The following is a 57,671-nucleotide window of genomic DNA, read 5'->3' on the forward strand; positions in this document are numbered from 1 at the left end:
ACGTTGAAAACCAAATACAGCAAGGCTTCTGGAACGGGCGGCCGGAAAATGCCTAAAACCCTATCAGGGATTGAAACGTTATGTGACCAGCGGGGAAAGGGTACGTTACATCCTGCCGGAAAATGCCTAAAACCCTATCAGGGATTGAAACTGCTGTGACAGCGGCGGCAGCATCAAAATAGCTCTCAAGCCGGAAAATGCCTAAAACCCTATCAGGGATTGAAACTTCGCCACTTGGCTACAGTACGGGGCGATCGACGCTGCGCCGGAAAATGCCTAAAACCCTATCAGGGATTGAAACGTCAGCGCTTTGCTTATTTGTGGTATTTCTCGATCCTGCCGGAAAATGCCTAAAACCCTATCAGGGATTGAAACAGCAGTATAGAGCGAGCGATCGCATATCTTGACTCGCCGGAAAATGCCTAAAACCCTATCAGGGATTGAAACGTTTGTATCTAAGCTCAATCATAAAAACTCCCAAACAATGCCGGAAAATGCCTAAAACCCTATCAGGGATTGAAACATATCTATTTACGTTTGATTGATCGTTTGCCACCGCGCGCCGGAAAATGCCTAAAACCCTATCAGGGATTGAAACAACTATTGCCTCGACCTCTTGATATCTAAAAGGTTGCCGGAAAATGCCTAAAACCCTATCAGGGATTGAAACTTTAGTTGGCAATCCGCATGATTACCGCCTCTTGAGCCGGAAAATGCCTAAAACCCTATCAGGGATTGAAACGGAAATATCGGGGCTGATAGCGAGGACGCGATCGCGGGCCGGAAAATGCCTAAAACCCTATCAGGGATTGAAACTAGTTGCTTTCACTGGCGAAGCTAAGAAAAAATCAGCCGGAAAATGCCTAAAACCCTATCAGGGATTGAAACATTGACTGCATTGGCATTCCCACGAAACGAACCAAAGCCGGAAAATGCCTAAAACCCTATCAGGGATTGAAACTCAATTCACCTGCTTGAAGGAGATCTTGCAATCTCCGCCGGAAAATGCCTAAAACCCTATCAGGGATTGAAACAACTTACGATATCCCGGACGGCTTCTAAATCCATCTAGGCCGGAAAATGCCTAAAACCCTATCAGGGATTGAAACCTGTAACATCTGTTCGATAAAATGACGCACCATGCCGGAAAATGCCTAAAACCCTATCAGGGATTGAAACAAAATGCCCCCACAAAACCGGATTTAACCCGCTCCGAGCCGGAAAATGCCTAAAACCCTATCAGGGATTGAAACCCTGATTGATACGGGGATTAAGTTTAAGGCATGCCGGAAAATGCCTAAAACCCTATCAGGGATTGAAACACCGCCCCGCACCCATACCACCGCACCCGCCCCGACGCCGGAAAATGCCTAAAACCCTATCAGGGATTGAAACTTAAAAAGTTCGCACGGTAAGAAAAAAGTTAACGCCGGAAAATGCCTAAAACCCTATCAGGGATTGAAACTCTTCAAACATATCGGGTGTAGCTTCTTGCACTTCATGCCGGAAAATGCCTAAAACCCTATCAGGGATTGAAACATAGTTTCGTGGATAATACCGATCGCTGCGACTCCTGCCGGAAAATGCCTAAAACCCTATCAGGGATTGAAACGATCATGTCGCCACCTTGGAAGGAAAAATTGCCAAGCCGGAAAATGCCTAAAACCCTATCAGGGATTGAAACCCAACATCGATCGATCCTCCAATCGGCCCCAACCCGGCCGGAAAATGCCTAAAACCCTATCAGGGATTGAAACATAGATGGCTATCGCAGGACGGGTCAGGATACCTTAAGCCGGAAAATGCCTAAAACCCTATCAGGGATTGAAACACAGCACTCACACCACCAACAACCGCACCGACTGAGCCGGAAAATGCCTAAAACCCTATCAGGGATTGAAACGCAGTGGGTGCGGTCTTTCCGTTCGTGGTGTTTTCGAGCCGGAAAATGCCTAAAACCCTATCAGGGATTGAAACTGTGAGGCTGTCAGGTGTTACCCGCTGCACTGCATGCCGGAAAATGCCTAAAACCCTATCAGGGATTGAAACAGAAATCAGTGCTGACAACAGCCTAGAACAAACAGCGCCGGAAAATGCCTAAAACCCTATCAGGGATTGAAACCTCGCTCTTGATGCACAACCACTACCGCCCAGTAGCCGGAAAATGCCTAAAACCCTATCAGGGATTGAAACAAAGTTGTCGTCAACCTCCCTAACCCATTCCAGAGCCGGAAAATGCCTAAAACCCTATCAGGGATTGAAACTATTAGTAGCCATAACAAAAAAAGAACACTACATGCCGGAAAATGCCTAAAACCCTATCAGGGATTGAAACACATAATGCCCAAACCATCAAAGGTTCGACCGCGCCGGAAAATGCCTAAAACCCTATCAGGGATTGAAACGTACAGGATTTCGACGAGTGGCTCAAGCCTAAGGCCGGAAAATGCCTAAAACCCTATCAGGGATTGAAACTATGTCTGTGCGACCGTAGATTATCGAGTAGAGGGCCGGAAAATGCCTAAAACCCTATCAGGGATTGAAACAGTTGGGAAGTCGAGCCGATTCGCTTCCCAATAGAGCCGGAAAATGCCTAAAACCCTATCAGGGATTGAAACATCTCACATCGGCTGCGATGTGCCTCGATTATCACGCCGGAAAATGCCTAAAACCCTATCAGGGATTGAAACCCAACACCCGCTGAGTGCCTTTTATTTCCGTTGCCTCGCCGGAAAATGCCTAAAACCCTATCAGGGATTGAAACAAAAGGAAAATCCACAGAAAACAGAAAGAACGAAAGCCGGAAAATGCCTAAAACCCTATCAGGGATTGAAACTTAATTTTACTTTTTCCAAAAAAAGGATTAGTTTTCAAGCCGGAAAATGCCTAAAACCCTATCAGGGATTGAAACTCCCAGCGCGGCTCGACAGCTTGCGGCTGCGGGCCGGAAAATGCCTAAAACCCTATCAGGGATTGAAACTTAGCCTGTGTGCTTCAATTGCTTGTGCTGTTGCCGGCCGGAAAATGCCTAAAACCCTATCAGGGATTGAAACTCCCAGCGCGGCTCGACAGCTTGCGGCTGCGGCGCTACCTCGGCCGGAAAATGCCTAAAACCCTATCAGGGATTGAAACACGAAAACGATATGGTATCAGCGCTAGAGAAGAGCCGGAAAATGCCTAAAACCCTATCAGGGATTGAAACTCAAACTGATTGACGTACAGCTTGGGCCACACAAGCCGGAAAATGCCTAAAACCCTATCAGGGATTGAAACGTATCTAAGCCAGACGACAAGCAAGGAGCAAATTGCCGGAAAATGCCTAAAACCCTATCAGGGATTGAAACAAGATATCGACTACACGGTTAAGCTCGATAAGGAAGCCGGAAAATGCCTAAAACCCTATCAGGGATTGAAACACAAGCCCTGACAAACGCCAGAGCATTAGGATGTAAGGCCGGAAAATGCCTAAAACCCTATCAGGGATTGAAACAAATCCACTATCAGAATCGGGGTAACAGAGAAGACTTACGCCGGAAAATGCCTAAAACCCTATCAGGGATTGAAACAGGATTTCAAGTAGTGAGGAAAATATGATAAAGCCGGAAAATGCCTAAAACCCTATCAGGGATTGAAACGACGTGTACACATTATTGATATATGATTGATTCAGCCGGAAAATGCCTAAAACCCTATCAGGGATTGAAACTGTGCGGCTGCGGCGGTTGCCTCGGCGGTCGGTGGCCGGAAAATGCCTAAAACCCTATCAGGGATTGAAACAACAATCATCAAGCAAACAGTCGCAACCCTCAAGCCGGAAAATGCCTAAAACCCTATCAGGGATTGAAACCAGATTGATAGTAGTGCTGACCCTTCGTGAACTCAAGCCGGAAAATGCCTAAAACCCTATCAGGGATTGAAACGGCCTCGTGCCTCGGCCGGCCGGCGCTAGCGCCGGCACACAAGCCGGAAAATGCCTAAAACCCTATCAGGGATTGAAACAAATTTTCCGAGGTGATCGCTGTCGATGTATTGAAGCCGGAAAATGCCTAAAACCCTATCAGGGATTGAAACTAGTTGTTAGTGGCATTACTTAGTTACTCCTTTTAGGCCGGAAAATGCCTAAAACCCTATCAGGGATTGAAACTATCTCTTACTAATTAACACATTCCGGTCATTGCGCCGGAAAATGCCTAAAACCCTATCAGGGATTTAAACGAAGACTGTTGACTATCGGGTTGGTGTCAGGCTTAGTAAAGCCGGAAAATGCCTAAAACCCTATCAGGGATTGAAACCTATTTTGAATAGCGAAAAACTTTCAGGCGATAGAGCCGGAAAATGCCTAAAACCCTATCAGGGATTGAAACTCATCCCAAGCTTTTGCCACCAAATGAATTTTAAGCCGGAAAATGCCTAAAACCCTATCAGGGATTGAAACCTCCGTATGTTTTTGGGGAGCCCCAAATGCTGGCGCCGGAAAATGCCTAAAACCCTATCAGGGATTGAAACAAAAGCCTTAGTCCTAATCCCTAAATTTTGCAATGGGCCGGAAAATGCCTAAAACCCTATCAGGGATTGAAACGCTTATTGGAAGAAGCAGTAGTAGCAGATTGAGGCCGGAAAATGCCTAAAACCCTATCAGGGATTGAAACGTTGCTGTCACTATCCCGAATATTCCCCACTTCCGCCGGAAAATGCCTAAAACCCTATCAGGGATTGAAACTCATCTCTCAAAATCTCTTGTTTATTGGTAGTGCCGCCGGAAAATGCCTAAAACCCTATCAGGGATTGAAACGCAGACATAAATTTATCCCGTCCTTGCGGGCTCTAGAGCCGGAAAATGCCTAAAACCCTATCAGGGATTGAAACGCAGAACGAGTTAGGCAACCTGAAAGCAGAGAATAAGCCGGAAAATGCCTAAAACCCTATCAGGGATTGAAACGCCAGAATGTTGGGAATCGCCTCAGATTTAGTGCCGGAAAATGCCTAAAACCCTATCAGGGATTGAAACGCAGCCGGACACAAATCTATGGAGAATGCGATCGAAGAGCCGGAAAATGCCTAAAACCCTATCAGGGATTGAAACCAGGACTGTGCCGAGGGAGCATATAAACCCATCTCATGCCGGAAAATGCCTAAAACCCTATCAGGGATTGAAACAATTTAGAAGTAGAAGAGTCAACATCGTTACAGGCCGGAAAATGCCTAAAACCCTATCAGGGATTGAAACCAGTAACATTACAAATTACAAGTGCAGGCAACAGCCGGAAAATGCCTAAAACCCTATCAGGGATTGAAACCGAGTAAGGGTCAGCAGTTCGGATGTAATATAAGCCGGAAAATGCCTAAAACCCTATCAGGGATTGAAACCAGTTGCCGCCACCGCTACCGGCCCGGACTTGGCCGGCCGGAAAATGCCTAAAACCCTATCAGGGATTGAAACAAGACAAGAAGATGCCGCAAGAATTAACAGCCCTGGCCGGAAAATGCCTAAAACCCTATCAGGGATTGAAACGAGGGAAGAAGTGCGGGAAGTGCGATCGCAACTTGAGCCGGAAAATGCCTAAAACCCTATCAGGGATTGAAACTCAATTTTGCGATCGAACTCTAGACCATGTGAGGTCAGGCCGGAAAATGCCTAAAACCCTATCAGGGATTGAAACTTTCGATTCCATCACTTTCGCTTCAAATGCGATCGCCTGCCGGAAAATGCCTAAAACCCTATCAGGGATTGAAACTCAATCCCTGGTAGGGAGTATTTGCTCGACTTTGCCGGAAAATGCCTAAAACCCTATCAGGGATTGAAACACGATCGAAGCTCTTGATCACAATCCCCAAGACGCCGGAAAATGCCTAAAACCCTATCAGGGATTGAAACTTTAGTGCGATAATTTCTTCGTTTAAGCTTGAAAGCCGGAAAATGCCTAAAACCCTATCAGGGATTGAAACGCGGGGAGTTGTACCAATCCATCTGGTAAGGGATAGCCGGAAAATGCCTAAAACCCTATCAGGGATTGAAACTTTTGGGACTCCTACACGAACAAATTCTCCCGCACGAATGCCGGAAAATGCCTAAAACCCTATCAGGGATTGAAACTTTATTTTTGACTGCAATGGCTTCAAGTTTTTTGGGCCGGAAAATGCCTAAAACCCTATCAGGGATTGAAACAACCATTACCAGTGTTTGCTTGCCTTCCTTCCACGCCGGAAAATGCCTAAAACCCTATCAGGGATTGAAACTGATCCACATACCCAATACCTCAATACCGTGAGAGCCGGAAAATGCCTAAAACCCTATCAGGGATTGAAACGTTCTCGTGAAATCGGAGATGTCGTTTTCTCCCGGCCGGAAAATGCCTAAAACCCTATCAGGGATTGAAACACTACCTGTTGGAGTAGCAACCGTTTGGGTCGCGCCGGAAAATGCCTAAAACCCTATCAGGGATTGAAACGGCAAAATTGGCAGGATAAAATGTGGGACCGCTACAAACAAGCCGGAAAATGCCTAAAACCCTATCAGGGATTGAAACTGATTTGCCCAAATCTCGCGCATCAAGTCAAAGCCGGAAAATGCCTAAAACCCTATCAGGGATTGAAACCTGATTGCTGTATGGGGTGTGGGTGAGAGTGCCACCGGCCGGAAAATGCCTAAAACCCTATCAGGGATTGAAACTTGAGTTTGACCGAGTGAGCCGAAAAAGTTAGAAGCCGGAAAATGCCTAAAACCCTATCAGGGATTGAAACCTCTACAGGATGATGGGCGCTATCAACCTCAATTTTGCCGGAAAATGCCTAAAACCCTATCAGGGATTGAAACTTGAATGAAAGAGAATCCCAACGACATAGCAAACGCCGGAAAATGCCTAAAACCCTATCAGGGATTGAAACTTTAGTATCGTTAAGCAGTCGCATTACCGCGCGGTTGCCGGAAAATGCCTAAAACCCTATCAGGGATTGAAACCACTCAGTTTACAAAGTGACGGAACTCGAACTGCGCCGGAAAATGCCTAAAACCCTATCAGGGATTGAAACTTCTCGCTACTCGTAACTACTTAATTATACTACTAAGGCCGGAAAATGCCTAAAACCCTATCAGGGATTGAAACTTCAACTTCCCTGATCGAAACTCGCTGATGTGATTTGCCGGAAAATGCCTAAAACCCTATCAGGGATTGAAACTTAAACTTGGTTGCCCTAACTCTGTATTAATTCTGCCGGAAAATGCCTAAAACCCTATCAGGGATTGAAACTTTCTGTTTGCCAGTGCCAGCCACAGAGATAATCAAGCCGGAAAATGCCTAAAACCCTATCAGGGATTGAAACGCGAAAATCTAAGACGCTCAAACAGCAGTCTGTACCGCCGGAAAATGCCTAAAACCCTATCAGGGATTGAAACGAATGTCGGGGTTGGCGTCCTGGTTGGTCAAATAAGGTGCCGGAAAATGCCTAAAACCCTATCAGGGATTGAAACTTGGAGGATGCCGTCATAGACGCTCGCAAGATTGAACGCGGCCGGAAAATGCCTAAAACCCTATCAGGGATTGAAACCCCTTATCATAAGGATTGGCAGACTCGTGTTTTGCCGGAAAATGCCTAAAACCCTATCAGGGATTTAAACAGCGCAGGAACATCAGAGCCAGAATACTTGACTTTGGCCGGAAAATGCCTAAAACCCTATCAGGGATTGAAACGCATGATTTCTGTCTCCCAGATATGCCTGCACAACCTGCCGGAAAATGCCTAAAACCCTATCAGGGATTGAAACCATAGGATTGGCCGGAAAATGCCTAAAACCCTATCAGGGATTGAAACTTACGGATTACTCGAAGTTCCCTACTGGCTGCCGGCCGGAAAATGCCTAAAACCCTATCAGGGATTGAAACACGGCGAGGGAGAGCGAATGATTCAGAATGTTTTAGGCCGGAAAATGCCTAAAACCCTATCAGGGATTGAAACCTGTGTGATGCTTGCCGCTAGTTTCATCGATCCAGCGCCGGAAAATGCCTAAAACCCTATCAGGGATTGAAACGGAGCAAAATTTCTAGCGCTGCTAATCGAACCTCTAGCCGGAAAATGCCTAAAACCCTATCAGGGATTGAAACCCGCATTCGTCAATCTTCCCCCTCTACAATTAACCATAGCCGGAAAATGCCTAAAACCCTATCAGGGATTGAAACTTTTGTCTTGGGCGCGGTGGGGTGGATCGGAATTGAGCCGGAAAATGCCTAAAACCCTATCAGGGATTGAAACTCCATCAATGTGACCCCAAATAAGAAAGAACAATGCCGGAAAATGCCTAAAACCCTATCAGGGATTGAAACTCAATCGGGAGATTTTAAACAGCACGCTCTATGCCGGAAAATGCCTAAAACCCTATCAGGGATTGAAACTATTGCAACGGGGTCTGCACTAGGGACGAATGGGGCAAGCCGGAAAATGCCTAAAACCCTATCAGGGATTGAAACCTCGGGAGGTTGACGAGTGCGGGTGTAGTTGAACAAAGCCGGAAAATGCCTAAAACCCTATCAGGGATTGAAACTTAAGCGGGTTTTTGCACTGGCCCAAGAGGCACTACTGCCGGAAAATGCCTAAAACCCTATCAGGGATTGAAACTTTGTTATGGCTATTAAACCCCTTAAAAAACCCCGCCGGAAAATGCCTAAAACCCTATCAGGGATTGAAACCAATGCAGCAATAGCGGCGAGAATTCCACCTAAACGCCGGAAAATGCCTAAAACCCTATCAGGGATTGAAACGAGGAACCCCGGAAAGTCCAGCGCATGGCAGCAAGCCGGAAAATGCCTAAAACCCTATCAGGGATTGAAACTAGTCATTAGCCGGAAATTAAGGGCCACAAAATGGCCGGAAAATGCCTAAAACCCTATCAGGGATTGAAACTTGACACGCAGGTCTGAAATTGCGATTGCTGCCTGGCCGGAAAATGCCTAAAACCCTATCAGGGATTGAAACAAAAACTTACACAATCCCAAATTTTCCTTTCCGCAGTGCCGGAAAATGCCTAAAACCCTATCAGGGATTGAAACCAACCGAGTGTTCACCCGATGAATTCAACCACCGAAAAAGCCGGAAAATGCCTAAAACCCTATCAGGGATTGAAACAAAACCTCAATCAACAGATGCAGTCCTTGGTGGGCCGGAAAATGCCTAAAACCCTATCAGGGATTGAAACATACTTCTTCCTCCCTCGCTTTCAGAGAAACAAAGGCCGGAAAATGCCTAAAACCCTATCAGGGATTGAAACTGGGAAATGTAAGTTACCGCATTTTTCATGAAGGCCGGAAAATGCCTAAAACCCTATCAGGGATTGAAACACAGAATTAGCCGTCACGCCAGTTGTTACAGAATTGGAGGCCGGAAAATGCCTAAAACCCTATCAGGGATTGAAACACTGGCAAACTTCATCGTCGGCGCTGACAAGCTCCCCACCGGAAAATGCCTAAAACCCTATCAGGGATTGAAACACCGCGACCGATTGCCGAGAATAGCTCTTTGGGCCGGAAAATGCCTAAAACCCTATCAGGGATTGAAACAAATTACAGGTTCCCTCGGGATGGTAAACATTATGCCGGAAAATGCCTAAAACCCTATCAGGGATTGAAACTTAATTCAAAAGGAGGCGATTCAATAACTGTTGTGACGCCGGAAAATGCCTAAAACCCTATCAGGGATTGAAACCTGCTACTGTTGCGGGTGCTGCTGGTGTTGCTATCGCCGGAAAATGCCTAAAACCCTATCAGGGATTGAAACATCGCAGAACGGGACGGAGTTGAACCGAGAAAACTTGCCGGAAAATGCCTAAAACCCTATCAGGGATTGAAACGTGTTTAGGCGTAGCTGACAAATCGGCGAATAACTGCGCCGGAAAATGCCTAAAACCCTATCAGGGATTGAAACCAATCAACGGCAGACACCGTTCTTAAGGAAGGGCCGGAAAATGCCTAAAACCCTATCAGGGATTGAAACCCTTTCTGGTTGCCGGAAGACCTCAGACCTATCGCCGGAAAATGCCTAAAACCCTATCAGGGATTGAAACACGGTCAAGCCCAACTTTACGACCTAAACTCTGGTTGGCCGGAAAATGCCTAAAACCCTATCAGGGATTGAAACAAGATATGCAAAATTAGTTGGTGGATTGCGAATTGCCGGAAAATGCCTAAAACCCTATCAGGGATTGAAACGTATACAGGTGTTTACAATGGCTTCTTCTCGTGTGCCGGAAAATGCCTAAAACCCTATCAGGGATTGAAACATAAGGATTGATTGCACCCGCCGCAACCATTTCTAACGCCGGAAAATGCCTAAAACCCTATCAGGGATTGAAACCAGTCACAATAACAGTAGAGCCAGGGGGGAGCGAGTTTAAGCCGGAAAATGCCTAAAACCCTATCAGGGATTGAAACTCTCGTGATGACGATGAAGAGGAGGAAGTAGATGCCGGAAAATGCCTAAAACCCTATCAGGGATTGAAACCAAGTTAAAGACCGAGTACGAGATGAGGTTGCAGAGCCGGAAAATGCCTAAAACCCTATCAGGGATTGAAACTTCATAAAGCGCCGCTCGCTGTACCGCTTCTTAGGCCGGAAAATGCCTAAAACCCTATCAGGGATTGAAACACACAATTAACTTTTGGTTACACAATCAAATTTGCCGGAAAATGCCTAAAACCCTATCAGGGATTGAAACTTAACAAACCTTAGTTACAAAGAAGAATAGCCATGCAAAGCCGGAAAATGCCTAAAACCCTATCAGGGATTGAAACTACTTCCATCTGTCTCTGCCGTATTTCCATCAGTGCCGGAAAATGCCTAAATCCCTATTTAGGGCTTGAAACAAAAGCGGGATGGGAAGATCAACGATCGCACTCAGAAAGCCGGTTGTTTTGCGAGCATACTTCCGAACCCCCAGAAACAGCAAAAAACCCCCCTTCTTTGATTTTGATGCCTAGTCCTCTTAATGTCCTCAAAACTCAGCCACAATTAACCCCAAACCCTATCAAGGATTTTTTGTCACCCGATCAATCCAACTTGCATAAAATGATACCCGCGTGTCGCCGGAAATTTCCCCAAAACTGCCATTATCGTCAATTTTATCAAAATCGCTGATGTTTGTTTTGAAAAATCCTCGATCGCTATAACCCCAAGAACTAATCCCCGCAATCTTCCCGTCAACAAACGAAGGCCCGCCGGAATCTCCGCTAGCCGTAGCTATCTCATTTCTCCCCAAACCGCGATCGCGCAACCTCGGAAAAGGCCTCCCCAAAGCATCCTGTTCGCTAGTTCCCGCGTCAAAATCAAAGATTAATTGACTTCCTAAAACCAATTCCGACATATCTGAGTCTGTAGCATCTTTCAAAACATCAATTAAAGCATCATAGCGATTCTGTCCGCTATATCTTTTCGTCTCAGAATTAGAATTTTCATCTTGTCCCTTTGCACCTAAACCTATATACCCGTATCCAACTTTTGTCAATACTTTACCCACTTCATTTTTGTTTCTATTTATCTCGTACTGTTCGATCCTTGGCGGCGCGATCCTTTTCAGCTTTAAAATAGCAATATCGTTGCCAACTTCCGATTCGTAACCAGTCCAGCCCGGATGGATATAATATTTGCTAACGGGGATGCTAACTTCACCCCTAGGCAATTTAAAAATTGCTTTAATTGCCGTTTCAGCAGGAATCTTAACTCCGCCTTCATTCAGACAGTGAGCCGCCGTGAGAACGTACAACCCTCCCGTTAGCAGCGAACCAGTACAGGAAGCCGAATCGAGATAGGCCACGCCTGTATATTGATTTAAAGCTAAAGGTTTGCGGGAACTGCTGTCAGGAAAAGCGCTAATTATCGATCGCCCAACTCCGGCCGTTTCTAAAACTAAAAATACCGTCACAACCGCGATTAATAATATTTTGATTCCTGACTTCATTTTTGATAGTGAATTGGTTGGAGATCTAGTCGAGACCTGACTTGTTCAATAAGTCTGGTCTCGCGACTATTTCGTTTGTTGAAATTAGCTTACTTATTGCAACACTTTACTTGGATAATTCGACATTAAGTTCGTTGACAACGCGGCGTTTTAGCGGTATTGATTTTTCACGGGGCAGCAAATCAAATACTTTCCGAAAAGCATCATCTACCTGTTCAAATGGTATTTGTCCTCTCTCATTAAAAACTACTTTTCCCGATTGGTCGAGGATGAGAGTTTGAGGTACGAAACCTTCATAATAATGGCTCGGTTCGGTGAGTTCCGGTGACGGTTGGGGAGGCAAAGAGTCAACGGTTATCGGCATAAAATCCGCTTCGCGGCCGTAAAATTCCTGAAGTTGAGAGACGACGATCGCATATTGCTTGGAGTCGCTGCTGTCGTCAGTGTAAAACACTAATAATACGGGTTTATGGCGTTTGAAAGAATCTGCAAGCTTGACTTTAGGAGGAACTAGGGAACCGTTACCGGCGTAGAGGGCATAAATAGTACCGTCGAAGCGATCGTCTGTGAGAGTTGCGAAGGCTGGTGGCGTGCCGGTTACCAGTATCAAACTAAGTGCGATCACCACTGTTAAAAGACAGGCTGACAAGATTCGCTTCAGCAAGCCCAGGCCAGAAGCAGGAGTAACAAGTGAATTTTTGTTCTCAGGAAATATCATAGGTTGTTGGCAGTTGCTGTAAGGAAAGCGAAATCAAATGCAAAAACTTTCCTAATTGTATCAGCAACTGTATGCAAATGTTCCTGAGTAGGTTAACGTAGTTTCGGATAGACTATAATAATTTGCTTGTTGTAGCGCTCGACACGGTGATTCTACTGATCCAAGAACACTATTTGCGATCGGCTTTTCAGGAGTGGGCTGAAAGTGTCCGCGCCACAATAGAATTTATTTGTTGCACGCTGGGCTTCTAGCTTCTGAGAATGATGCAAGATGTTAAATCCAATTGATAATTAGAAACTGACAACTGGGAACTAATCACTAATGATAGCTTTGCTTGACACACTCCTTGCCCAAACGCCCGCTGCTGATGTTTCCGGGCCCGCTCAAATCAATCTGTTGCAAGCGATTGTTTTAGGAATTGTACAAGGATTAACCGAGTTTTTGCCCATCAGCAGCACCGCTCATTTAAAGGTAGTGCCGATCGCCCTGGGATGGGGCGATCCCGGGGTTGCTTATACTGCTGTAATCCAGTTGGGCAGCATTGTGGCTGTGCTTTGGTATTTCTGGAAAGACTTGACAACTATAACTTTGGGTGCTGTAGATGCCGTGGTGCGAGGCGACTACAAATCGCAAGAGTTTCAAATAGCGCTGGGAATTGTTTTGGGAACAATACCCATACTCTTTTTGGGGCTGCTAATCAAGGCATTGGTTCCAGATTTTGATCACTCGCCACTCAGGAGTTTGGCCAGCATCGCCATTGCTTCGATCGTCATGTCGCTACTGTTAGCAACAGCAGAAAAAATTGGTAAGCGCAATCGCACTTATGAAAAGTTAACTGTCTCAGACGGCATTTTTATGGGATTAGCTCAAGCAATAGCCTTGATTCCGGGGTGTTCGCGATCGGGTTCCACTCTCACAGCAGGATTGTTCATGGGATTGGAAAGATCCGCCGCCGCGCGATTTTCTTTTTTATTGGGAATTCCGGCAATTACTCTCGCTGGATTAGTGGAATTGAAGGGTGCTTTAGGAGAAGGAATCAGCGATGCTGGAGTTGCAGCTTTGATAGTGGGAACAATTTCGGCATTTGTGTTTTCTTATTTGTCGATCGCGTGGCTGCTCAAGTTCCTGCAAACTCAAAACACCTGGGTGTTTGTGTGGTATCGGCTGGCTTTTGGCGTGGCCATTTTAACGGCGATCGCAGGTGGGGGGCTGAGAAATATCTAAAATACGACTAACTTGAACCTAATTATAGCCCTTCTCAAGGACAGTAAAGTATGTCCGGTAATGGGTAATCGGTAATGGGTAAGAAAGCAATCGCTCGCCCTAGCACCTTACTCACACTTTTTTGCCTATATATGCCCTCAGAGCTGCCACTTGACAAGCATGAGATTTTAAGGCTTTGACAAAGGGATATTCGGCTCTCAACGCTGTATTGTGACGATACATATCTTTTTGTTCCAGCCCTCGGTTGCCCATCCAAAAACGGACACATTTGTGGCGGACAAACTGAGCGGTTTTAATCACTTCGTCTGCAGCAGCGTATTGAGTTGTTTTTGCCTTAGCCTTAAACTCTAAAACTATTCTTGACGTGGAAAAACTTTACCAGAAAGAATTGGTTTAAAGCCAGAACCTCGATCGGGAGAAATTAAAAGAAGACTATTCATTACTCCAATCCTCTTCCTTCCAGGTAGAGGTCGCTATCAACTGTCAACTGAAGTAATTATTGTAGTATAGAAAAGCCGTCAAGCTAAGAATGGGGCTTGTATCCTATTAATTTCGGTAACGCTAAAAGGAGAGTGGCTGTGAAAAAAGTAGCAGTATTTGGCAACGCTGGAGGCGGTAAATCAACTCTCAGCAAGAGATTATCGGACATCACTGGGTTGCCGTTTTACGTCTTGGACAAGATTAAATATCGATCGCGCGGCGTTGAGGTGTCACAGGAAGACTACAAGCACGCCCATCAGGAAATTTTGCAGACTGACAGATGGATTATTGACGGGTTTGGCTGCATGGAAACCGTCTCGCTGCGACTTGATGAGGCGGATACTCTGGTTTATGTCGATCTACCCCTCTACGTGCATTTCTGGTTGATGACTAAACGAATGAGCTCGGGTTACTTTAATCCGCCCGAAGGCTGGCCAGAAAATAGTCCAATATTCAAGGGCTCGATGATCAGTTACCGCGTGCTTTTGTTGTGTCACAAATAGTTGACTCCAATGATATCGCGAATATATCGATCGGGCGCGAAGTAGCAAAAGTGTTGCTCACATCAGGTATACTGAACAGATTTCGCAATTTTTTGAGTATATTGAAAATGAGACCAAAATTAAAGATGGTGAACTGATATAATCAACTTAATGACTCAGTTACGGTTCACATTAATACGATTAATTTATGGAAGCCACACTAGAAGCTAAGTTGTGATGCCGATCGAGAGATGGCTGCAACTACCCGCCAAGCTGTACAGGAAAAAATTGCCAGCGATCGCACGTTAATATTTGCCTATCATTTTGGGTATCCGACATTTCCGCGCGCGATAGGGGTGGATTTGAGTGGCAACCTGTCTACTGGCAGTTTGAAAATTAATTCTACTTGCGGAAGTCATGCAAAGGTTATCTGCAGCTACTAACCTTTGCCGTTAGACAGTTTCATTGTAATCTATAATCGAGCAGTAAATTCTTGCTAAGAAATGATGTAGCTCGACGATAAAAAATTATGCAGCAACAGAATTGGCAACCACCAGAATATATCCAACTCAAGGGTCAATTTGTCACGCTGAAGCCCCTCGTTGCAACAAGAGATGTAGGTGAACTCTATTCGATCTCGCATGGCACTCCTGAAAAGCAAGCTGTGTGGAATTATCTGTTCTATGGTCCGTTTGAAAGTCCCTCTGCCATGCAATACTGGATGGAAAGAGAAATGATTGGTAAGTCCGATCCTTTGACTTGGACAGTCTTTGAAAACTCCAGTAATACTCAAGTGGGAATTGTCGCATTACTAGCGATCGTCCCCAATCACAGTCGAGCAGAAATCGGTCATGTGTGGTTTAGCCCTGCTGTACATAAAAGTAAAGTTAATACAGAGTCACAGTTTTTATTACTTCAGCATCTTTTTGACGGCCATTCATACCGTAGAGTTGAGTGGAAATGCGATGCACTTAATCATGCTAGCCGAACTACGGCCGCCAGAATGGGATTTCTCTATGAAGGGCGTTTCCGACAACATATGATTGTTCGTGGCAGAAATAGGGATACTGATTGGTTTGCAATGACAGACAAGGAGTGGGGACGCTGTAAAGTGAATTTTGAAAAGTGGCTTTACTCAAACGATAAACTCTCGTTGATGGAACTCAACAATGGCTGAAGTTAACTTAGAATTATGATGAGGAGTTCTGGCACTATAATATATAGCAGTTTTCAGCTATTGGTACAAAGAAACCGGGTTTGTGGAGTGTGCTTCATAAACTTGGAATCTGTTATATGCTACACCCACTATCACGATTCGGCTTTCGCCGACGCTAAGCGATGTCTTCAGAAACATTAGTTAACTGGCTCGAATCCAGCACCGAATTAGGCATATTATCCCGCGAGATTTTACAGGCGATCGCGGGTGAAATGGAGATGACAACTTTTCCCCCTGGATTTCGAGTGGTAATAGAAGATACGCCCGTCACTAATCTCTATATCCTAGAACGAGGACAAGCCGATCGCTACCGCCGCAAACAACCGGGTTTAATGTGGGGGAGTAGTTTATTACCGGGAGCGATCGTCAATTTATCGGCCCTTCAACGATCGCAACCTGCGGATAGTCGAATTATTGCTCGGACAGAGTGTCAATTTTGGGTAATTAGTGCCGATCGCTGGCGCAATTTGCTAAAAAGATATCCACGCATTACCGAAGCCTACGCTCAACGCTTGGCTGCGAAATTAGAGCAGCTAGAAGCAGAAATTGCCTACGAACGCGAGCGTCAAAATGCCCTCCGCAGCTATCTAGTACCCAGGGCGAGACGGGGAGTAATTGGCAATAGTCGTTATGCAGTGAAATTGCGCCAACAAATTCGCACGGCATCGAGTGACAGCCGATCGGTATTAATCTCTGGCGAACCTGGTTTAGAAAAAGATAATTTAGCTGCTTTAATTCATTTCGGTTCCCATCGCCGCAACGAGCCAATTATTCAGATTAAAAGTGCTTTACTTCAGAGCAATGGAGCGGAATTATTCGGGCGGTTGGGCGGCAAACCGGGGCTGTTGGAATGGTTGGGAGAAGGGACGTTAATTTTAAATGACGTGCAAGAATTACCCGCTCAATTATGCCCCCAAATTCAGCAATTATTAACCGAGGGAACCTATACGCCAGTTGTCAAGGAAGGACAAATACCGCGACCACCGCGTTCTAGTAAGGCCCGGATAATTTTAATCTCAGAAATTGTGCAGCCCAAGCTAGATAAGCTGACACAACACAAGATTAAAGTCCCATCCTTGCGGGTGCGAAAAACCGATTTAGAGGCACAAGTCAACTATTATCTCAATATCATTGGTCGCAAAAAGAAATTAGTCAAGCCCCAAGTTACACCGGAAGCAATTCGCCGCTTACAAGCCTACGATTTCCCAGGTAATTTGCAGGAATTGCAGGGAATGGTCGATCGCGCCTTAGTTCAAGCACAAGGGAGTCAGGTATTAACGGAAGAAGTGTTTTGGGCCCAGGCAGCAAAGAAACAAAAGTTTCGGCTGAATTTATTAAATATTTATCCAAAATTTCGGCAATTTTTACGGAGCGATTGGTATCCCGATCGCGTGAATTATTGGTTTACCACCTGGGTGTTTGCATTGGTGGTAATTATCCTGTTTGTTGCTCCCCAAGATCGACAACATAATTTTGCCCTAAATATCTTTTGGGCGTGGTGGTGGCCGTTAATTTTATTATTATTCCCCATCATCGGGCGATTGTGGTGTGCTTTTTGCCCTTTTATGATTTATGGGGAAATCGTCCAAAAACTATCGCTAAAAATTTTTCCTCGAACTCTCAATAAATGGCCGCGCCAACAAGCCGAAAAATGGGGTGGCTGGCTTCTATTTGGACTATTTACTCTGATATTTCTGTGGGAAGAGTTGTGGAATTTAGAAAATACAGCCTATTTATCCAGTTGTTTGTTGTTGCTCATTACCGCCGGAGCGGTAATTTTTTCCCTAATCTTCGAGAGGCGGTTTTGGTGTCGTTATTTATGCCCGATCGGGGGAATGAATGGATTATTTGCTAAACTATCAATTATCGAACTTCGCGCCCAACAAGGAACCTGCGCGGCGGAATGCAGCACCTACCAATGTTACAAAGGCGGCCCCGGCTTGGGGGAAGGATTAACTACTAATGGCTGTCCGATTTATTCCCATCCCGCCCAATTAACCGATAATAAAGATTGCGTGTTGTGCATGACTTGCTTGAAAGCTTGTCCGCATCGATCGGTAGAATTAAATCTGCGCCCTCCCGGCATCGAATTATGGACTACCCACGTACCTCACAGTTATGAAGTTGCCCTGTTATTTCTATTATTAGGCGGTATTTATCTGCATCGCTTGCCGGAGATAAATAGTTGGTTGGGGCTGGGCATCAATTTAGAGCAATTTTTACCTCATTTAGGACTGTCGCTCGCAGTGTTAATTATCCCGCCGATGATTCCCCTAATTGCCTACGCAATCATGCAGGCAATTTATCGCTTGGGACAAGTAGAAACCATGCCATTTACAACCTACAAACCCCTCTCATTTGTCTCTCTCGCCTACGGTTATTTACCCTTAGTCTGGGGCGGTAGTTTGGCTCACTATTGGCGATTGGGTTTGCAGGAAGGCGGTCGAGTGATTCCCGTAACTTTTGCCACTTTCGGACAAATGAGAGACGATTTACCGAGTTTTATTGGCGATCCAGCGGTGATTAGTTTCTTGCAAGGTTTAACTTTGATTGTATCATTATTAGTTACAATATTTGTGACTCAAAAAATTGCCAAGCGCTCAATTAAATCTTTGATTCCGCAACATTTAGCGAGTTTGTGCCTGATGCTGAGTTTGTGGTATGCGATCGTAGGAACCTGAGAGGGAGTATGCGCGATATATTACTTTGAGTTTTAATTTTTTACTTGCTCTGACCAATTTAAGAGCAGGCTTCTTGCTGACAGGTACAGCAAAACACCATTAAAAAGGTGCCAGAAGAAATGAGTCCCTGGTGAAAACAAAGGGCAAATTGCCCGATCGCCAAATTCAGCCTAGACAAGTTAAACTGTAAACATTCTCCGCTAGCCACATCCTAAACTATGACCGCACATCAGGAATCCATCATCGACCAGTTCACTCGTCAGGCAATTCCCTTCTCTAAATTGTACGCTCACACAAATCAAGAGTCTCTGTACCTGCTGAGAGAAATGGCGAGTGTATCTGAAAAAGACACAGTTTTAGATGTTGCTTGCGGTTCAGGTATTGTTAGTTGTGCTTTTGCGGAAGTTGCCAGTCACGTTACTGGCATTGATATCACACCAGCGATGCTCGAACAAGCCCAGATTCTGGCGCAACAGAAAAACTTGATTAATCTGTCCTGGCAACAAGGAGATATTGAAACACTACCATTTCCCGATGCTACTTTTTCTGTTGTTCTGAGTCGTTACGCTTTCCATCATTTTTTGCAGCCAGATGTTGTTTTATCAGAGATAGTTCGCGTATGTCGTCCAGGTGGTCGAATCCTGATTGCTGATGTTGCTTTGCCACCCGATAAAGTGAATGCTTATGACCGGATTGAGAAGTTGCGCGATCCCTCTCATACTCGCGCCTTGACTCTGGAAGAGTTTCCAAAATTAGTCGCAGATGCCAATCTTCAAAATGTTAAATTGGCTTTTTACAAGGTAGAACTTGGGCTGGAACAACAGTTAGCTGCTTCTTTTCCCAACCCCGGCGATGACCAGAAAATAAGAGAAATTTTTAGAGAGGATATTGGTGTTGACAGTCTCGGAATTGGCGCGCATTTTCGAGGCGAGGAAATTCATTATGCGGTTCCAATCGCTGTCATCGTTGGCGATAAAAGAGCCTAAGTTTTATCAACTCAAAACAAGTGTAACAGAGTCCCACTAATAACAAATAACTAATGGGGACTCACTAATAAATATGAGCGAATTATCAACCCGACCAGCCCTAATCACCAAAGTTATCCCCGACAGCATCGGCGCCGAAATCGGATTTGAAGCAGGAGACTCAATCGTTGCCGTTAACGGTCAAAAACCCCGCGACTTGATCGACTATCAATTCCTGTGCGCCGATGAATTTCTCGAACTAGAAGTTTTAGATGCCAAAGGCAAAACTCACAAGTTAGAAATAGAAAAAGAGTATGACGAAGACTTGGGAGTGGAATTTGAAACTGCTCTTTTTGACGGACTAATCCAGTGCAACAATCGCTGCCCTTTTTGCTTCATTGACCAGCAGCCTCCGGGAAAGCGCGAAACTTTGTATCTCAAAGATGATGACTACCGCCTCAGCTTTCTTTATGGTAGCTATCTCACTCTCACAAATCTGACTCAAAAAGAGTGGGACAGAATCGAACAAATGCGGCTTTCTCCTCTCTATGTTTCGGTACACGCTACCGAACCGGAAGTACGAATTAGGCTGTTAAAAAATCTCCGCGCTGGCAAGATTCTAGAACAAATCAAATGGTTTCAAGAACGCCGCTTGCAAATTCACGCTCAAGTAGTTGTTTGTCCCGGTATTAATGATGGCGAACATTTAGAACGCACTTTGTTAGATTTGGCACAGTTTCATACCGGAAATATTCCTGCTGTAGCATCGGTGGCTGTAGTGCCAGTGGGTTTAACTCGCTTTCGCCCTGCGGAAGATGAACTGATCGCAGTAACTGCGGAAAAAGCGCGAGAAGTAATCGAGCAAGTGCAGAAAATTCAAGTGTTTTTAAGTAAAGGAAAAAGCGGCGGAAAAGCTAAAAAGCAGAATTCAAAATCGCGCTGTATTTGGCTGGCTGACGAGTGGTTTTTAATCGCGGGTTTAGATTTGCCGTCGGCTGCTGATTACGAAGATTATCCCCAAATTGGTAATGGTGTGGGTTCTATCCGCCAGTTTATCCAGCAGTTTGAAACGGCTTTTGAGAAGCTACAACCGATGCAAGTCGAGCCGGCGCGAAAGTTAGTTTGGGTGGTGGGGAATGCTGTCGAAAAATCTTTTGAGCCGATCGTACAACAACTAAACCAAATTCCCGGCTTGTCCGTCAACATGGCAGCACTGTGCAGCAACTACTGGGGACAAACTATCACTGTCACGGGTTTGCTCACCGGGCAAGATTTGCTCGAAGCTTTGCAGGGGCGAGACTTGGGAGATGGTATCCTGCTGCCGTCGGTGATGCTAAAACAGGGGGAACCGCGTTTTCTAGACGACATGACCCTCGAACAGCTCGCCAGCTCGCTGAAAACCCGGATTTTGCCGGTGAGCGGAGTAGAGGAACTAATCTCGGCGGCGATCGGTCTGGCAAATGCTGAAGTTAAATTCTAAATTTTGAATCGAACATTCAAAAGTTAAGATGAGTATGGTAATTGTGACTTGTAACCGTCGAGTTCAGGCTACAGACTAGAAACTTGAGACCTCAATCTTGCTCTAAAATTGTCTCTAGGATTGCAGAGTAATTAAAAAATTATGCGTGTTTTTCGTCAAATCATCGTAGTCGGAGTGGGCGCTGCAATTACTTTGGGCAACTCCGCACAGAGTGCTTCAGCACAGCCTCCGGCTCAATCTCAGGACAGTGTGGCCCTTAGCAATCAGCTCGAATTAGGGCAGAATGTTCGATCGACCTCGAACACAGCGGCAGAATTAGCATCAGAGGCCGAACAGTCGATCGCCCTTAACCCTCAAACCTCAAAGTCTCAGCAGCTAGGGGGAGCCAAGATCGCATCAACTCCCGCAACCGGGCCCGAGCAAGCATCAAAGCCTCAACAGGCTGCTCCGGCTTCCCCATCAACTCTGTCTCAGGGCGGTTCGACACCTCTAAGAGGGTTGGAACCGAAAGACGCTCAGCAGCCTTCTCCAAACCCTCCCAACAATATTCCTGTGCCCAGTTCCCCGGTACCTATTCTCCGGGGCACTCCCAACGAAAGTTTCCCCCCTGTGCCTCCGAGGGGCATTCTAGACACCAAGCCTCCGGCTTCCCTGGAGCCCAACCCTAATCCACTGCTGTTTCCGACAAGCCCGGAGGATGTCAGGATCGAGCAAACTGAGTCAATTACCTTGCAGCAGGCGATCGACCTCGCGCGCCGCAACAGCCAAGTTTTGCAAATCGCCGGACAGCAAGTGGAACAAAGCAGAGCAGCTTTGCGCGAACAGCAAGCTGCTCTTTATCCAGACCTGAATTTTCAAATGGACGCCAGCCGTTCTGTGAGTGCAGGCGGAGAACTCGGAATCCGGGCTGCACAGCGCCGCTTCAACGCTGAGGCTAACCAAACCGGGCAGCCCGCCCGCCAAGCCGGCACAAATTTCGGCAGCAACAGTCTCAACAGCACTTTGCAGTTGAGCTATGATGTCGATTTGTTCGGAAGACGGCGCGCTAACATCCGCGCTGCAGAGGAACAGTTGCGCCTTCGGGAACTGGATGTGGAACGCCAAGCCGAGGAACTCCGCTTCGACACTGCTGAGGCTTACTACACCTTGCAAAACGCGGACGGACAAGTTGCCATCCGCCAAGCTTCGGTCAGAAATGCCCAGCAAAGTTTGCGGGATGCCGAAGCCCTGGAACGGGCAGGGGTGGGAACCCGATTTGCTGTGTTGCAGGCTCAGGCAAATTTGGCTAACGAAGTGCAACAACTGTCAGTAGCCCGTCGCGATCAGCGAGTTGCCCAGCGGCGTCTGGCTGAAATTTTGAATATCAGCCAGTCAACGAACTTGACAGCGGCGGACCCGGTAGAGCAAGCGGGGTCTTGGAGGCTGTCTTTGGAAGAGAGTATCGTGCAGGCTTTTAAGAATCGCCCCGAGTTGGAACAGCAGTTGGTGCAGAGGGATATCAGCAAGCAGCAGAGGCGATCTATTCAGGCGGGGCGTTTGCCTCAACTGAGTGTTGGGGGTAGTTACAACGTGCTGGGACAAGACCCTGATAACCCCGATCCGTATACTTCTCGCGGCTGGGCAGACGGGTATTCGATCCGGGCGAGTCTGACTTGGAGTATCTTCGACGGGGGCGCGGCGAACGCCAGGGTGAGACAGCGGGATGCTGATATTACGATCGCTGAAAGTCGATTTGACCAACTCCGCAACCAAGTGCGCCGGGAAGTGGAACAAGCTTATTTTGGCTTGGAATCGAGTTTTGAGAATATCGAAACTTCAGAGGCGGGAGTTTTGCAGTCGAGGGAAGCTCTGCGTTTGGCCAGACTCCGCTTTCAAGCTGGTGTGGGTACTCAGACGGATGTGATTCAGGCGGAAACTGATTTAACTAGGGCTGAGAGAAACCGATTGTCGGCCATTGTCACCTATAACCTGGGGCTTTCGTCTCTCCAGCGGGCTGTGAGCAATCTTCCGACTAATAACCTCTCGGATGCTCCTTGAGATTGAGTTGGGGCGATTCCTTACGGGATAGCTACGCTCGCGCGCACCTTTTATCACAAAGGCAATTAGACATCGGGTATTAAACGTCCGACACATTAGTTAATATTTTGTAATAGAGTTCCATGTCAACTGCGTTAAGGAATCGGCAATGGCCAATATCAAGTTTGTGAAGGAAAATCAGGAAGTCATCGCAGCAGACGGAGCCAATTTGAGGCTCAAAGCTCTAGAAAACCGCATCGATTTGTACACATTTTCGGGAAAGATGATGAATTGCGGGGGCTACGGTCAATGCGGCACCTGCATTGTGGAAATTGTAGAGGGCAGTGAAAATCTGTCGCCCCGCACTGACTTTGAGAACCGCAAGCTCAAGAAAAAGCCCGAAAACTATCGGTTGGCTTGTCAAGCTATGGTTAATGGCCCGGTGAGCGTGAAGACTAAACCGTGACTTTCAGAGGGCAGAAGGCTAGAGATGCAGAAGCAAAGAAAAATGCAGAATGCAATAATTTTGTTTTTTTTTCCTATTTCACTGTATAATCACGCATTTTGCCGGTCTAGGAAAAAAAAACTTGGTTTCTAGGACAAATAAGAGATAGGGCAGCAAGGCATCGAGCCAGAAAGAGGGTTTCGACGCTTGTCGGTAAGCTCTTCTTCTGTGTTCGAGTTTGCCTTTTGCCTTTGAGTGATATCCTAGTTGTGTGTGTTTTTCTATTTTCCGATAGAGGCGAGCGTCTTCATGGAAGTTAACGATTTAGGGTTTGTGGCAACCATTCTGTTTGTATTGGTTCCCAGTGTTTTTCTAATCATTCTGTACATTCAAACAGCTAGCCGTCAAGGTAGAAAAGATTAGCAACTGCTGCTATTTCTGTCTGGCTTTGCTGCTTGCAAAAAAAGCGCCAACAGCTTTTTGCTGAGGCGCTTTTTTTGTTAACTGTTGAGTTTTAGCTGCTAACTCTTAACAATAAGATCCTAGCCGACTGTGCGGGCTAGCAAGACCGGACAGTTGGCATAAACTCGCACGTAGTCTGATAGCGAATTTCCTAGGAGTCGATCGATATCCACAAAGTTTTTGGCAACGCTGGGTCGCCGATCCGGGGAACCGATTACCAACAAGTCGGCATTCAAGTCGTCTGCAATCCGACAAATTTCTTCCCCTGGCTTGCCTGTAGCACTCACGCAGCGGTAGCTAACTCCCATTTGTTTGGTTAGCGCTACTGCCGGAGCTAATACGGGGTCTTTTTCAGCACTTGCTGTTAAATCTTCGCTGGCTTTTCCCGTCAAATCTTTGGTGACGTGTACTAAAACTATCTCTCCGCCACTGACTTCTTTGACCAAAGATAGCGCAAGCTGCAATGACTGTTTGGCAGCTTCTGATTTGTCTACCGCTACCATGACGCGCTTGATTTTTTTGACGTAAATGTCGTCTTTGACTAACAGCATCGGTCGGGATGTTAGCTGGAAAACGTACTGGCTTACTGAGTTTTCCAAAATCGATTGCAGCCTTCCGAGTCCCCGGGAACCCATAATTACTAAGTCGGATTGTTCTTCTTCTGCGACTTGGCAAACGGTGGTTTTCGGGTCTCCCTGTTTGAGCCGCGGGTTGACTTTGCTGGGATCTATTTTCAAAGACTGGACTGCTTGTGCTAAAATCTTTCCTCCTTCTTCCAACTTCTCGGCCATGCCATCGGAGGTTACTTGCGGCGGCACGACGTGCAAGACGGTGACAGAGGTTTGTTGCAAGGAAGGGATGTCCATCAACATATTAAACATCTCTTCGCACAAGCCGCGACCGGCTACTGCTACTAAAATTTTTTCTATCATGGTTTTGGCGGTAAAAACAGTTGAGTTTTCTTGTGCGACGTTAAACTAGGGCGTTGGTACTCTAGTTTCTTACTGTCAAGCATAAGCCTGAAGTTTGTCTTATGATTTGTAGAAATGTAGCGTTTTGGAACGATTTGTAAAGTGTTAGAGAACGATCGAACTCAACCAGAACTCGCACCGACTGGTGCTATTCAAAATCGGCGCGGGATGGACTCTGAGGGCTGGTTTGAATATTTGGTGCGAGTGTATCCTCACCATACTGACTACAGCGGTGTGGTTTGGCACGGGACTTATATTGCTTGGATGGAGGAAGCTAGGGTGGAAAGTTTGCGCTCTCTCGGCATCGAGTATGCAGACTGGGTGGCGCAGGGTTTGGAATTGCCCGTGGTGGAACTTTCGCTGCGCTACCACCGGGCTGTACAAATGGGTCAATCTGTAGCAGTCAGAACGCGGATCGCTGCTACCGAGGGTGTGCGGCTGCTTTGGGATTACGAAATTCGATCGCCTGATACTCAGGAGTTATATGTGACAGCACAGGTAACTTTGGTTGGTGTCGATCGCGACAAGAACAAGATTATCCGGCAATTGCCACCGGCACTAAAGGAGGCTTTAACAAGGCTTTCTGTTAAACCTTCAACCTAAGCTGCTGTTAACTATAAAAAATAGTTGGTGCAGCCCTAGTAAGTAGAGTGCGTGACTTTTGAGTCACTCCATTCGTCGCCCAAATTTTATTTGGTCACGCACCCTACACAACTGCCTTCTGCCTTCATTGGAACTTTTAATAATGTCAAAAAAACTGGGATTGCCAGAGCCAAATATTGAACTTCAGCGCAATATTTTGGAAACAACAGAGTTAAACTCTGCCTTAACAACTGAAGACAAAACTCTTGTTTCTGGAAAGCCAGACAGTTTAAAGAACGGTGAATTAGCTGAGAGTCAAGGCAAAATTTGGGCGATCGCATCGCTGTCGGCGGCGCTGCTAGCGGTGTCGCTGGCTGCGATTTTTATTAGGTTGAGCGAACGGGAAATCAGCCCTAATGCTACGGTTTTTAACCGTTTGTGGATAGCAACTGTAGTATTTGGAGTGTGGAATGGTGCGGGTGCTGCGCGTCGCCGAATGTCTGGGGTGGAAGTTGAAGAGCGATCGAACTACACTCTGCAGGATGTGATGCTGTTAACAGCGGTAGGCGTGGTTTCTTCTGCTTCTGTGGGTTTCTGGGCCTGGTCACTGAGTCAGACTAATGTCGCTAATTCTACTGTACTGCGAAACTTAACTCCTTTATTTACTACTTTGGGGGGATGGCTGCTGTTGGGGCGGCGCTTTGACAGCCGATTCTTGGTGGGACTGGCGGTGGCGTTGTCCGGCGCAATTGCGATCGGCATGGACGATTTGCAAACTGCGGGAGACAATCTTGCCGGCGACATTGCTGCTCTTTTATCGGCGATGTTTTATGCAGGAAATCTGCTCATTTCAGAACATTTGCGAACCAAGTTTCCGGCAACAACTATATTGATGTGGCGCTGTTTTATGGGCAGTATATTGATTTTGCCACTGGTTTTGCTGGCAGGAGATCGAGTTTTCCCTTATTCTTGGCAGGGATGGCTGACTGTAATTGCTTTGGCGGTGATTTGCCAAGCTTTTGGTCAGGGACTGCTTATCCACAGTCTAGGTCGTTTGTCCTCGGAATTTGTAGCTTTTTTCCTGCTGCTAGAACCCGTAATTACGGCTATTATGGCTTGGGTGCTGTTTTCGGAAAGTTTGAGCTTGTTTAATTGGTTTGCTTTTTCTGTGGTTTTGGCTGGAATATATTTGGGAAAATCTAGCGGTTCAGTCGCTAAAAAATGAAACTAAAAGGAAAAATAATTAAATGATTCCAAGATCAATTAGCCGGAATCGCTGGCATTATGAGTTTACTTTTCTGCCTCAATATTTAGAGGTGCTGTTTGCTAAATTGCGGATTGCTGTGGTGTTCGGTGGCGACTGCGATCGCCCTGGTTCTGTGATTTACAAAACTCACAATCCCCGCGCTTGGAAAAGTTACGAAATCGTCGCCCGCGAGATTGCTAAAGCCTTAGCAGAAATAGGCTTTCAGCAAGTATTTGTCATTCCTGACGACATGAATTTCCCGGAACGACTCAAACAAAACAATATCCATTTAGTGTGGCTGAATACTGGCGGAGTCCAGGGCTACAATCCTGTTTGTCACACTCCCGCATTGTTGGAAATGTTGGGAATGCCTTATGTCGGCCACAATCCTTTAAATAGTTCAACTTTAGATAACAAACACGCTTTTAAGCGGGAACTGCAATCAGTCGGAATTAAAACCGCTCCGTTTATGACTTGGCATCCTTCTCAAGGGATTTTGCAGCCTAATTTGCATCAGCGTTTTGCCATTGCTTTTGGTGACTATCAAGGGCCGTTTGTTGTTAAACCAGTATCCGGTCGCGCTTCGCTGCACGTTCATTTTGTAGACAAGATTGAGAGTTTGTCTCAGGCGGTTTCGGAAGTTCACCGAGACACTCACAATACTGCTTTAATTGAAAAGTATTTGCCGGGACGAGAATTTTGTGTAGCGGTCTGTGGCTATGTTACTTATGCTAAAGGCAGATTTTATAAAAATACCAAACCCTTTGCTTTTTCGACTGTAGAGCGAGTGCTGGAGCCGGAAGAACGCATCTTTACTTCTATGGATCAAAAGGCGATTACGGCCGACAGAGGACGGTTGATGGGCGGTGAGGAACCTGAACTAAAACAAGAGTTAATTGAGTTAGCTCGAAAAATTTATTGGGAGTTTAGTTTGAACAGTTTGGTGCGGATCGATGTCCGAAGTGATGCTGATGGCTCGCTTTATGTTTTGGAAGCAAATCCCAAACCGGATCTGAAACACCCAGGGGAAAATGTGACGAGTTTGGTAGCTTTAGGTTTGGCGGAATACGAGATGAGTTATAACGATTTAATTTTTAGTTTACTGGCGGATAGGTTGGATTATTTGTTGACTCAGCATATCCAAATTATTCCTCATATTGTGGATTTGCTTCATTAATCGGACTGGCAGGGTGCGCTGGGCGCACCTTACCTGTAAACAAAATGGCTTTGTAAAGAAATATAAATTGTTGAGCCAAGTGAACACAGGCTGGCAAGTTGTGATAGCTTTGAGTAAGATAGCGATTTGTAGATGTCCATTTTTTTGTTAGCATCAAAGTCACTCTATTTATATTAATTAGATAAAACAAATGCAAGCATTACTTTTATTTATAGGATTTGGAGGCGGGGCATTAGTCTGCTGGCTAATTTTGAATAAGCGAAATTCCCGCAATTTGGTGCGGATGAAGGGTTCGCAGGAGGCTATATCGAATTTGGCGGCTCAGTTGGATGCCCGAAATTCGGAATTGCGGCAAAAGGTTCAGAATGAAAATAAGTTAAATTCTGAATTATCCCAGTTGCAAAGTCGGTTTGAGGCTGTGACTCGCGAGCAAGATATTTTAAAAAATCAAGTGTCGGAAATGGAAGAATTTTTGGCAGGAATTGCCAAAGATAGATCGCAAATTGATGATCTGATTGCTGATTTGCAGTTTCAGCTAGAAAATGCTCAACAAGCTGAGTCGCAGTTAGCAGAAGTGGCAGAACTTAAAGATCAGTTAGAAGTTGCGGAGCAGGAGCGATCGCAGCTTAACGCTCAATTGCTGGAAAAGCAAGCAGAGTTACAGGCGGTTGATGCAGAACGTTCTCAATTTCAGGCTCTGCTGTCGGAATTTGAGAGTCAGTTGGAAACGGCTAGCCAAAGCCGATTGCAGGTACAGTACCAGTTGTCGGAAATTCAAATTAAGTTCGATCGCTCGAATGAAGAGCGGGAGCAACTTCAGTCTCAACTGTCGGGTTTGCAAAATCAACTGCAATTAGTCGAAACAGAGCGATCGCAATTTACTTCGGAATTGTCAGATCTACAAGCTCAATTGGAGAGTGCAGAGCAAGAACGCGAAATACTCAACTCTCAATTGCAAACCGCTCGCGAACAAGCACAGCAACCTCCATTTGAATTATTAGAACTGCAAAGACAGTTAGAAGCTGCTAATCTGGATAAAACGCAGTTAAACTCTCAAGTTAAGGAAGTACAACTTCAATCCGAAATGGTTGTTTTAGAGCGAGAGAGACTGCTGGCTAAGTTGTCAGAATTGGAGTATCAGATACATCGCAAGGAGGGAGATAGCTCGCAACTCCTATCTCAGTTACCAGAATTGCAAGCTCAATTAGAAACTGCTAATACAGAACGATCGCAGCTTTATTCTCAATTGTCGGAATCCCAAAGTCAAATCGAGACAGCCAACCAGAACCAAACTCAACTTCAATCTCAAGTATCCGACTTAGAAGCTCAGCTAGATAGCCTGCGTCAAACTCGTTCTGAATTAGAATCTCAGCTAGAAACAGCTAACACAGAACGCTCGCAACTTTATTCTCAACTCTCAGAAATTCAAAGTCAAGCCGAGACAGCAAACCAGAATCAAAATCAACTTCAATCTCAAATCTCGGAGTTAGAGCACAACTTAGAAAGTGTGCGTCAAAATCGCTCTGAATTGGAATCTCAACTCACTTTTCAAATCTCGCAATTGCAAAGTCAAACCGAGACAGCTAATCAGAATCAAACTCAACTTCAATCTCAAGTATCCTATTTAGAAGAACAGTTAGAAACTGTGCGTCAAAGTCGCTCTGAATTGGAATCTCAGCTCACTTCTCAAATCTCGCAATTGCAAAGTCAAATCGAGACAGCCGATCAAAATCAAGCTCAACTTCAATCTCAAGTTTCCGAGCTAGAACATCACCTAAATAGTCTGTATCAAACTCGCTCTGAATTAGAAGTTCAGCTAGAAACAGCTAACACAGAACGATCGCACCTTTATTCTCAACTCTCGGAATTCCCTGCTCAAATCGAGACTGCCAATCACAATCAAAATCAACTTCAATCTCAAATCTCCGAGTTAGAACATCAGTTAGAGAGTGTGCGTCAAAGCCGCTCTGAATTGGAATCTCAGCTCACTTCTCAACTCTCGCAATTGCAAAGTCAAATCGAAACAGCTAATCAAAATCCAACTCAACTTCAATCTCAAGTATCAGAATTAGAAAATCAGTTAGAAAGTGTCCGTCAAAGTCGCTCTGAATTGGAATCTCAGCTAGAAACTGCTAACAGAGAACGATCGCACCTTTATTCTCAACTCTCGGAAACTCAAAGTCAAATCGAGAGAGCAAACCACAATCAAGCTCAACTTCAATCTCAAGTATCCGAGTTAGAACACCAACTAGAGACAGTTTATCAAGAACGCTTGCTGCTAACATCGCAACTTTCCGAAGTGGGCGATCGACAATCTGAGCATTTTGACTCGGAATCAAAGCAAATTGAAGCATCTACTTCTAATCCCAACGTTTTGAACAGTCAAAAAATTGTTGTTTCTCACCAGGGTCAAGGCGATTATACTACTATTAGCGAAGCGCTGAAAAATGCAGCACCGGGCACGCGCATTGACGTGCATCCAGGCGTTTACCGCGAAAGTTTAATTATCGACAAATCGGTAGAAATTATCGGCAACGGAGAGGTCGATCGCATTGTGGTTGAAAGTATCAATTCAAACTGCATTAAAATGGCAACTGACCGTGCTTTAGTGCGGGGATTAACCCTGAGCGCGACAGGGAAATATTACGCTGTAGATATTCGCAAAGGCGAGTTAATCATAGAAGACAGCGATCTCACTTCTGCGGACTATTCTGTGGTGGGAATTTGCGGCCCTGATGCAAATTGTATTCTCCGCCGCAGTCAAATTCATGATGGGGTATGGAACGGAATTTTTATATCGGATAATGCGAAAGCAACGGTGGAAGATTGCAGTATTTTTGACAACGGCAGTTTGGGAATAGGTGTCGGATTGGGAGGAAAATTGATCGTGCGCCGGTGTCGGATTAATGGTAATGAAGGTGAGGCGATAGGCATTTACAGAGATGGCATTGCTACCGTGGAAGATAGCGATTTAACGGGCAATCCTGGGGGTGCTTGGCGCATTGCAGATAACGGATACCTACGCAGCAAAGAAAATCAAGAATAGAAGAAGAAAGAAGGAAGAAGGAAGAAGGAAGAGAATTCCCAATTAGCGATTACCAATCCCCGATTGCCAATTACCAATTACCAATTACCAATTCTAAATGCCTAACAATCGAGCTGGATTGTGTTTCATCATTAAATCAATTTCGTGCGAAGAAATGCCTTGATTTATCAATTTTTCCACAAATAATTTGTAACCTTCCGCCGGCAAAGGGTCTGGTTTCCTTCCTAAATCCGTGCTCATAACAAAATGCTCTGCTCCTATTAGTTTAATCGCTGCTGCCATCTTACTAATAGAAACTTGATGCCAGTTTTTGTGTCCGTCATCAGCGGCATTTTCTCCCATCAAATCGTTGACAAATGCGAGTTCTAAAAATGCTCCCATCTGGGCGGCTGTTTGCATATTTTCTAGGGACAAACCCGGTACATCTGCCATTGCGTGGGTAATCAGGATGTTCTTAATGTTGAGAAGGTTAGCTTCAGCTACAACTGCCATCACTTCTTCTGAGGAAATATGACCAGTTTCTAATATCAAATTCTCTTTGGCTACAATCTTCAACACCGCTGCTGTTTTCGGTAAAACTTTGCCATTTTTCGCAACTTTAATCCCTATTCCCGATTTGTGAAAAACCTGTAAGTGATGCTCTGCGTCAACCGTTGGCAGCCACACTACTTTACCGTATTTGCCCCCGACGCGGTGCATTGCATCTACAGCGTCGGGATTAATGCCACCGACAGCATGATTGAGAACAACTCCTCCGAAAACTTCAATTTCTGGTACTATTTTATTAACCAAAACTGCCCGTGCTGCTGTGCTGGTATAATGATTTTTCAATACAACAGCTTTCATCTTCGCACTAGCAGCTAATTTCGCTACCTCAAAATCGTCTAACCTGCGGGGAATCACATCAGGAGAAGAATGGATGTGAAAGTCGATCGCACCTTCAATCGTGCTCTTTGGCAAATTGACCATCGGCGAATCTCCGACAGCATAAACTGGCAGACAAAACCAATAGCAAACCATCCAAACTAACGTAAAAAAACAGCTTGCATTCATCCCCTCTTCCCTTCTCCCCTCTGCGTTCTCTGCGCCCTCTGCAGTTCATTCTCTTTTAATTCTCTCCAATAAAAGATTTAACCGCATTTGCTAAAGCTGCTGCATTCTCTTCGTGCATACCCAAAGAACCGGGAATAACTAGCGATTCAACACCCGGTAATTCCGTTAATGCTTCCATTTCAGCCTTTGATTTGGGCGGCGCATTCTCAGCAATTACAACCATCACCGGCACTGCTAATTGTTGAAAATTATCTGTAAATTCCGATCGCACTTTAGCCGGATCTAAACCACCCGTCACAAAGGCAGCGGGACCGTAGCGAGCACCGGGTTTTTGCGTAATTTTCCACTTATTTTGAATGAAATCGGGCGTGACTTTAGCTGCATCGACGTAGACGTGACGCCGATACATCAAACTGAGGAAAGACGGCGCAGTGTTTAGTTTGTATAGGAATTGTCCCAGTAAGGGCGATCGTACTAATTCTCTCACAATTCCATGCCACCCGCTTTGCTGTTTGCTCATCGTCGGCAAAGGTCCGCGCCAAGTCGGCGCAGCTAACACAATCTTTGACCAAACATTAGGCTTTGATTGCGCTAATTGCATCACATAACCCGCAGCATGACCTGCTGCAACTACAGCAACCGGACTATTAAAAATTGACTCAACAAAATTTTTCAGAAATTGATGGTACAATTGCGGTTTATAGTCGGTTCGCGGGCGATTAGATTCGCCAAAACCCGGCCAATCTAAGCTCACAACTTGAAAGTTAGAAGCTAACAATTCTGCTAAAGGACGCATTTCTTCTCGCGTGGAAACTGTACTGAAAGCAGGCAGCAGCAATACAGGATTTCCCTGTCCTCTGGTTTCGTAAATAACTTTGATTTGCGTTTCTTTCCAATTCCAGATATATTCTTGAACTGAGGCGGGATAGTTGCCAGAACCGGATTTTGTTAAATTTGTAGTTTGAGTCATAACTGTTGATTCTTTTAATTTGCTTCGGCTTGCTTGTTCAATTCACAAGCAAGCGCCTTATTTTTCATCATTTGAAAGATGTTGTAAAATCCGTTAGCGCGGGAAGGTGTCAGACTCACATTCAATCCCGTGTCTTGAATAAAATCTGGGGTAATGGTGACAATTTCAGCAGGCGTTAATCCGCTCAAACCTTCCACCAGCAAGCCAACTAATCCTTTGACTAACTGAGCATCTGAATCGCCTTGATACAATACTTTTCCGTCTGCCAAATTTGCAGTAATATAAACTTGCGACACGCAGCCAGAAACTTTGTTTTCCGGCAGTTTGTCGCTTTCGGGAAATGCTGGGAGTCGCTTGGCATACCACAGCAGTTGTTCGTAGCGCTGTTTTGGATCGGAGTGTCGCTGAAAGCGCTGGACGATTTTAGCTAGGGCTGCGGGTAGCGCGGTGTTTGCGGACATGATTCACTCGTAGCGGTTTACTTCGTTAATATTATACATTTAATTTTGCCGACGGGTGCGATCACCTGCTCATCTGCTCCCACTGAAGCAGTCTTCAGGTGAATAGGTTATTGTTATTGTAGTTAACGAGTTCTAGCGTTCAAAACCGAGGAAATATGGTATTTAGTGCTGTTAATGAAGATTGGTGTCGAGTCGTTATGAACCGCGAAACGCGCAGAATTGTTAAAAGCTTGCAGCCAGAGGGCTTGAATGTATTAGAAATATCCGGCAATAATTGGGGTAATTGGGAGTCTTTCAAAAGCTATAAATCACTTAAGTATCCCGATTTTGATATTTGCGATTCTTGCCTCGATGAAACATTTGATTTGATAATTGCCGAGCAGATATTTGAACATTTACTGTGGCCTTACCGCGCTGGAAAAAATATATATAGAATGCTCAACAGCAAGGGATATTTTTTAATAACCACACCCTTTTTAATTCGCATTCACGATCATCCTACAGATTGCTCTCGCTGGACAGAAACTGGCATCAAATACTTGCTTGCTGAATGCGGTTTTAATTTAGAAAGCATTCAAACAGGAGCCTGGGGAAACCGAGCTTGTGTGGTGGCAAACTTTGCCAGGTGGGAGCTTTACAATCCCTCCATTCATTCGCTCGCAAACGAGCCGGATTTTCCCTTGGTAGTTTGGGCGATAGCGCAGAAATAACTAGGCAAAAAGACGATTTTATCGAAAAGAAAAGCGGTATAATATATTGTGAAAAAAATCGGGCTACAACATCGCATTTTTCCGGCAGTCATCTTCTTAGGATTGGGTTTGCTATTCACCATCGCCCTTTCGCTTTCTTTTGGTGCGGTATCCATGAGTGCCGATCAATTGTGGCAAGCATTTCTGCACCGAGGTGATGCTGTCAATCAGACTATTTTATGGGAATTGCGTTTGCCCAGAGTTGTGGCAGCGCTGACGGTTGGTGCGGCTTTAGGAATGTCGGGGGCGTTGCTGCAAGGTTTGCTCCGCAACGGTTTAGCAGATCCTTTTGTATTAGGAATTTCGGCTGGTGCGGGGTTGGTTGCGATTACCATGCTGACGTTGGGAATATTTCAAACTTGGGTGCCTTTGGCGGCTTGGATAGGTGCTATTTTAACTTCGATGCTGGTCTACTTTTTGGGAAAAACTAAAACTGGCATTTCTGTTGAACGTTTGGTTTTAGCCGGTGTGGCTGTGAGTTCTCTGTTTGGGGCAATACAAACTACACTGCTGCTGTTAGCTGAAGACAGCCGTTTGCAAGCTGCTTTGAATTGGTTAATCGGTAGTTTGAACGGTCGCGGTTGGTCGGATTTGCAGGTGGCGGCACCTTATATTTTGACTGCTTTGCTGTTAGGATGTTTTTTAGGGCGCTCGATAAATTTGCTGGCTTTGGGCGACGATTTAGCTGTTGGTTTGGGGGTTTCGCTGGTACGATCGCGCTTGTTGATTGGGGGTGTTGCTACTTTGCTAGCTGCGAGTGCTGTCAGCATCGGCGGATTGATTGGTTTTGTGGGATTGGTTGTGCCTCACGGGGTGCGTTTGTTGGTTGGTAATGATTATCGGTTTGTGTTGCCGATGAGTGCGATCGGCGGTGCTTGGGTGTTGACTTTTGCTGATTTTTTGGCTCGTTTGGGTGCGGCAGAATTGCCTGTGGGTACGGTGACGGCTTTGTTGGGTTCTCCGCTGTTTGTCTGGCTGCTTTATCGGCGTTCTAGTTATTAAGAAGAAGGAAGAGAGAAGAAGGAAGAAAGAAGAGGGAAAAAGGAAGACGCAAAATTAATTACCGATTACCGATTACCAATAACTAATAACCAATAACCAATAACCAAATATCATGTCTTTACAAATTCACAATTTAACAGGTGGTTACGGCGAAGTTGCGATCGCCCACAACATCACTTTATCTTTACAACCAGGTGAGTGGTTGAGTCTCATCGGTGCCAACGGTTCTGGTAAGTCTACTTTTTTGAAGTTAGTTAGCCGCATCCTAACTCCGCAGCAAGGAAGTGTGTTGCTTGATGGCAAAGCAATTCATACTCAACCTGCGGCTGTTGTCGCTCAAAAATTAGCGATGTTGCCACAGCAGCAAACAGTACCGGAAGGTTTGACGGTAAGGCAATTAGTTAGTTTGGGGCGTTCTCCTCATCAGGGTTGGTGGCAGTGGGAATTGAGCAAGGAAGATGCGGAAAAGGTGGAGGTTGCGATCGCTCAAACTGGGATTGAGGAATTTCGAGATCGCCCTGTCGAACAACTCTCAGGAGGCGAACGCCAGCGCGCTTTCCTCGCCTTAGCTTTGGCTCAAAATCCGCAAGTTTTGCTATTAGATGAACCTACTACTTATTTAGATATTTGCTATCAGTTGCAATTGTTAGATTTGCTTAATAAATTAAATGTAGAACACAAATTGACGATTATTACGGTGTTGCATGAAATTAATTTAGCTGCTAGGTACAGTTCGCGCATTGCTATGTTAAAGAAAGGGAAACTTTTTTGTGTAGGAACTCCCGAACAAGTTTTAACTCCTGATAATTTAGCTAAGATTTTTGGGGTAGAAGCTATCATTTTAGAAACTTCTGTAGGCTTGCAGATTTGTGCGATCGCTCCTACTCTTCACACTTAAGAATCTATACTAAGTAAAAGCTGGTACTCGCACGAAATTCTCAATATCTTCATAATCATTTCAATTAATTTATTCCCGCAATCCGCTGTTCTATCTGAGTGCCACAGGCTTTAAACTATTGCCTAGTATTGGTTCCAAAGGCTCGAATAAAACTTAAGAGATACTTAAAAAATCAGAACTCAGGCAATAAATGCGACTTGTTATACAAAATATCCAGTAAACTATTGATATTTAAATCATTAAGCGCTCAAGTGCGATCGAACTTCCCGTCAATTCTGTCTCAACCTGGCCTAAACTCGGTGTAACTCCAGCCAAAACTATGTACAAAACTTTGTTTTCTCGTACCGCTATCCTGTTGCTGAGTTTAGCATTTACCGCTTGCTCCGTCGCCACTCAACCCCAAATTCAGCCATCAACTCCTGCTGTTTCCCCACCAGCAAATCAACCACAAACAGCTAACAGCGAATCTATACAAAAAGTTGTAGCTTTAACACCTTTAACGGCGGATATTATCCATCAACTAGACCCAAGCAAACTTGTAGGAATTCCAGGCAGCACATTAGTCAGCAGCAACCCCAAATTTACAGGGATTACCCCAGTAACTGCCGAACGCACACCTCCCAATTTGGAAAAAATCATCACATTGAAACCGGATTTGGTGGTAGGTGCGTCGGGATTTCACGACCAAACAATGCAAAAATTGCAGCAGCTTGGAATAAAAACCTTACTTACTCAAGTTGATAGCTGGAAATCCCTCGAAGAGTTAACAACTACTTTAGCTAAATCCCTCAATACGAATCCCGAACCTCTGTTAAAACGCTACCAAAGATTTTTAACAGACATCCCAAATCAAAGCCCTGCCACTTTAGTTTTGGTAAGCAGACAACCAATTTTATCTCCAAATCAAAGCAGTTGGGCTGGAGATTTGCTGGGTAAGTTTAACGTGAAAAATGTTGCCGCCCAGTTGCAAGGAGATAGCCCTGTTCGAGGCTACGTGACGCTTTCAGCGGAAAAGGTTTTAGAGGCTAATCCCGAAGTTATCATTATTGTCGATCGGGAAGAAGGAATTTTAGACAAATTTAAATCTGATTCATTTTGGAATCAACTAACAGCCACTAAAAATAATCGAGTTTACGTTTTTGACTACTACGGATTGGTCAACCCAGGGAGTATCGAAAAAATTGAGCAAGCAACTGCTCAACTTAAACAAGTTCTAGCTAAAAAGTAGAGGGGGTTACAGAAACTGACAGAAGTAAGTCATTACTAAAACCCCAGTTTAACTAGGAACTGTTGAAGAAACCTTGCTAATTACACTGTGGGTAATAGCTGTAGAAGGCGTAAAAGCAGACCCGATTTTGATAGATCCAAAATCTATAGAAATGCTGGAACAGATTGACTACCATTTCTCTAAAAGTGAGAAAGGGCGCAGCGATCGGAAACCTGGTTTTTAAGCCTGACTTCCTATGCTGTCGCATCGCCCTCAAGAAGCTAGATCCAGAGGTGGCAAACCGCGCAACTGTCGCAGCGAGTTGATACACCTCTGACAGTCGCAGCCAAACAGCGCCGCCGCCGCATCGCTTTCTTCTTCCGAAAAATCCAGCATCGCCGTCTGTTCGTCAGCAGGGCGCTGCCAAGCGATCGTCGGTTTAGAATTAGCAGCAGCAGCTTTGGCGGGGAGTCGCACGCAAGTCAGACGCTGAGTGTGGGGCGATCGCACGCAGCGGGGCGAATCAGCCGATTGGCTTGGTGTTTCGCCAATTTGAGCGGGATTTGCGATCGCGCTCAAAGACATCAGAGATCCAAACAGCGTCGGACTTACAAGTAAAGTGAGGAGCAATCTATTCATTTGTCGTCCTTAAGAACTTCAACGTACACATTAGCCGATTATCTGTTGCAATTCAACAAGGTTTTTGTCCCCCATCAGTAGGATTTGTCGTTATTAAGGCTTAAAAGCCCAATATTTACCGCCCAAAACTTCAACAATTATTCGGGTATTAGCAACCAGCATTTTCTGATAAGTATCACCTTCGCTCCTCAGTTTAAGATTTGTTGCAATTTGAGTAAGTTTAGCTTGCCAGTGATAACAAATTCATCCAAGGCGGGTAAACTGATTTCAGCAAGGGTTACTCGAAGCAGCGAACAAATTTACTTCAGAAACCAGGTGGGGAGTGATGAGTACAGTTTTAGTGGTGGAAGATTCCCGCAGTCAGCGGGAGTGCATTTCACATCAGTTGAGATGCAGCGGATTGAATGTAATTCAGGCATCTGACGGTGTGGAAGCGCTAGATAAAATTGAGAAAAGTTGCCCTGATTTAGTATTATTAGATGTCATAATGCCCCGTCTAGACGGTTACGGTGTTTGTCGTTTAATTAAAGCTAATCCCGAAACTCGGAACATACCGATCGTATTTTTAACAGGCAAGGGACAGCAATTAGCTTTATTTTCCCGGGCGATCGATCGCGCCGAGGCTTATGTTAGCAAACCTTGGCAGCCGAGGGAACTTTTGGCAACGATCAAAAAAGTTTTGCTCAATGCCAATATTAAGTTCGATCGAGCTTCTGCTGAGGCTTGGACGGAATACGGAATTTTAAACTTAAATACAGTCGAACTTTATCAAAGCCACGCCGATGCTTGGACAAAATACAGCGCCCAAATTATTAAATTGTACGATTCCAGCTTAGCAGCTTTCGAGCAAGCTTTGGCAATTGAACCGAGTCACTCGAATGCAAACAAGTATCGCAACCGAGTCCAGACAATCCGGGCAATTTGGATGAAAAAATTAGAGCAAACTAAACCTTGCAAAGTGTGCGATTATTACTACGGTAAGGATGGAATCACTTGTGCAGTGCATCCGGCTGGTCGCCCTCAAGAAATGTGTCGTGATTGGGACTTTAATTAAACAAAAATGAAAACAAATAACCGTGCTTACTTAGAAACCTTGCTGCAAGAAAGGAACGAATATCCCGAAAGAATTGCTGAAATTGATGAAAAAATTAATGCCACTTTCCGCAAAAATTACGCCATTTTAGTAATGGATATGTCGGGATTTTCGCGCACGACCGTCCGCTACGGAATTATTCATTTTTTGGCAATGATTCACCGGATGCACGGAATTGTCAAACCGATAATTTCCGAATACGGTGGCACTGTAGTTAAGGAGGAAGCAGACAATATTTTTGCAGTTTTTGCTGATGTAAAAGCGGCGGTAGAAGCTGCGATCGACTCTGTGAAACACACGGCGGCTGTTAACACGACACTGCCGCCGGAAATGGATATTTACCTCTGCATTGGTATCGGTTGTGGCGATGTTTTGATGCTGGAAGGAGAGGATATGTACGGTTCCGAATTTAATCTAGCATCGAAGCTGGGAGAGGATTTAGCGGAACGGGGAGAGATTTTACTCACCTCAGCAGCCTTTGAAAAATTGGAAGGTGATAAGCAAGATTGGGAAAGAGTGGATTTTTCGATTTCGGGTTTGGAGTTGGTGGCGTACAAGCGGATGTAATCCGGTGAATTTCTGTTGTCTTCTCGTTCTTTACCATGCTGGAAAATGAGAACATGACTTGCGCCAGCCTTGACTAGAAACCCGGTTTCTTCGCAGATATCGGGCGACTCAGCTATTTTCTAGAAACCGGGTTGAGGAGGCTATATTTTAACAGAATATCGAACTCAAATAAAATTTAAAATCAGATGATTGAGGAACACAAACCTTGGCAATCTATCAATTTATCCGCTATGGGACAGCGGCTGGCTTGGCTGCAGCAACAGCCAGACAAAGTTATTTTTTGCAAAGAGTCTGGTGTTCACTATGTTGCAGTCACAAAAGAGCGATCGCACATTAAGCTATCTTTAATAGAAAAAGTCAATCAGCAAACAGATTTACTGCAATCTGTGTTGGATTTCAACAATCCTTTACATCTAGTGTCTGAATATACTCAGGCGATGATGTTGGGTTTAGTATGGCAAAGCCAACCTCAAAGAATCTACATAGCTGGATTTGGCGGCGGCAGAGTTCCTTTAGTTTTGCACCACTATTTGCCGGACACTGTTATAGAATGTGCAGAGGTCGATCCGATCGCGATCGAAGCAGCTACACAGTGTTTTGGGGTGAAATTAGACGATCGGCTAACTGTAACAATTCAAGACGGCCGAGAGTATTTAGAGCAGCAAAAATCAGAGATTCAGTACGATATCATCATGATCGACGTAGCTTTTGGCAACGGCTACTTTCCGCACCGCTTATCCACCAAAGAATTTTATCAAATCTGCGAAAAACACTTGTCAAGCGAGGGAGTTGTACTAGCAAATCTGCTGCACAGGGATCAGTTTTATGCCGAAAAAATCAGGACTTTTCAAAGTGTGTTTTCTCAGGTGTGCCTGTGTGTTTGCCAGGAAAGTAATAGCATTTTGATTGGTAGCAACAGCCAGGTTTTGGAGAAAGATGAGATTGTTGCTAAGGCAAAATATTTGCAAGATAGCCATCAATTTTCCTTTCCATTAACAGACAGGGCGCTTGAGGTAAAAGTAGGTAGAGAATTGGCGGAGGCTGTACCTACTTTAGACAAAGCTCAAATTTTTCATGATGATTCGCCGCCCGCTGGTTATTTTGATTGTTGGTTATTCTGATATCTATAATAAGTCCCGGTTTACTCTTTGTGGAACAGGCATCTTGTCTGTTGCTGATACGCAGTTTATCTCACCGAGGGATTGAAAGAGACTGTTGGATGAAACTACCCTCAGAGTGCGATCTCGGATATAACCATGGACAATAGGGAAACTGAGGACACGGCATTGGCGTTTCCCTACCTCAACATAATCAATCTTCCTCGATAAGAGATATAACCATCGCCCGATTAATTGTAGGGAAACCGCGCGGCGTCCTCTCCTGACTTTAGGTAATATCAATTCCGATACCACCGGATTTGATATAACTCCTATTTCATATATTCAACCATCTGCTGTTCCAGCTTAGCCAACAATGTATCCACATCGGTTGCGGCTTCCTCAAAACAAACAGGAGGTTCAGGCTTAGGTTCAAAAAGAATTAACTTAATTTGACCTTCACCGATCGCCAAAATCGCCACTTCCTTCTCAGGCTTGTGAGCGTTCAACACACCTACAACTTCCTGAATATGACTTTTTACTTGACGGTTCAACTCCTCAACCGCCTCTTTTTTACAATACACAAAACGCGCAGTTTCTGCAATATCAATTGCCAAAATCTCCTCGCTTTCCTCTCCCCTTTCCAGAAATAGCCCCCAAGCCAAAGCAGCCAATTCATGTTGATTAGCTTTCACAAATTTATCTAACTTGCGGCTCCAGCTATTTTCGTTGGGTTTGGACTCAGGGCTATCAAATAAAAACATTTTCTCTTCTTGTTTGTATAAACTAATATTTTACAGTCAGTTGTCAGTTAGCAGTTGGCAGTTGGCAGTTGGCAGTTGGCAGTTGACTGTTGTCATTAGTTACCCATGTCCAATGGCTTCTCCCCAATTACAAATTAGCAATTCCCAATTACCCAAAACCGCTGCGTTTCTATCTTATACCAGATTGCACGCGCCAGAGCGCCGCATAAATTCCGTCCTGTTCGATCAGTTGTTCGTGCTGCCCCGATTCTACCACCAGCCCCTCTTCCATGACACAAATGCAATCGGCATTGCGGACAGTAGAAAGACGGTGGGCGATCGCAATTGTAGTGCGATTTTTGGTGATTCGTTCGAGCGATCGCTGAATTGCGGCCTCAGTCTCGTTATCCACCGCTGAAGTAGCTTCGTCAAGAATCAAAATCGGCGGATTCTTCAAAACAGCCCGCGCAATTGCAATTCGCTGCCGCTGACCCCCCGACAATTTTTGACCGCGTTCCCCTACAATAGTGTTGTAACCGTCCGGCAATTGTATGATAAACTCGTGCGCTTCTGCAATTTTCGCAGCATTTACTATCTCTCGATTGCTTGCTTCAAAACTGCCGTAAGCAATATTTTCGGCAACAGTACCGTGAAACAAAAACACATCTTGACTCACCAATCCGATCGCTCTCCGCAAATCTTTTAAATTCAGGTTATTTAATTCTATCCCGTCGAGATAAATATTGCCGTACTGTACCTCGTACAGCCTCAAAATTAGCTTCACCAGCGTGCTTTTTCCCGAACCAGTAGCGCCAACAATCGCAGTAGTTTTTCCTGCCGACAGAGTCAAGGAAAAATACTGCAAAATCGGCTTTCTTTGATTGTAAGAAAAAGTAACATTTTTAAATTCTAACTCACCCTTAATCGAACTAACTGGCCGCCGAATATCACCCGTGTGAATTGCGATCGGAGTATCCAACAAATTCATCACCCGATTAGTAGAAGCCATTGCGCGCTGGTATTGATCCAGAGTATCTCCCAGGCGAGTCAGCGGCCACAGCAACCGCTGCGTCAAAAACACCAAAACGCTGTAAGTTCCCACAGACAACCGGCCCGCTACAACCTCCAAACCGCCCAGAAATAGCGTTGCAATAAACCCCAAGAAAATCACAACCCGAATCAACGGAATAAAAGCAGCCGAAAGTACGATCGCCCGTCGGTTGCTTTCGCGGTAAGCTTGACTTTGTGCTTCGATGCGCTGAATTTCATAATCTTCGGAAGTAAAACTTTTAATAGTAGTAATTCCCATCAAATTATTCGACAGTTGCCCGTTCATAAAACTCACCTTTTCCCGCACATCAGCATAGAGAGGAGCGAGGCGATTTTGAAAGGCAATCGAGCCCCAAATAATAAAAGGTATCGGCAGCATTGACAGCCCAGCAACACCAGGAGAAGCAGCAAAAAAAGCCGCGCCAATCACAACAACCGTTGTAATTACCTGAATCACCTCATTAGCGCCGTCGTCCAAAAAACGTTCGAGTTGATTGATATCATCATTGAGAATAGAAATCAAACCCCCAGTGCTGCGCTCTTCAAAATAAGCTAACTCTAATTCTTGCAAATGCCCGTAAGCTTCCAGACGTAAATCGTGTTCAATATCCTGAGCCAAATTGCGCCATAAATAATCATAAGCATATTCAAAAAGAGATTCCAACGTCCAAACAACCGCGCTCAAAAGAGTGATAATTGCCAGTTGCCAAAAGACATCTTTTATGCCCCACTGAGCGAGGATAGAATCTTGCTGTTTCACCACCACATCAACGGCAATACCGATTAATGCTGGCGGTGCTAAATCGAAGAATTTATTGAGCAGCGAACAGATACTTGCCAGCCAAGCTTTCAGGCGGTAGCGGCGCCCGTACTTCAGCAGCCGCTTTAGGGGATGGACAGGTTTTGATGGATTTGGTGATGCTTGAGAATCATTCATAGGGCATGGGGCATCGGAAATAGGGCCGAGAATTAAAAATTAGTAGGGTGATCCGCGCGTACCTTACCCTTGTTTAATTTTTAATTCTCAAATGCCCCGTTCCTAGGCTTTAAACGTTAACACTCGCTTTATTTTAGCGACTACACCAACTATTTGCGCCTCGACCTGAACGTCAATTACTGGTTGAATTGGCTTGTAAGCGGTTGGTGCTTCTTCGATTCTGGGTTCTTCGTGCCAGGTAATGCAATCTACGCCTTTTAACCCCAAAGCGGAGTCAGTTTTGTCAACACCTTTGCGACTCATATCGAAGCGCAATCGCGCCCTACCTGCACCGTGAGAAGCCGCCAAAATCGATCGTTCCCCTTCCCAACCAGCAAATAAGACGGCGCGCCCATCGAACCCGGTACAATTACAGGCTGACCGGAATGTGCGGGACAAGCGCCTTTGCGCGTTACCCAGCCGGCACCTTCAGCTAAGGTGATATTGTGAGGCAAATCGTATACTAAGGGAGCTTCGACATCGCCAAAAACTTGCCGCAAACGCAACCGCAGAAATTCTGCTAGCAGCAAACGGTTGATCAAACCGTAGTTAGCGGCTGTTGCTTCCGCTTGCAGGTAGCTGTTCACAAGTTCGGGATTTGCTGCCACAGACAGCGGAAAAAGCCTGGATTCAGGATGTTTCAGAGTTTTCGGCCAGGCTTGGCAAGCTCGATCGCGCCACATTCCGCCGATGTATTTGCCGACATTCCGCGACCCCGAGTGAATCATGAAAGCGATTTGTCCCGATCGAACTCCGCAAGTATAAGCCGTAGCTCGATCGACAACTTCCTCAACCACTTGAATTTCCACAAAGTGATTGCCGCCGACGATAGTACCTAAGCCGCCATCCCTGACTAAGCCGTCGTTTGGGACTAATTCTTCGGGAGCCCATCTGACATCGCCATTCATGGAACCGCCGAGGAAAGTGCGATCGCACTCTGACGCCAACTGCTGGAAATCCGAATTAGCTGCGCTGCCGGTTGGCTTGTCTCGCAAAGCATCCAGCCATCCGGGAATCCCGTGTTGGAACATCGCGCGAGCAGTTTTTGCAGTCATGCTGACATCGCGAGTACCGAAGAAATAATCGCCTTTGAGCAATTCTACAAATCGATCGCGCTGACTGACGAATTGTTCGATAGATAAATCCGCAACGTGTAACCGCATCCTGCAGTTGATATGGGAACCGGTAGCCACCAGAATCACCATTCCTGCTGTTTCTACAATAGACCCGATCGCCACCCCCGAATCCCCGGATGGAAGTCTGGAGTAGCCGCGCGGCAAACGCAGTCGCCTTGAGGGTGTCGAACATTCGCCAAATTTGCTAACTGTTTGAGCGCCTTTGCTTCCACAGGAAAATCCTCTGGGAGCAAAACTTCTGCTGTTGGAGCATCGGCATCTTGCCAGTGTTTTTTTCGAGTAAACTTTATTGTCGTAACTAACCTCAAGACTTGGCCGAGACAAAGCTCGCAAAACTCTGTTAAAGTTTTTTTGCTGCTGCATAAATAGTCTGTTGTGGGTTGCAGTACAACCGCCACAAATGGAAGAGATGTTGTAGTTAGTAAAATAATTTGGTTCAGCAGCAGCAATCTTTATAGAGAGAAGTTGAAGCCAACTTCTCGAATCACTACAAGTATGACACCCCATTTTTCCGGGTAAGTTTACCCAACTTATCTGCCATAGCGAGGTATCCAAGATTTGTGAACCTCTTCCCTGTTATGCTGTTTTTCAGCGCTGTCAGCGCCGCTCAAAGCTCGTTTCCTCCCTTTTCTTGTTAAAGATAAATTAGCTGACTAAGGGTTGAGTTCAGGTTTCCCGAAAACCAGACTGTTTTTTCAATTCCCGCCAATAATCCCCAACTTTTGTTTCTCCCAAAGCCATGCGCATTTTCTGAATCATGCTGCTTCTTACAGGTGGCTTTCCGTAGTAAAGAAATTGACTGATGTCTTTAGCAAGGGCCGCATTCATGAAAGTTTTAACATCTTCGCGAGCCAAATATTTCTCCCGAACCTCCTGCAAATATTCGTCTTGAGCGTTCGTGTGAAATATCGTCCAGCTCGGGTCTTCCATCTTACACAAAGTATATTGGTTGTGAGCCTCCATATATGCGCTAAATGCTTCTTCCAGCAAAAACCTGCCAAACTGGTGTGTTCCTTCAAATCTTGAAGCAATATATTCACCCGCAAATTCTTCCATGACTGCAACGAAGGTACTGTGCTTCATCAAAGAAAAATTGATCGTGCAGGCTTGAATGAAGTACCACCCAGTCCAAGCGTCGAGATGTGGGAAAGATCTGTTAAAACCTCCGCCCACTGCAAAAATTTCATCTCGTTCGAGATAATCGATCGCTTCCTCTAACCAACCGTCGTGGCCTTCTCTGTAAGGTAACGTGTCAATTTTGAACCACAATACATACGGCTTGCTAGCGATTGCTCCCGCTGTATACTCCTGAATAAAACATCTCTCTTTGTCATTGTCTTGATGGTGCGATGCAATGATTTGCAGCTTATCAATTAAGCCCTCCTGATAGAGTTCCCAATAAACTTTTTGAGTGTCCCTATCGCTGCCACCGTCGACAACAATAACTTCCCCTGGTTTGCCGCCTAAAAACTTAAACCAATCCAGGAGAATCTCTCTATAGGCTAACCCATTGCCAAAATTGGCTGAGACCATCGACACTTCACTGAGTTTGCTTAATTGCTCGCTCATATTTTTTATTCAAGGAATATAGTTTTTGCTTGTCCGTTACAACTTACTAAAATTTTAGACGATTGTCAATTTTAAATAACATCATTACAGTAAAAATACTGATAACTTTACTGTGTGTTTGATTATATTTGTAACAGCACCAGCCCTGGACGCACTTTTGCTCTCATAAACGGAGTTTTTTAACTTACGACTAAGACCAAAAACCCCGTTTATTTCGCGCTGCTCAGCTAGTCGGTGGACTTGTAGAGTTAATACCTCACTTACGCACCGAAACTTAAAAAACCGCGTTTTTTAACCGATATTCCTCGCGTTACACGGAGGAGTGTGGGGTCAAATAACCCGGTTCCTACGATACATCTTAGGTTGAGCAACAAAACTTCCAGAAACAAACCGGGTTGCTGCACAAGTCCTCAATAAGTTTGTTTGACAGGTGAAAAATGGCAAACTTTTAATTAGAGATTACTTAAAGATAATATCTAACCGTTGTTACAACGCGACTTTTTTTAGCCCGCAAAGCCGCTTTCAAAAAGAAAGCAGTTTGATTGTGCAGCAGTCCCTCCCACCAATTTCTCGTTACAAAAGCCGGAATAATCAGCGTTAAATATACTCCCGGTCGCTGCTCTTCAAACAAAGTCAAAAAGTGCGTCAAAGCCTCACCAACAGAACGGTAAGGCGAGTCCAGAATTTCCAAAGGAATGTCTGAGTGCAAATCTTGCCAAGCTAATTGTAATTTTTCTCGATCTGTCAAACCAATATCCACGTGAACTGCCACAACTTCATCAGCAATTAAACGAGCGTAATCGAGGGCCTCGAAAGTCCCTCGGTGCAACTGCCCGACTAACACGACTGCGGGATGTGTCACCGCCTTAACTCTAGGTCTGCGAAGATAAGACCTCGGTTCTATTCCTTGAATGCTCAAACGAGCCGCTACATACCGATAGTGCCGGTGAATAGCTAAAAATAGAGTGACTACGAGCGGAATAGTTACTACGACAACCCAAGCTCCCAAAAGGAATTTTGTAGCGAGAATTACAGCCAAAACTCCTGTGGTTGCCACTGCACCAATACCGTTCATCACAGCACTAACTTGCCAACCTTTACCTCGTTCTTTAAACCAGTGAATTACCATTCCCGATTGGGAGAGAGTAAAAGAAGTGAAAACTCCAACCGCATACAGGGGAAGCACCGCACTCGTATTGCCTCGAAAGATGATAATTAAAAGAGCAGCGCAGAAGCTTAGCAGATTAATGCCATTAGAATAAACCAGTCGATCGCCCAACAGCGACAATTGCCTCGGTAAAAACCCGTCCCGTGCCAAAAAATAACAAAGTCGCGGAAAATCTGCATAACTCGTATTCGCAGCCAACAGCAAAATTAACAGAGTTGCGGCCTGCAAATAGTAATAAAATATGCCGACACCAAAAATCTGTTTTCCCAACACAGAAAGGAGCGTTTCATGTTCTGTAGGAATCACCTGATAAATATGAGCCAAGTAACTAATCCCCAAAAACATCGCTCCCAGAATTCCCCCCATATAGCTCAAAGTCAGGCGGGCATTTTTCCATTCAGGAGGCTTAAAAGCCAACACCCCGTCTGATATGGCTTCAACTCCAGTCAGGGCAGTACAGCCCGCCGCAAAAGCGCGCGCCAGTAGAAATAATCCCAAAGGTTCCTTAGCGGGAATATTTTGTAATGTCGGCATAACATTACCTGTTGCCTGTTGAAATAAGCCGCAGCCAATCAAAACAAAAATCCCAACGAGAAACCCATAGGTCGGAACCATAAATATATTGCCCGATTCCCTTAATCCCCTGAGATTGGCAAACATGATTAGGACAATAAAAACTAAGCACAGTTCAACCGTGTAGGTGTGCAGAGAGGGAACTGCTGAAGTCAGGGCTGCCACCCCAGCCGAAATACTTACTGTTACAGTTAAAATGTAATCAATCATCAGCGAAGCTGCTGCGATCAAACCAGGGTAAATACCTAAATTTTCTCGCGCCACAATGTAAGCACCGCCGCCGTTGGGGTACGCTTTAATTGTCTGTCGGTAAGACAGCGCCACGATCGCCAACAGTAAAATAATAATTCCAGAAAGAGGCAGCGATAAACTCAAACTGCTACTCCCCGCTAGTAACAGTACCAGCAGAGTTTCTTGAGTAGCGTACGCAACAGACGACAGTGCATCGGAAGCCAGAACAGCTAGTCCTGTAGCGTTGCTCAGGCGTTCATGAATAGATGCGCTAGTGGGGAGAGATTCACCCAGGAAAAATCGCTTGAGTCGAGAATAAGTGTACATTGAAACTCAATATATAACCCTCCACAAATCATAATCGAGATGGGGAAAGTTTTAAGTAATTTTTGGCTCACAATTTGTAATTCTGTCTCGCTTGTTGAGTCAGCTTTAGCTTGTGTTCGAGAGCTTGCCAATTTTGAGCTTCGATATCAGTGATGAACTCGTCAAGACTGTCGCGGTAAATAGATAGCGATCGCAACAATTCCTCTCGATTGTACTTTGCCACCATCACTCCCAGCTCGGGATTGCCGCCCCCAACCCGGCTCGTATCCCGAAAACCCGAACTCGCCAAATGTTGGGCTAAATTAACAATATGCCGATCGCCCTCTCGATCGCAGGCAGCAACCAGCGTCGCGCTCGCCATGAGCGGCAAATGAGAAATCCAAGCCACAGCTCGATCGTGTTCTTCCGGCTCACATCGGTAAACTTTAGCACCCAGCAACCGCGCAATTTCCTCAACCTTATCCACCGCAAGCGTCGGCGTCTGGGCAGTCGGCGTCACCACGTAAGGCCGCCCGACAAACAAATCCGGCACTGCCGCCTCAATCCCGCTTTCAGCAGTCCCCGCCATCGGGTGTCCCCCCACAAAATTCGACCACAGAGGAGACAGAGCCTGCACTATGGGTGTTTTTACGGAACCGACATCGGTTACAATAGTATCAGGGGAAAGATAGGGCACCAACTCTCGGACGATCGGCTCGATCGACCCCAGCGGCGTGCAAATAAAAACCACATCGGCTACTGCCATTAGAGACAGGTGTATGCTGGCTTCATTGACAACACCGCGAGCTTGCGCCCGATAGCAAGTCTGCTGCCGACTCGAAACCCCAAAAACATTAAACCCGCGCAATCGCAAATCCAGCCCGATCGAGCCACCAATTAAACCCAGTCCTACAATACCGATATTCATAGCAATAAAATGGGGATATTTGATACGGTGCCGCCCCCATGACAGTCGAGGAACTCCTGAAAAAATATGCCGCCGGAGAAAGAAACTTTGCCGGAATCAACCTGACTGAGGCCAACCTCAGCGGCGTCAACTTGAGCGGAGCCAACCTCAAGGGTGCGAATCTGAGTGTAGCAAACCTGAGCGGAGCAAACCTCAGCAAAACCAACCTCACAGGTGCCAAACTCAACATCGCCAGACTCAGTGGCGCCCATCTAGGCGGCGCCGACCTCACCGACGCCGACCTCAACGTCGCTTACCTAGTGCGAGTTGACCTCAAAAAAGCCATACTCATAGGAGCCAAACTGATCAGAGCCGAGCTGATTAGAGCCGAACTCAGCGGCGCCAACCTGCAAGGCGCCAACCTGCAAGGCGCCACCCTTACCGAAGCCACCCTTCGAGGAGCCAACCTCGCTCAAGCCAACCTTCGAGGCGCTCACCTCAGCGGCGCGTGCTTGACAGAAGCCAACCTCGAACAAGCCAACCTGCAAGGAGCCGACCTGAGCCGCGCCGACCTCAGCGGTGCCGACTTGCGAGGCACAGAACTGAGACAAGCCAACCTCACTCAAGCCGTACTCAGCGGCGCCGACCTCAGCGGCGTCAATTTGCGCTGGGCCATCCTCAGCGGCTGCAATCTCCGCTGGGCCGACCTGAGCGAAGCCAAATTGAGCGGTGCCGACCTCAGCCGAGCCGACCTCTGCCACGCCAACTTGCTGAATGCCAGCTTAGTTCACGCCGACCTGACAAATGCCTATCTGATCCGCGCCGACTGGATTGGAGCCGACTTAACCGGAGCCACCTTAACCGGAGCCAAACTTCACGCAGTTTCGAGGCTCGGCATCAAAACCGAAGGCATGACCTGCAAGTGGGTTGATCTGAGCCCCAACGGCGACCACAGCCAAATTTACTGGTTGAACTCAGGAGGAACCCACGACTTTTTTCACGAAACCTTGCCCACAGTTCGAATTGTGATTGACTCGCCCTTAGACCAAGGCGCTCATTTTGCACTAGCTGCAACTTATTACCAAATTGCCCAACAATACCCGAGTTTAAGTCAGCCTCCCACGATTGAAGTCAGCTCCAGGCGCACCGTACTCGCATTTAAAATGGACAGCGACGATAAATTATTTGCCACCGCTTACGTTGCGATCATTCCTTTTAACGACGCTGCCATAACTCAAAAAAACCTAATAGCTTTGATGAAAATGATTCAATCCCATGATGCAGGAAAACTTAACGTCAAAGAATCTAAACACGTCCAGTTATGCAGCAAAGCTCTTAACCAAGCTATCAGTAAAGTAGACCAAATCAAAATTTCCAGTTCTTTTCCAAAAATCGGTGAAAGCATCAATTTCTTTCAAATCCCCACACAGATGATATTAATTAATTCCCGAGATCAAAGACTCAGCGTATATCACCACCCAGCCTTCGGCAAGCGTTTGATTAAAAAATACGAGCCAAGTAACTCAACATCGGGTAAGTTAGCCGAAAGCACAAAATTGGCTCAAGCTAATATCACTAGCATTTTGGATTTTATAAAAGGCTTCCACAATATAGATGTCTAGGCATATTGCATCAAGTTACAAAAAATGCTTATTCTAGTTTAAAGGTTGGCACAACAAAGCTTTGTTCTAGCTAAGACATCAGGGAAATTCAAAAGCATGGATGCCGAAGAACTCATCACCAAATATGCAGCAGGAGAAAGAGACTTTACTGCTATCCTCCTTTGCGAGGCAAATCTCAGCCGGATCGATCTCAGCGGGGCTAATTTCAGTGAGGCAATCTTGAGTCTCACCAACATGAGCGGCACCAATTTGTCAAACGCCAACATGAGAAAAGCCAAACTCAATGTTGCCAGACTCAGCGGTGCCAATCTCTACAAAGCCAACCTCAGCGGCGCTATCCTCAACGTGGCTAACTTGATTCGAGCCGACCTCAGAGAAGCCCAACTCGTCGAAGCTACAATGATCAGATCCGAACTGATCCGAGCCAACCTCAGCAGTGCCAACTTGAGCGGCGCAAATCTCAGCGAAGCAGATTTGAGAGAAGCAACCCTCAGAGAAGCCAATCTAGAGCAAGCCGACCTCAGCGGGGCTCACCTGAGAGGCGCTTTTCTAACAGCAGCAAACTTGGAACGGGCTAACTTGCACAGAGCCGACCTCAGCAGGGCAGACTTGCGAGGAGTCAACCTTTGCAATGCCGAACTCAGACAAGCTAATCTATCTCAGGCAAACCTCAGTGGCGCTGACTTGCGAGGCGCTAATCTCCGGTGGGCTGACCTCAGCGGGGCGAACCTGACCGGTGCTGACCTCGATGAAGCGAGATTGAGCGGGGCCAACTTGTACGGAGCAAATTTGAGCAATGTCAATCTATTGAACGCTACTTTGGTACACGCGGATTTGACCCAAGCGAATTTGATTCACGCTGATTGGGTGGGCGCAGATTTGACGGGGGCGGCCCTGACGGGGGCAAAAATTTACGCGGTTTCTAGGTTTGATGTGAAAGCAGATGACATTACCTGCGATTGGGTTGACCTCAGTCCTAACGGCGATCGCAGCCACATTCAGCGCTTTACCCCAGAAGAATCTCAAAGGTTTTTCAATGCTACACCGCCGACAGTGCAAATTATTGTCGATCGACCCCTCGACCCCGATGCTAACTTTGTCCTTGCAGCTACCTACCGCCAAATTGCCCGTCAATACCCTGCTTTGAATCATCCTCCCAGTATCGAAGTTAATTCCCGACGCACCATCATATCATTTAGAATAGAACAGGACGAGCAACTATTTCCCACCGCTTTCGTTGCGATTATTCCCTTTAGTGATGCAGCATTTACTCAGAAAAATTTGATTACTTTGATCAAGATGATTCAACCCCAAAGTGGTAATAACCTGGGCGTCAGAGTGTCAAATATGGTAGTGCAATTAAACGTAGCCCTAACCAAAACAATGAGAAAAATAGGGGAAATGAAAATTCAGCCGGTTCGCCTCGATCGCGAACCGATGTCAAGTTTTTTCCAATCACCTACCCAAACTGTACTCGCTAACTCTAGCGCCGAAACTTTGATGATTCACTATCACCCAGATTTTGGCAGAAACTTGACAAATTTGCCTGGAGTCAACAAAACCTCTATCAGTCCTGCCATTAAAGCCCAAAGATTTACCACCCCGCCGCTAAATACGGTCATTGAGTTTGTCAAAAGCTTTTATCAGCTCGGTGAGTAAATACTATAATTTAATTTGATATTATTTCTATTTATGCCATATAAAAGTTAGCGGATTGACATTTTATTCAGGTAAACAAATGGAAGCTGAAGAACTGCTCAAACGATTTGCAATCGTCAAAAGATATACTGAAGGCGACAGAGATTTCACAGGAATCAACCTGAATGAAGCTAATCTCAGCCGCATCAATCTCAGCCAATCAATTTTAAAGGGGGCTAGCTTATTTGTTACCAACCTCAGCGGTGCTAACTTGAGCGAAGTTAACTTGAGCGAAGCGAACCTGAATGTGGCTAGACTCAGCAGTACCAACCTCTCGCGGGCAATCTTAAACGGGGCTACTCTCAACGTAGCAAACTTAGTGAGAGCCGATTTAAGTGCAGCTCAATTAATCCGAGCATCTTTGATTAGAAGCGAATTAGTCCGCTGCGAACTCAGCAAAACTAACTTCAGCGGCGCTAACCTGACTGAAGCAGATTTAAGAGAGGTAAAACTGACGGAAGCTAACCTGTCCGGTGCAAACCTGTCCGGTGCAAATCTCAGAGGTGCTTCGGCTGCTTCAGCTAACTTTCAAGAAGCTAACTTACACGGCGCAGATTTGACGAAAGCAGAACTTAGCGACGTCAATTTGATTAATGCCGATATGAGACAAGCTTCATTGCAACAGGTGAATCTCAGCAGTGCCAATTTGAGCGGAGCTAACCTTAAATGGGCTGATTTGACGGGAGCTAACCTCAGCGGCGCGGATCTGAGCTTTGCTAAATTGAGCGGAGCTAACCTTAACGGAGCAGATTTAAGAAATACTAATTTAGGAAGTGCTAGTTTCGTTCACGCTGATTTGACAGAAACAAATTTGATTAATGCAGATTGGGTGGGCGCTGATTTGAGAGGAGCAACTTTAACAGGAGCAAAATTGTATTTGGTTCCTCGGTGTGGTATCATTGCAGATGATATTACTTGCCAGTGGGTTGACCTCAGCCCCGCAGGCGATCGCACTCAGATTCAACAATTTAATTCGCCGTCAGAATCGATAAAATTTTTAAATCACACGCCGGGGTTAGTGCAAATCGTGGTTGACGCACTTTTAGACTACTCAGCAAACAGCACTTTAGCAACAGCTTACAGCGAAATAGCTCGGCATTATCGGGCAATGAATTTTCCTCCTAATATTGAAGTCGGCTACCGCCGCACAACTCTAACTTTTAGATTTGAGAGCGATGAGCATTTATTGCCAGCAGCTTTTTTAGCGATTCTTCCTTTTAAGGATGCTGTACAGACTCAGAGAAATATTATGGTTATTGGCAAAAATATTGAAATTCAAAATTTATTAGATGAGAAACGAATAGTGCAGTTGCGTAAAGCATTGAGTAAAGCTACAAATAAGTTAAATGAGTTGATAAATTTGCTCTCTAATATATCAGGTGTTAGTCAGCCAACAAAGTTTTTTGATTCACCTACCCAAACTATTTTAATTAGTTCGGGACAGGAGAGTTTGATGGTGAATTCTCACGGGAATTTTGGGAAGGGAGGTGCCAGTCATCAACCGAGTAAATTCAGTTTGCCTCTCGGTCAAAAAGTAGTTGATTTTCTGGCCAGTTTTGATTATGTTGAGTGAGAAATGTCAATTTTAAAACCGATTGATTGAGGTAGAAGTCCACAACTCATTGCTCCGCTTCCTGCGATCGCACTCCGAGCCGCACTGGCCCCACCATTTAACGATGGCGCGGCTCGTGGCGCGGGCTTTGCGCTTGGGGCGCAGCGCTCTGATCCAAACGGGGCTTCCGGCTGGAGCTTACCGACAGCGGTATCGAGTCAGCTATTTGATGCCGATTTTGATGTGGCCGGAGCCTGTGATTTTAGTCGCGCCGACACGAGTGATCGAGCATTTGAGAGCAGTGGAAATTCCGCGTTTGCAAGAGTGGCTGCAAACTGATAAGTCGATCGAGAATTATTCCGATAATGCCACTGGGCGAGGCTTGATGCTAGCAAATCCCGAGTCTTGGCTGGTGGCTCGCTTGGCGGGGAATTCGCAACTTCACAGGAATATTCCGACAATTATTGACGGTGTGGATGACTTGGAAGTTTGGACGCGCCAGCAATTGACGGCGGGTTTGCAACCGGCTGACTGGAATGATTTAATGCAATCTCAGCCTTTGGAAGCCGATGCAATCCTCCAAGGGCGGGTAATGCTAACGCGGGCTTTTTTTAAGCATCCGGCGAAACCAGAGGAGTGCTATTTGCTGGAAACGGCAGAGCAAAATATTTTGCAGGGGCTGTTTGAAAAAATCGAGCCAAACCCCCTAATTCCTGATGCTTGGAGCAATTTTTGGCAGCGGTGGGAAACAAACGGAAAACTGCGATGGGCGGAAATTCATCGGGAGGCTGGGTCATTTTCTCTCTACTGCGCGCCGGTGCAGGTGGCTGAGGTTTTGAGCCAAATTTGGGACGCTCAGCCGGTGGTGTTGATTGGTGGGGCGGTGGATGTGGAACCGAAGGCTCCGATTTTCCGGGAAATGTTGGGGCTTCCAGAATTGACGAGCGTTAAGTTTTCGCCCGATCGACAAAGCGAATTAATTCAACTGTACATTCCCAACTGGCTGCCGCTGCCAAATACGCCGGAATTTCAGGGTGTTTTAATGGAAGAAATTCGGACTTTGCTGTTGATGAGCGCGTCGGTGGCGGGTTTAACTGTGCTGATTGTTGGTGATGTACCGCTGAAGGCTCGGCTGGCGGCAATTTTGGCTTCTGAGTTCGGTTCTCGCGTGCAGGTAGAAAAAACAGATGTGGGCGAGAATGCGATTTTGGTGACGGGGTGGGAGTTTTGGCGGGAACATCAGGGGGAATTGAGGGCGCCTCACTTGCTGGCGATCGCAACTTTGCCACTACCTTCTTTGGAGAATCCTTTGGTGACGGCGCGTGTGGCTTATTATAAGGAACGGCGCAAGGATTGGTTTCGGTTGTATTTGCTGCCGTCGGCGCTGAATGAGTTGCAACGGGCGATCGCGCCTGTGCGAGAACGTCAAGGGGTGGTGGCGATTTTCGACAGCAGGGTGATTCACCGCAGTTACGGACAGCAGGTTTTAGCGGCTTTGAGTCCTTTTGCGAGGATTGATTATTTGGATACGACTTGGCTGACCCAGGCTTGAGATCACCTGTTGACTTATAATTTGGTTAGGTATCCAGTTGAAATCTAATTTAGTAGACAAAGATTATGGGTGAAGCTAAGCGTCGCAAAGAGTCGATCGGCGACGAATACGGTAAAGAAGAACGCATCGTTGCCTGGCTGCCAATCACGAAAACCCAAAGCGAAGATTTTGTGAAGTGGACAAGTCGCGGAAGTTGGATGGGGATTGGCCTTTTGGTGGCTTGGTGGGTGGTAGTGCGATTTGTCGGCCCCTCGGCGGGTTGGTGGCAGGTTAACTGATGCCAGACTCGACAAATGCCTGTATTTTTGGCATTGTGTCGAGTTTAACTCGGAAACCAGCGGCTGAATTTTTAGGAAAAATTTAGTTGCCAATTTGGACTTAGTATGGTATCTTAATTATCTGCGGGCAATTAGCACAGTGGTAGCGCACTTCCTTCACACGGAAGGGGTCACAGGTTCAAATCCTGTATTGCCCATCTAAATTATTTTCTTATTCGTCTTATTTCTTAGTCCCCCTCTGCTGGGACGAATTTTTGTGTAGCGGCGGTTTCAACCGCCGTTTATTCTGCCGAAGCTATTCAAATCCTGGGAATTTTAGCTGGATTGGTTCTATGTCTTGCTGTTTGGCTTTTGTGCCAAGATAATCAGCAGCCTCACCCATCGCCTGAGTAGCTGTTTTGGCTTTGGCTTCGGCTTTGGCTTGTTGTGCGCGGATGTCTTCTAATAAGACAGATTCAGGCTCATCATCAGCGTTTTGAGAAGTTAGTTCACCCCGAAATGCACGATGCAGGAGGGTTTGAAATAAATGCTCTGCTTGGCGATCGGCTTCCCGTTGTTGCGTGCGGAGGCGTTCAAATTTTTGGACAATTTGGGCGAATTTTTCTTGGAGGGGGAGGGGGGGAATCGGTAAGTCTAAATTCCTAAGAATTTCCAGGTTGATATTTTTTTGGGCAGATTCTGGTGCAGTTTCTTCTAGATTTTGTTGAATGAAGTTAAACCACTGCTGAATAACCTCAGTATTTGTTTTATCGTTTGGAGAAAACCCAACTATACTATCAGGAAAACAAGCATCAAAAGTCAAAATACCTGTTTTTGCAATATTTGCAGCAATAGTTATACATAAAGTTCCTTTTGCCCAAAGCTTACTTTGCTTAAGTCCTAATTCTGAGTAGGTTTGCTTGTACGTTCTAATATATCCAGCAGAGTTAGCAACATCACCAGTTTGAATAAAGGGATAAGAACCCCCAAACAATTTAGGGGCATTCCTTGGTCTATGTTTTGAACGACCACGATCTAATTCACCAAGAGAACTAAGTTTAACGATTTCCCATCCTTTCGGGTTAGCGATCGGGTCGCCGAACATCTCCAAAAAGACCGATCGCAAGTAGGTGTCGCTGAGTTGTAGGGCGTAGCGTCGGGTGCGTCGGAGTCGATCGGCTTTTTGGGCGATCGCGGCAACTCGCTTCTGATATGACAGTGGAGGTAAGACTATTTGGATATTACGGATATCTGAAGAGTTTATCGATGCCTGTCCACTGGCTCGTTTGGCAAACCCTTCGATTTGACGCCGAACTGCCTGCGTACCCATCTGTAGAGCAACAAATAGAGAATCAACAGAATCGTTGAAACGAAGACGAATCAGCATATTCTCAAAAACATAGCTCTCAGCAATAGGACTGACCCAGGCACTTTTACCAACGAGTTCAAAGCTATTGACTCTAC

At 45.7% G+C, this 57,671-nt stretch carries 42 protein-coding genes, 1 tRNA gene, 1 pseudogene and 1 CRISPR repeat array (1 of these 45 running past the window's edge); of the genes and pseudogenes, 28 read left to right on the forward strand and 16 right to left on the reverse strand.

Annotated elements, in window-relative coordinates; genetic code table 11:
* Positions 1-40 precede the first annotated feature (40 nt).
* A CRISPR array of direct repeats spans positions 41-10,777; the repeat unit is 37 nt; unit sequence GCCGGAAAATGCCTAAAACCCTATCAGGGATTGAAAC.
* Between the two features lie 233 nt (positions 10,778-11,010).
* Complete coding sequence (locus tag QUA38_RS02380) at positions 11,011-11,940, reverse strand: trypsin-like serine protease (protein ID WP_333158865.1); 930 nt, start codon at positions 11,938-11,940, stop codon at positions 11,011-11,013.
* 106 nt (positions 11,941-12,046) lie between these two features.
* Positions 12,047-12,658, reverse strand: a complete 612-nt coding sequence (locus tag QUA38_RS02385; RefSeq protein ID WP_333158867.1) for a thylakoid membrane photosystem I accumulation factor — start codon at positions 12,656-12,658, stop codon at positions 12,047-12,049.
* Positions 12,659-12,979: 321 nt separating this feature from the next.
* Here QUA38_RS02385 and QUA38_RS02390 point away from each other — a divergent pair, with 321 nt between their 5' ends.
* A complete protein-coding gene (locus QUA38_RS02390; RefSeq protein ID WP_333158869.1) occupies positions 12,980-13,882 on the forward strand; it encodes an undecaprenyl-diphosphate phosphatase in 903 nt (300 codons plus the stop codon).
* Positions 13,883-13,993: 111 nt separating this feature from the next.
* Here QUA38_RS02390 and QUA38_RS02395 read toward each other — a convergent pair whose 3' ends face one another.
* Positions 13,994-14,182, reverse strand: coding sequence for a hypothetical protein (locus tag QUA38_RS02395; protein WP_333158871.1), 189 nt, complete (start codon positions 14,180-14,182; stop codon positions 13,994-13,996).
* A 278-nt stretch (positions 14,183-14,460) separates the two neighbouring features.
* Between QUA38_RS02395 and QUA38_RS02400 the strand changes: the two genes are divergently transcribed.
* From QUA38_RS02400 to psbM, 9 genes are all read left to right on the forward strand, one after another.
* A complete protein-coding gene (locus QUA38_RS02400) occupies positions 14,461-14,865 on the forward strand; it encodes an adenylate kinase (protein WP_333158873.1) in 405 nt (134 codons plus the stop codon).
* A gap of 230 nt (positions 14,866-15,095) precedes the next feature.
* On the forward strand, positions 15,096-15,287 hold the full coding sequence (locus QUA38_RS02405; protein ID WP_333099960.1) for a hypothetical protein: 192 nt from the start codon (positions 15,096-15,098) through the stop codon (positions 15,285-15,287).
* Between the two features lie 86 nt (positions 15,288-15,373).
* Positions 15,374-16,021, forward strand: a complete 648-nt coding sequence (locus tag QUA38_RS02410; RefSeq protein WP_333099958.1) for a GNAT family protein — start codon at positions 15,374-15,376, stop codon at positions 16,019-16,021.
* Positions 16,022-16,182: 161 nt separating this feature from the next.
* Positions 16,183-18,741 (forward strand): sigma 54-interacting transcriptional regulator, encoded by a 2,559-nt coding sequence (locus QUA38_RS02415; protein ID WP_333158875.1) that lies wholly within the window; start codon positions 16,183-16,185, stop codon positions 18,739-18,741.
* Between the two features lie 218 nt (positions 18,742-18,959).
* On the forward strand, positions 18,960-19,727 hold the full coding sequence (locus QUA38_RS02420; RefSeq protein ID WP_333158877.1) for a methyltransferase domain-containing protein: 768 nt from the start codon (positions 18,960-18,962) through the stop codon (positions 19,725-19,727).
* A 73-nt stretch (positions 19,728-19,800) separates the two neighbouring features.
* Positions 19,801-21,186 carry a TIGR03279 family radical SAM protein gene (locus QUA38_RS02425; protein WP_333158879.1) on the forward strand — a complete coding sequence of 462 codons (1,386 nt, stop codon included), beginning with the start codon at positions 19,801-19,803 and terminating at the stop codon, positions 21,184-21,186.
* 141 nt (positions 21,187-21,327) lie between these two features.
* Complete coding sequence (locus QUA38_RS02430; RefSeq protein ID WP_333158881.1) at positions 21,328-23,223, forward strand: TolC family protein; 1,896 nt, start codon at positions 21,328-21,330, stop codon at positions 23,221-23,223.
* A 148-nt stretch (positions 23,224-23,371) separates the two neighbouring features.
* Positions 23,372-23,668, forward strand: a complete 297-nt coding sequence (locus tag QUA38_RS02435; protein ID WP_333055813.1) for a 2Fe-2S iron-sulfur cluster-binding protein — start codon at positions 23,372-23,374, stop codon at positions 23,666-23,668.
* A 288-nt stretch (positions 23,669-23,956) separates the two neighbouring features.
* Positions 23,957-24,070, forward strand: a complete 114-nt coding sequence (gene psbM / locus QUA38_RS02440) for a photosystem II reaction center protein PsbM (RefSeq protein WP_015177760.1) — start codon at positions 23,957-23,959, stop codon at positions 24,068-24,070.
* Between the two features lie 119 nt (positions 24,071-24,189).
* Here the strand turns inward: psbM and QUA38_RS02445 are convergent, their stop codons facing one another.
* Positions 24,190-25,041, reverse strand: coding sequence for a universal stress protein (locus tag QUA38_RS02445; RefSeq protein ID WP_333158883.1), 852 nt, complete (start codon positions 25,039-25,041; stop codon positions 24,190-24,192).
* Between the two features lie 141 nt (positions 25,042-25,182).
* On the opposite strand from QUA38_RS02445, the gene QUA38_RS02450 reads away from it, so the two are divergent.
* From QUA38_RS02450 to QUA38_RS02465, 4 genes are all read left to right on the forward strand, one after another.
* Entirely contained in the window at positions 25,183-25,683 is a 501-nt protein-coding gene (locus tag QUA38_RS02450; RefSeq protein ID WP_333158885.1) for a thioesterase family protein, read from the forward strand.
* A gap of 142 nt (positions 25,684-25,825) precedes the next feature.
* On the forward strand, positions 25,826-26,887 hold the full coding sequence (locus QUA38_RS02455; RefSeq protein ID WP_333158887.1) for a DMT family transporter: 1,062 nt from the start codon (positions 25,826-25,828) through the stop codon (positions 26,885-26,887).
* Positions 26,888-26,909: 22 nt separating this feature from the next.
* Entirely contained in the window at positions 26,910-28,085 is a 1,176-nt protein-coding gene (locus tag QUA38_RS02460) for an ATP-grasp domain-containing protein (RefSeq protein ID WP_333158889.1), read from the forward strand.
* Positions 28,086-28,275: 190 nt separating this feature from the next.
* Positions 28,276-31,131: a right-handed parallel beta-helix repeat-containing protein gene (locus QUA38_RS02465; RefSeq protein WP_333158890.1), complete on the forward strand. Its 2,856-nt coding sequence runs from the start codon at positions 28,276-28,278 to the stop codon at positions 31,129-31,131.
* A 93-nt stretch (positions 31,132-31,224) separates the two neighbouring features.
* Here the strand turns inward: QUA38_RS02465 and QUA38_RS02470 are convergent, their stop codons facing one another.
* The 3 genes from QUA38_RS02470 to QUA38_RS02480 are packed head-to-tail and all read right to left on the reverse strand — an operon-like array spanning position 31,225 to position 33,615.
* On the reverse strand, positions 31,225-32,184 hold the full coding sequence (locus QUA38_RS02470) for a DUF6282 family protein (protein WP_333158892.1): 960 nt from the start codon (positions 32,182-32,184) through the stop codon (positions 31,225-31,227).
* Between the two features lie 55 nt (positions 32,185-32,239).
* Positions 32,240-33,154, reverse strand: coding sequence for an alpha/beta hydrolase (locus QUA38_RS02475; RefSeq protein ID WP_333158894.1), 915 nt, complete (start codon positions 33,152-33,154; stop codon positions 32,240-32,242).
* Positions 33,155-33,168: 14 nt separating this feature from the next.
* On the reverse strand, positions 33,169-33,615 hold the full coding sequence (locus QUA38_RS02480; RefSeq protein WP_333099944.1) for a SufE family protein: 447 nt from the start codon (positions 33,613-33,615) through the stop codon (positions 33,169-33,171).
* Between the two features lie 155 nt (positions 33,616-33,770).
* On the opposite strand from QUA38_RS02480, the gene QUA38_RS02485 reads away from it, so the two are divergent.
* From QUA38_RS02485 to QUA38_RS02505, 5 genes are all read left to right on the forward strand, one after another.
* Entirely contained in the window at positions 33,771-34,325 is a 555-nt protein-coding gene (locus tag QUA38_RS02485; RefSeq protein WP_333158896.1) for a methyltransferase domain-containing protein, read from the forward strand.
* A 48-nt stretch (positions 34,326-34,373) separates the two neighbouring features.
* Positions 34,374-35,366 carry an iron ABC transporter permease gene (locus tag QUA38_RS02490; RefSeq protein ID WP_333158898.1) on the forward strand — a complete coding sequence of 331 codons (993 nt, stop codon included), beginning with the start codon at positions 34,374-34,376 and terminating at the stop codon, positions 35,364-35,366.
* A gap of 112 nt (positions 35,367-35,478) precedes the next feature.
* On the forward strand, positions 35,479-36,264 hold the full coding sequence (locus tag QUA38_RS02495; protein ID WP_333158900.1) for an ABC transporter ATP-binding protein: 786 nt from the start codon (positions 35,479-35,481) through the stop codon (positions 36,262-36,264).
* Between the two features lie 319 nt (positions 36,265-36,583).
* A complete protein-coding gene (locus QUA38_RS02500; RefSeq protein ID WP_333158902.1) occupies positions 36,584-37,492 on the forward strand; it encodes an ABC transporter substrate-binding protein in 909 nt (302 codons plus the stop codon).
* A 73-nt stretch (positions 37,493-37,565) separates the two neighbouring features.
* On the forward strand, positions 37,566-37,715 hold the full coding sequence (locus QUA38_RS02505; protein ID WP_333158904.1) for a hypothetical protein: 150 nt from the start codon (positions 37,566-37,568) through the stop codon (positions 37,713-37,715).
* A 29-nt stretch (positions 37,716-37,744) separates the two neighbouring features.
* Here the strand turns inward: QUA38_RS02505 and QUA38_RS02510 are convergent, their stop codons facing one another.
* On the reverse strand, positions 37,745-38,110 hold the full coding sequence (locus QUA38_RS02510) for a hypothetical protein (RefSeq protein ID WP_333158906.1): 366 nt from the start codon (positions 38,108-38,110) through the stop codon (positions 37,745-37,747).
* A gap of 325 nt (positions 38,111-38,435) precedes the next feature.
* Between QUA38_RS02510 and QUA38_RS02515 the strand changes: the two genes are divergently transcribed.
* The 3 genes from QUA38_RS02515 (at position 38,436) to QUA38_RS02525 (ending at position 40,891) form a co-directional block, all read left to right on the forward strand.
* Positions 38,436-39,164 carry a response regulator gene (locus QUA38_RS02515; protein WP_333158908.1) on the forward strand — a complete coding sequence of 243 codons (729 nt, stop codon included), beginning with the start codon at positions 38,436-38,438 and terminating at the stop codon, positions 39,162-39,164.
* Between the two features lie 6 nt (positions 39,165-39,170).
* Positions 39,171-39,770 carry an adenylate/guanylate cyclase domain-containing protein gene (locus tag QUA38_RS02520; protein WP_333158909.1) on the forward strand — a complete coding sequence of 200 codons (600 nt, stop codon included), beginning with the start codon at positions 39,171-39,173 and terminating at the stop codon, positions 39,768-39,770.
* A gap of 185 nt (positions 39,771-39,955) precedes the next feature.
* The gene (locus QUA38_RS02525; RefSeq protein WP_333158911.1) at positions 39,956-40,891 is read left to right on the forward strand and encodes a fused MFS/spermidine synthase; all 936 of its coding nucleotides are present in this window, start codon (positions 39,956-39,958) and stop codon (positions 40,889-40,891) included.
* 308 nt (positions 40,892-41,199) lie between these two features.
* On the opposite strand, the gene ccmS is transcribed toward QUA38_RS02525, so the two are convergent.
* The 7 genes and pseudogenes from ccmS to QUA38_RS02565 all read right to left on the reverse strand — a co-directional run bounded on the left by ccmS (position 41,200) and on the right by QUA38_RS02565 (position 49,547).
* Positions 41,200-41,631 carry a beta-carboxysome assembly chaperone CcmS gene (gene ccmS / locus QUA38_RS02530; RefSeq protein WP_333158913.1) on the reverse strand — a complete coding sequence of 144 codons (432 nt, stop codon included), beginning with the start codon at positions 41,629-41,631 and terminating at the stop codon, positions 41,200-41,202.
* A 169-nt stretch (positions 41,632-41,800) separates the two neighbouring features.
* Positions 41,801-43,597, reverse strand: a complete 1,797-nt coding sequence (locus tag QUA38_RS02535; protein ID WP_333158915.1) for an ABC transporter ATP-binding protein — start codon at positions 43,595-43,597, stop codon at positions 41,801-41,803.
* A gap of 102 nt (positions 43,598-43,699) precedes the next feature.
* A pseudogene (locus tag QUA38_RS02545) lies at positions 43,700-44,841 on the reverse strand (RtcB family protein).
* An 11-nt stretch (positions 44,842-44,852) separates the two neighbouring features.
* On the reverse strand, positions 44,853-45,221 hold the full coding sequence (locus QUA38_RS02550; RefSeq protein WP_333158919.1) for a hypothetical protein: 369 nt from the start codon (positions 45,219-45,221) through the stop codon (positions 44,853-44,855).
* 217 nt (positions 45,222-45,438) lie between these two features.
* Positions 45,439-46,341 carry a glycosyltransferase family A protein gene (locus QUA38_RS02555; protein WP_333158920.1) on the reverse strand — a complete coding sequence of 301 codons (903 nt, stop codon included), beginning with the start codon at positions 46,339-46,341 and terminating at the stop codon, positions 45,439-45,441.
* A gap of 463 nt (positions 46,342-46,804) precedes the next feature.
* Complete coding sequence (locus QUA38_RS02560; protein WP_333158922.1) at positions 46,805-48,640, reverse strand: APC family permease; 1,836 nt, start codon at positions 48,638-48,640, stop codon at positions 46,805-46,807.
* 67 nt (positions 48,641-48,707) lie between these two features.
* Positions 48,708-49,547, reverse strand: a complete 840-nt coding sequence (locus QUA38_RS02565; protein WP_333158924.1) for a prephenate/arogenate dehydrogenase — start codon at positions 49,545-49,547, stop codon at positions 48,708-48,710.
* 38 nt (positions 49,548-49,585) lie between these two features.
* Here QUA38_RS02565 and QUA38_RS02570 point away from each other — a divergent pair, with 38 nt between their 5' ends.
* From QUA38_RS02570 to QUA38_RS02595, 6 genes are all read left to right on the forward strand, one after another.
* On the forward strand, positions 49,586-51,148 hold the full coding sequence (locus tag QUA38_RS02570) for a pentapeptide repeat-containing protein (protein ID WP_333158925.1): 1,563 nt from the start codon (positions 49,586-49,588) through the stop codon (positions 51,146-51,148).
* A gap of 96 nt (positions 51,149-51,244) precedes the next feature.
* Positions 51,245-52,807, forward strand: a complete 1,563-nt coding sequence (locus QUA38_RS02575; RefSeq protein ID WP_333158927.1) for a pentapeptide repeat-containing protein — start codon at positions 51,245-51,247, stop codon at positions 52,805-52,807.
* 79 nt (positions 52,808-52,886) lie between these two features.
* Positions 52,887-54,419 carry a pentapeptide repeat-containing protein gene (locus QUA38_RS02580; protein WP_333158929.1) on the forward strand — a complete coding sequence of 511 codons (1,533 nt, stop codon included), beginning with the start codon at positions 52,887-52,889 and terminating at the stop codon, positions 54,417-54,419.
* A 22-nt stretch (positions 54,420-54,441) separates the two neighbouring features.
* Positions 54,442-55,950 (forward strand): helicase C-terminal domain-containing protein, encoded by a 1,509-nt coding sequence (locus tag QUA38_RS02585; protein ID WP_333158931.1) that lies wholly within the window; start codon positions 54,442-54,444, stop codon positions 55,948-55,950.
* Positions 55,951-56,015: 65 nt separating this feature from the next.
* Positions 56,016-56,228: a DUF2839 domain-containing protein gene (locus QUA38_RS02590; protein ID WP_333158933.1), complete on the forward strand. Its 213-nt coding sequence runs from the start codon at positions 56,016-56,018 to the stop codon at positions 56,226-56,228.
* A gap of 125 nt (positions 56,229-56,353) precedes the next feature.
* Positions 56,354-56,425, forward strand: a tRNA-Val gene (locus QUA38_RS02595).
* Positions 56,426-56,523: 98 nt separating this feature from the next.
* Here QUA38_RS02595 and QUA38_RS02600 read toward each other — a convergent pair.
* Positions 56,524-57,671: the 3' portion of a restriction endonuclease subunit S gene (locus QUA38_RS02600; protein WP_333158935.1), read on the reverse strand. Its footprint extends 247 nt past the window's final position; 1,148 of the gene's 1,395 nt are visible here — the last part of the coding sequence; its start codon lies off the right edge, out of view — the gene reads right to left on this strand; its stop codon occupies positions 56,524-56,526.

The sequence above is a fragment of the Microcoleus sp. Pol12B4 genome, assembly GCF_036701385.1.
Classification (GTDB): Bacteria; Cyanobacteriota; Cyanobacteriia; order Cyanobacteriales; family Microcoleaceae; genus Microcoleus.

Bases quoted from the DNA above. Each gene is read 5' to 3' on its own strand.
- QUA38_RS02380 (WP_333158865.1), bottom strand. From the start codon at position 11,940: ATGAAGTCAGGAATCAAAATATTATTAATCGCGGTTGTGACGGTATTT.
- QUA38_RS02385 (WP_333158867.1), bottom strand. From the start codon at position 12,658: ATGATATTTCCTGAGAACAAAAATTCACTTGTTACTCCTGCTTCTGGC.
- QUA38_RS02390 (WP_333158869.1), top strand. From the start codon at position 12,980: ATGATAGCTTTGCTTGACACACTCCTTGCCCAAACGCCCGCTGCTGAT.
- QUA38_RS02405 (WP_333099960.1), top strand. From the start codon at position 15,096: ATGGCTGCAACTACCCGCCAAGCTGTACAGGAAAAAATTGCCAGCGAT.
- QUA38_RS02410 (WP_333099958.1), top strand. From the start codon at position 15,374: ATGCAGCAACAGAATTGGCAACCACCAGAATATATCCAACTCAAGGGT.
- QUA38_RS02415 (WP_333158875.1), top strand. From the start codon at position 16,183: ATGTCTTCAGAAACATTAGTTAACTGGCTCGAATCCAGCACCGAATTA.
- QUA38_RS02420 (WP_333158877.1), top strand. From the start codon at position 18,960: ATGACCGCACATCAGGAATCCATCATCGACCAGTTCACTCGTCAGGCA.
- QUA38_RS02425 (WP_333158879.1), top strand. From the start codon at position 19,801: ATGAGCGAATTATCAACCCGACCAGCCCTAATCACCAAAGTTATCCCC.
- QUA38_RS02430 (WP_333158881.1), top strand. From the start codon at position 21,328: ATGCGTGTTTTTCGTCAAATCATCGTAGTCGGAGTGGGCGCTGCAATT.
- QUA38_RS02435 (WP_333055813.1), top strand. From the start codon at position 23,372: ATGGCCAATATCAAGTTTGTGAAGGAAAATCAGGAAGTCATCGCAGCA.
- psbM (WP_015177760.1), top strand. From the start codon at position 23,957: ATGGAAGTTAACGATTTAGGGTTTGTGGCAACCATTCTGTTTGTATTG.
- QUA38_RS02445 (WP_333158883.1), bottom strand. From the start codon at position 25,041: ATGATAGAAAAAATTTTAGTAGCAGTAGCCGGTCGCGGCTTGTGCGAA.
- QUA38_RS02455 (WP_333158887.1), top strand. From the start codon at position 25,826: ATGTCAAAAAAACTGGGATTGCCAGAGCCAAATATTGAACTTCAGCGC.
- QUA38_RS02460 (WP_333158889.1), top strand. From the start codon at position 26,910: ATGATTCCAAGATCAATTAGCCGGAATCGCTGGCATTATGAGTTTACT.
- QUA38_RS02465 (WP_333158890.1), top strand. From the start codon at position 28,276: ATGCAAGCATTACTTTTATTTATAGGATTTGGAGGCGGGGCATTAGTC.
- QUA38_RS02470 (WP_333158892.1), bottom strand. From the start codon at position 32,184: ATGAATGCAAGCTGTTTTTTTACGTTAGTTTGGATGGTTTGCTATTGG.
- QUA38_RS02475 (WP_333158894.1), bottom strand. From the start codon at position 33,154: ATGACTCAAACTACAAATTTAACAAAATCCGGTTCTGGCAACTATCCC.
- QUA38_RS02480 (WP_333099944.1), bottom strand. From the start codon at position 33,615: ATGTCCGCAAACACCGCGCTACCCGCAGCCCTAGCTAAAATCGTCCAG.
- QUA38_RS02485 (WP_333158896.1), top strand. From the start codon at position 33,771: ATGGTATTTAGTGCTGTTAATGAAGATTGGTGTCGAGTCGTTATGAAC.
- QUA38_RS02495 (WP_333158900.1), top strand. From the start codon at position 35,479: ATGTCTTTACAAATTCACAATTTAACAGGTGGTTACGGCGAAGTTGCG.
- QUA38_RS02500 (WP_333158902.1), top strand. From the start codon at position 36,584: ATGTACAAAACTTTGTTTTCTCGTACCGCTATCCTGTTGCTGAGTTTA.
- QUA38_RS02510 (WP_333158906.1), bottom strand. From the start codon at position 38,110: ATGAATAGATTGCTCCTCACTTTACTTGTAAGTCCGACGCTGTTTGGA.
- QUA38_RS02515 (WP_333158908.1), top strand. From the start codon at position 38,436: ATGAGTACAGTTTTAGTGGTGGAAGATTCCCGCAGTCAGCGGGAGTGC.
- QUA38_RS02520 (WP_333158909.1), top strand. From the start codon at position 39,171: ATGAAAACAAATAACCGTGCTTACTTAGAAACCTTGCTGCAAGAAAGG.
- QUA38_RS02525 (WP_333158911.1), top strand. From the start codon at position 39,956: ATGATTGAGGAACACAAACCTTGGCAATCTATCAATTTATCCGCTATG.
- ccmS (WP_333158913.1), bottom strand. From the start codon at position 41,631: ATGTTTTTATTTGATAGCCCTGAGTCCAAACCCAACGAAAATAGCTGG.
- QUA38_RS02535 (WP_333158915.1), bottom strand. From the start codon at position 43,597: ATGAATGATTCTCAAGCATCACCAAATCCATCAAAACCTGTCCATCCC.
- QUA38_RS02555 (WP_333158920.1), bottom strand. From the start codon at position 46,341: ATGAGCGAGCAATTAAGCAAACTCAGTGAAGTGTCGATGGTCTCAGCC.
- QUA38_RS02560 (WP_333158922.1), bottom strand. From the start codon at position 48,640: ATGTACACTTATTCTCGACTCAAGCGATTTTTCCTGGGTGAATCTCTC.
- QUA38_RS02565 (WP_333158924.1), bottom strand. From the start codon at position 49,547: ATGAATATCGGTATTGTAGGACTGGGTTTAATTGGTGGCTCGATCGGG.
- QUA38_RS02570 (WP_333158925.1), top strand. From the start codon at position 49,586: ATGACAGTCGAGGAACTCCTGAAAAAATATGCCGCCGGAGAAAGAAAC.
- QUA38_RS02575 (WP_333158927.1), top strand. From the start codon at position 51,245: ATGGATGCCGAAGAACTCATCACCAAATATGCAGCAGGAGAAAGAGAC.
- QUA38_RS02580 (WP_333158929.1), top strand. From the start codon at position 52,887: ATGGAAGCTGAAGAACTGCTCAAACGATTTGCAATCGTCAAAAGATAT.
- QUA38_RS02590 (WP_333158933.1), top strand. From the start codon at position 56,016: ATGGGTGAAGCTAAGCGTCGCAAAGAGTCGATCGGCGACGAATACGGT.